This window comes from Micromonospora sp. DT44, from assembly GCF_049841635.1.
Taxonomy (GTDB): domain Bacteria; phylum Actinomycetota; class Actinomycetes; order Mycobacteriales; family Micromonosporaceae; genus Micromonospora.
In genome coordinates, this window is the sequence record NZ_JBNCKS010000004.1 from 114,123 (window position 1) to 170,143 (window position 56,021).

Below are 56,021 nucleotides of genomic sequence, written 5' to 3' on the forward strand. Positions count from 1 at the left end.
CGCCGCTTCGGCGACCGCCCGCAGGGCGACCGGCAGTACAGCGACCGTCCCCAGGGCGAGCGCCGCTACGGTGACCGGCCCACCGGCGAGCGCCGGTACGCCGACCGGGACAGTCGCGGTTACGGCGACCGCCCGCAGACCGACCGGGCTGACCGACCGGCCGGTGAGCGCCGCTACGGCGGCGACCGGCCGCAGGGCGACCGGCAGTACAGCGACCGTCCCCAGGGCGAGCGCCGCTACGGCGACCGCCCGCAGGGCGACCGCCAGTACGGTGACCGGCCCACCGGCGACCGCCAGTACGGCGACCGTCCGCAGGGCGACCGTCAGTACGGTGACCGGCCCACCGGCGAGCGCCGCTACGGCGACCGGCCGCAGGCCGACCGGGGTGAGCGGCGCTTCGCGGACCGCGACAGCCGGGGCGGCTACCGCTCCGAGGGCCGTGGTCGGGACGACCGGCCGCGTGACGATCGGCGGGGTTTCGGCGGGCGGCCGCCGGCGCGTACCCACTGATTTTCTGATTCACGCCGGACGCCGTCGCGGAGCTTGTGCTCCGCGGCGGCGTTCGCGCATGCGCTGCCGACGGCGTTCGGGTCGCGTAACGTCCGGCTCATGGCGACCATGACCAAGTCGATCTTCTGGTCCCGGACGGACACCGCCGGCAGCGAACATGCCCTGCTCGACGACGGCGACGCGTTGTCGGCGCGCGGCACCCTGCTCGCCGTCGATCCGATTCCGTTCACCGCCCGCTACCGGCTGACGACCGCGCCCGACGGGAGCACCGCCCGGGTCGAGGTCGAGGCCGAGGGTTCGGGTTGGCTCCGGCGCGTGACCCTGGAACGGTCCACGTCCCGTTGGCGGGTCACCACCGCCGAGCAGGGCGACCTGGACGCCGCGCTGGTCGGGGCCGGACACCCGCGGGCCGGCCTGCCCGGCACCGACGACCCGGATCGCCTCGCCGACGCGCTCGACGTCGACCTGAGTGGCTCGCCGCTGTTCAACGCCCTGCCGGTACGCCGGCTCGGGTTGACCGGCGGACCGGCCGACATGCCGCGCCGGATCACGGTCGCGTGGGTGCTGCTGCCGGGCCTGGAGGTGGTGGCGGCCGAGCAGATCTACACCGGGCTCGGTCCGGGCCGGGTACGTTTCGCCAGCGGCACCTTCAAGGCCGACATCGACCTGGACGCCGACGGGTACGTGGTGCGCTATCCCGGCCTGGCCGAACGGATCGACCCCCGCTAAGGGCGCACCCCGCTCAGGCGGGCCAGTGCCCGCTGCTCAGGAAGAGCTCGACGGTCGCGGCGTGCGGCGTCAGGTCGAGGCCCTGGGCGGCGACCCAGTCGTCGGAGTAGTACGTGTCGGCGTACCGGTCACCGGCGTCGCAGATCAGGCTGACCACCGAGCCGGTCCGCCCCTCGGCCAGCATGCCGGCGATGAGGCTGAACGCGCCCCACAGGTTGGTGCCGGTGGAGCCGCCCACCCGGCGACCGAGCGCCGTCGAGCCGGCGCGCATGGCGGCCAGCGAGGCCGCGTCCGGGACCTGGACCATCCGGTCCACGACCGAGGGCAGGAAGGACGCCTCGACCGTGGGCCGGCCGATCCCCTCGATGCGGGAGCCCTTGCCGGTGCGTACGGACCAGTCGGCGGCCACCCAGGCGGGGTAGAAGGCGGAGTTCTCCGGGTCCACGACGCAGAGCTTGGTGGCCAGGCGGCGGTAGCGGGCGTACCGGCCGATGGTGGCGCTGGTGCCACCGGTGCCGGCGCCGACGACGATCCAGGCCGGAATGGGGTGTCGTTCCAGTTCCAACTGTGCGTAGATCGACTCGGCGATGTTGTTGTTACCTCGCCAGTCGGTGGCCCGCTCGGCGTACGTGAACTGGTCCATGAAGTGGCCGCCGGAGTCTTCGGCCAGCCAGCGGGCCTCGACCACCACGCCGGCCGGGTCGTCCACCAGGTGACACCGGCCGCCCTGGAACTCGATCTGCGCGATCTTCTCGGGCGAGGTGGAGGCGGGCATCACCGCGATGAACGGCAGGCCGAGCATGCGGGCGAAGTACGCCTCGGAGACCGCCGTGGAGCCCGAGGACGCCTCGACGATCGTGGTCTGCGGCCCGATCCAGCCGTTGCACAAGCCGTAGAGGAACAGCGATCGGGCCAGCCGGTGCTTCAGCGAGCCGGTCGGGTGGGACGACTCGTCCTTGAGGTAGAGGTCGATTCCCCACGCCCGGGGCAGCGGGAAGGGCAGCAGGTGAGTGTCGGCCGAGCGGTTCGCGTCGGCCTCGACGGCGGCGATCGCCTCGGTCACCCAGCTACGGCTGGCCTCGTCGCACCGGTCGAGATGAGTCACGCCCGGAAACCTAGCAACCAGCTCAGGTGGGCTGCGGACCGACCGCCTGGGGGCGGTTCTCCCACTTGGTGGAGAGGGCGATGGCGGTGCGCGTGGAGGCGACCCCAGGGGTCCGGTTGAGCCGCACGATGAGCTGCTCCAGCTCGGCGATCGTGCCGACCCGGGCCTTGAGCAGGAACGACTCGACGCCCGCCATGAAGTAGCAGGACTCGATCTCGGGCAGCACCCGCAGCGACTCCAGCATGTCGTCGGAGTCCGCCCCGGAGTCCTCGACGATGCCGATGAGCGCGGTGACGCCCAGCCCGATCGTCTCGGGTGCCACGTCCGCCCGGTAGCCCAGCACCACGCCACTGCTCTCCAGCTTGCCGACGCGTTCGTGCACGGCCGGGGCGGAGAGGCCCACCTGCCGGGCCAGCTCGGCGTACGACAGGCGGGCGTTGCCGCGCAGCAGGTCGACGAGGCTCAGGTCGATGGCGTCCACGGAGAGTGACCTTAACGCGTTGGGCGTAACGCGAGGCCTTCGGCATCCGTTGGTCAGAACAGTGAGTAACTGTTCATAAACTGACGGTCTAGGTAGGGGTTGCACCAGTACCATTTACTAACTTCCCAGTCAGTGCATTTTTCGCGTTTGGCGGACAGGCCAGGTCCCTGGTGCTGTAATTGCCATACGTCCCTCATGACGGCTCTGGGCTCGCACCAGCCGGGGGCAGTGTGTTCAGCCAGGGGCTTCGTCGACGCGAGGAGGGGGCTGTGGACACTGGAGATCGCCTGCTGACACCGGGTGAGGTCGCCGCGCTGTTTCGGGTAGACCCGAAGACTGTGACGAGATGGGCGGCGGCCGGCCGGATAGGAAGCATCCGGACTCCAGGCGGGCATCGCCGGTTTCGGGAATCCGAGGTGCGAGCCCTGCTTGAGGGGGAGGGCATGCTGGACGAGGTGGACGAGGTCGGAAAGCCACGCAACGTGGGTCCGGCCGCCTCCACCGGGCCGGGTCCGGCCAACGCCGGCATGTACTGAACTGGTGCGGACAATGTCAGGCGGACCGGACACCCGTCCGGTCCGCGCACCACTGGAACCGAGGTGACGGTTCAGCTCCGGGCCGCGCCGAGTTGGCCCGACCACCGGCGGAACAGGGTGTGTGGCACGCCGAGCGCGTCCAGCACCTTGCCGGCCACGAAGTCGACCAGTTGCTGCGCGCTGGCCGCCGCGCCCGCGCCGTAGAAGCCGGGGCTGGCCGGCAGCACGACCGCGCCGGCGTCGTGCAACGCGATCAGGTGCTCCAGGTGGCTACGGGTCACCGGGGTCTCCCGGGGCACCACCACGACCGGTCGGCGCTCCTTCAGGTTCACCTCTGCGGCACGTTGCAGCAGGTCCTTGGAGAGCCCGATCGCGATGCCGGCGCAGGCTGCGGTGCTGGCGGGTACGACGGCCATCCCGCGTACCCGGTAGGAACCGCTGCTGGGCCCGGCGGCCAGGTCGCCGGCCGGCCAGTGGCGTACGTCCGCTCCGGTCAGGTCGCGGCCCAGCCAGGCCGCGAGGTCGTCGGCCCAGTGCGCGTCGCGGAACGAGCGCCCGGTCTCGTCGAGCAGGGTGAGCCGTGCCGCCCGGGACACGACGAGGTCCACCGGCTCGCCCGCGTCGAGCAGCCCGCCGACGACGGCCGCCGCGTACGGCGTACCGGAGGCCCCGGAGACGCCGACCACCCATGGTTCCCGCATGCCCCCAGCCTGCCTGGTCGACGCCGCGCGCCGCTGGGCACCCCACGATCCGTCGCGCCGCAGCCGTCCGACTTGTCCGGCCGGGTCGGTGGTTGTCCCGCCGACCTGCGATGCTGCCGATGGCGATTCGCACCGGGAGCAGTTCGCACGGGAGGCATCGGTGACGACCGGCGAGGTCCTCTGGGCGCTGCGCGCCGAGTGCCCGATCCCACCCCGGCTCTCGCCGCACGCCGACCGGGTCCAGCAGTGGCTCGTCGACGTCCTGCCCGAGCTGGGCATGCCGCTGGACGACGCCGCGCTGCACCGGCTGGCCCGGGGCGGCTTCGCCCGGTACGCGGGGCGGCTCTACCCGGACGCCAGCGAGGCCGACCTGCGGGTGCTGACGGCCCTCTTCACCTGGTTCTTCCTCGTCGACGACGCCTGCGACGGCCCGCACCGGCTCAGCCCGGCGCAGATCCGGTCGCTGCGCGACGGGACGTTGGCACTGCTGCACGACGGTCCCCGCCTCCGGCACGGTGGGTTGACCGGGCCGCTGCGGCGACTGCTGGTGCTGGCCTGGCGGGAACCGCGCAGACGGATGCCGTCCCGGTGGCGGCTGCGCTTCGCCGACGCGGTGGGCCGGCACCTCGACGGCACCTGGCGGGAGGCGGCCAACAAGGAGGCCGCCGTCCGACCCGGTGTGGACGAGTACGTCGAGTTGCGGCGGGCCACCTCGGCGGCGGAGGTGTCGTATCCGCTGGTGGAGTTCATCGGCGGCCGACCGCTGCCCGATCCCGTCTACCACCATCCGCTGCTGCGCCAGATCGCCCGCACCGGCAACGACCTGCTCTCCTGGTACAACGACCTGGCCTCGCTGGAGAAGGACCGGGCCACCTCGGACGGCCACAACCTGGTGCTGGCGACACAGGCCGAGTGGGGCGTGTCGTCGGACGAGGCGGTACGGCGGGTGGCCGAGCGCTGGCGCGAGTCGATGCGACGGTTCGTGGCGCTCCGCGCCGCCGTGCCGTCGTTCGGGCCGGCGTTGGACGAGGCCGTCACCGACCATCTCGACGGGGTCGCGTACGCCGTGCGCGGCACCATCGACTGGACCCTGGAGAGCGGCCGCTACCCGACGGCCGCCAGACCCTAGGGGCGCAGGCCGAGGCGGATCACCAGGTCGAGCAGTGCGAAGACGAACAGCGCGATGCCGACGAAGCCGTTGGCGGTGAAGAACGCCCGGTTGACCTTACTGAGGTCGGTCGGGCTGACCACCAGGTGCTGGTAGGCGAACGCGACGGCGGTCAGCGCCAGGCCGACCCACCACAGCCAGCCGAACCCGATCAGCGCCCCGAACCACACGAACAGTCCGAAGGTCACCACGTGCGCGAGCGTCGAGGCGTGCAGCGCGAAGCGGCGACCGTACCGGGCGGGCACGCTGTGCACGCCGATCTGCTGGTCGATCTCGGAGTCCTGGCAGGCGTAGATCAGGTCGAAGCCGCCGATCCAGAGCCCGACCGCCGCGCCGAGCACCCAGGCCGGCCCGGAGCCGTCCAGGGTGCCGGTGACCGCGAGCCAGGCGCCGACCGGGCCGACCGCCTGGGCGATGGCGAGGATGGCGTGCGGCCAGTTGGTGAACCGCTTGCCGTACGGGTAGACGACCAGCGGCACCACGGCGAGCGGCGCGAGCACCAGGCAGAGCGGGTTGAGCAGCGCGGCGGCGGCGAGGAACACCACGAGCGCGACGGCCGCGCCGGTCCAGGCCGTCCGCACGCTCACCGCCCCGGTGACCAGTTCCCGTCCGGCGGTACGCGGGTTCCGCGCGTCGATCCGCCGGTCGAGGATGCGGTTGGCGGCCATCGCGAACGTCCGCGCCCCGACCATCGCCACGGTGATCAGCAGCAGGTCGAGCCAGCGAACCCCGCCACCGTCGACCTGCATGGCGGTCAGCGCGGACAGGTACGCGAAGGGGAGCGCGAAGACGGAGTGCTCGATGGTGACGAGCTTGAGGAAGGACTTGACCCGGCCCGGCTTCTCCACGGGTGCGTCGAGGACGGCCATCAGATCCCGTACTCCTTCCAGCGCTTGTCGACCAGGGCGGTGACCTCGGGGGCCATGGTCATCTCCTCCGGCCAGCCACGGGTGTAGCCCTCTGCCGGCAGCTTGCGGGTCGCGTCCACGCCCACCTTGCCACCCCAGAACTGCTGGTACGACGAGTGGTCGAGGTGGTCCACCGGGCCCTCGGTGAGCAGCAGGTCCCGCGCGTAGTCGACGTTGCCGAAGGCGCGGAAGGCCACCTCGTTGTAGTCGTGCACGTCGCAGTCCTCGTCGACGATCACGATGAGCTTGGTGAGCGACATGAGGTGCGCGCCCCAGATCGCGTTCATCACCTTCTGCGCGTGCTTCGGGTAGCGCTTGCGGATCGACACGATCGCACAGTTGTGGAACACCCCGGCGGCCGGCAGGTCGTAGTCGACGATGTCCGGGATCAACAGCTTGAGCAGCGGCTGGAAGATCCGCTCGGTGGCCTTGCCGAGGCCGTGGTCCTCCTGCGGCGGCTTCGAGGTGATGATCGAGTGGTAGACCGGGTTCCGCTGCATCGTCATGGCCTCGATGTGCAGCACCGGGAACGGCTCGACCGGCGTGTAGAAGCCGGTGTGGTCGCCGAACGGCCCCTCGGGCAGCCGCTCGCCGGGCTCCAGGTAGCCCTCCAGCACGATCTGGGCGTGCGCCGGCACCTGCAACGGCACGGTGAGGCAGTCGACCATCTCGACCCGCTCACCGCGCAGGAACCCCGCGAACAGGTACTCGTCGATGTCGCTGGGCAGCGGCGCGCTGGCCGCGTACGAGACGACGGGGTCGCAGCCGATCGCGACCGCGACCGGCAGGCGCTGCCCGAGGCGTTCGGCGACCGCGTGGTGGGCGGTGGAGTCCTTGTGGATCTGCCAGTGCATGCCGAGGGTGTTGCGGCCGTGCTGCTGAAGCCGGTAGAGGCCCAGGTTGCGCTTGCCGGTCTCCGGGTGCTTGGTGTGGGTCAGCCCGTAGTTGTGGAAGATCCCGCCGTCGCCGGGCCACACCTGCAAACCGGGCAGCCGACCCAGGTCGACGTCGTCGCCCCGGTAGACGATCTCCTGGCAGGGCGCGGTCTTGACCTTGCGCGGGGGCACCGACTTGAGCTGCATGACCTTGCCCAGGCCCTCGCGGATGCCGGACCAGCCGACCGGCAGCTCCGGCTTGATCAACGCGCCGATCCGCGCGCCGACCTCGTCCAGCGAGTCGACGCCGAGGGCCATCGCCATCCGCTTCTCGGTGCCGAAGAGGTTGATCGCCACCGGCATCTCACCCCGGGTGGGGTACTCGAAGAGCAGTGCCGGCCCACCGGCACGCACCGTGCGGGTGACCACCTCGCTGATCTCCAGGGTCGGGTCGACGGGGACGTCGACCCGACGCAGCTCCCCCGCGCGCTCCAGCGCCGCGAGGAAGTCCTTGAGATCGGTGTACGGGAAGCCACGAGCCATGTCGCCCAGTCTCCCGCACCGGGTCCGGCGCGGCCCACGCCGGGTGCTGTGACACCCGCGACGGCGCATCCGAGCCCGGCGAGCCCGGCGAGCCCGCCTTGATCCACTCGGGTTGCCGGAAGTCGGGGTGTCCGGCGGCCTGGAATGGCCCGACTTCCTGAAGACCGAGTCGATCAACGTTCGAGCGCCACGTCCGCAGGCATGCGCAGCGCGCGTAGGCATGGCCGTCGTTCGAGCGGGTAGCCGGGCAGGCGGCAGCGGGCGGGGCGGCAGGCGGAGGCGGCGAATGGGCGGGGACCGAGTTCCGGCGGGGTTCACCGAGCAAGGGGCACGGGTCGGTCGGATGACCATGAACTACGTCCGTGGTGGCAGCGGCCCACCGCTGGTGCTGCTGCACGGGTATCCGCAGTGCGCGCACATGTGGCGGCACCTGCTGCCCGAACTGGGGCGTCACTTCGACGTGGTCGCGCCCGACCTACGCGGCTTCGGCGACAGCGACGCCCCGGTCAACGGCTACGACAAGAAGACGGTCGCCGCCGACCTGCACGGGCTCCTCGACCAGCTCGGCATGACGAGTGATATCCGCCTGGTGGGGCACGACCTGGGGACGATGGTGGCGTACGCGTACGCCGCCGCCCATCCTGAGCGGGTGAGCCGGCTGGCGCTCACCGAGGCGCCGATCCCCGACGAGAGCATCTACACGTTCCCCGCGCTCACCGCGGCCGGGCCGGCGGTGTGGAACTTCGGCTTCTTCACGCTCGACAACGGGCTGCCGGAGGAACTGGTCCATGGGCGGGAGTCGCTCTGGGTGGACCGGTTCACCGACGCCCTGATGGTGCACAAGGGCAGCATCGCCGCGGGGGACATCGAGGAGTTCGCCAGCCACCTGCGCGACCCGGCGCACCTGCGGGCGAGCTTCGCCCACTTCCGGGCGTTCGACCGGGACATCGCCGACAACGCGACGTACCGGACCACGAAGCTCACCATGCCGGTGCTGGCCGTCGGCGCGTCGGCCAGCCTCGGCGGCCAGGTCGCCGAGCAGGTGCGCCGGTACGCCGACACTGTTCGCGGCGAGGTGATCGACGACTGCGGGCACTGGCTGTACGAGGAGCGCCCGGACGTGATGCTCGCCCTGCTGCGCGACTTTCTCGGGGCGGCCTGAGCAGGCGCCCCCTGGGGAGTCAGGGGGTGCGGGCCAGCTCGACGAAGGAGCGCCATGCGGCCGGGCTGAAGGTCAGCACGCCGCCGTCGCGGTCCTTCGAATCGCGGACGTGCACCCGGCCGGGCAGGTTGTCGGCGACCTCGACGCAGGCACCAGCGTCGTTGCCGCTGCGGGTGGACTTGCGCCACTGAGCTCCGGTCAGATCCATGGCTTCACGATCTCCTCGAGCAGGTCGATGGACTGCTGCCGGGGCAGCGCGTCGCTGCGCAGACTCTCCCACCTTCCGAGCAGGGTCGCCACCTCGTTGTTCTCGTCGACGGCGGTGCCGCCGGTCTGGTTGTCGAGGAAGCCGAGCCAACTGCCGTCGGCGGTGCGGCCGAGGATGAACGGCCCGAACAGGCCGGCGTGCAGCCCGACCGCCTGCGGCAGCACGTGCACGCGGATGTGGGGGCGGCGGGCGCACGCCACCAGGTGCCGGAGCTGGCCGGCCAGCACCCCGGCGCAGCTCTCGGCGAAGCGTTGCAGGGCGGCCTCGTCGATCACGGCGGTGAGCTGCGGCGGGTGCTCCCGGTCGAGGATCGCCTGTCGCTCCAGCCGGGCCGCCACCAACGCCTCCACCCGCTCGGCGGTGAGCCCCAGGTCGAGCCGGAACACCGCGCGGGCATAGTCGGCGGTCTGCAACAGCCCGGGAACCATCGTCGCCCCGAAGCAGCGCAACTGAGTGGCCACCCGCTCGACCTCCAACCAGGGGCGGAACCACACCGGCTCGCCGTCGCGGCGGCCCAGCTCGCGTAGCGAGACCAGCAGGCCGCCGGTGTCGAGCACCTCGTCGGCCCGGGTCAGGTAGGTCAGGTTGGGCACCGTCGAGCCCAGCTCGACCGCGGACACCATGGACGGTGAGTAGTGCGCCCGTTTGCCGTACTCCTCCTGGCTGAGCCCGGCCGCCAGCCGTGACCGCCGGAGCTGGTCTCTGATCATTTCCGCTGTGGACAGTGTCGCGGTCACCACGCCTCGCCTTCCGCCGTTGAGAAGGGCCACGTCGGCCCGTCTGGCGCAAGGTAGCGAAACCACGACCCTGAGTCAGCCCTCTACCGGCATGTCGCGGTAACGCGGTGTCGTCAGGCGGCGGGTGTCCACGCGTGAGCCGCCAGCGGTGGATCGAGCGGCGCGCGGGTGAGCCGGTTGGCGAAGGTCGAGATCGTGTACGCCCCGACCCCGAACACCACGTCCAGCGCGTGCCGTGGCTCGTGACCGGCGGCCAGGAAGGCGTCGAGATCGTCGTCGGACACCGCGCCCCGGTGGTCGAGGACGGCCAGCGTGAACCGGCGCAGCGCCTCCAACCCCGGCTCGGACAGCGGCGTGCCGGCGCGCAGCGCGGTGATCAGCTCGGCGGTCGCTCCGAGTTGGGTGAGCTTTCCGGTGTGCAGGGCGACGCAGACGTGGCACTCGTAACTGGTGGCGACGGTCAGGACGACCACCTCCTGCTGCAATGGCGTGAGAGCGGTCTGTTCGAAGCCGGCGCTGGCGGCGAGGAAGCCGTTGAGGAGCTGCGGCGAATCGGCCATGAGCGCCACCGGGGCGGGCAGCCAGCCGAAGCGGCCGCGTACTCCCTCGATGGCCCGTCGGGCGGCGGCGGGCGCGGTCTCGGCGGTGTGGGCGGTGAAGACGGACATGGGTGCCTGCCTTAGGATAGTCAACGTGGTTGACGAAATAGTAAACGTGGTTGTCGAACGTGACAACCCCTGAGCCCGCCCGGCCCGGCTTCCAGCTCCCGCTGCTGCTGCTGGCCGGCTTCCGCACGCTAATCGACGACCTGCACGCCGAGTTGGCCCGCGAGGGGCATCCCGACCTGCGCCCGCTGCACGGGTTCGTGCTCCAGGCCGTGGGAATCGACGGCACCACCGCCAGCGAGCTGGGGCAGCGACTGGGCATCTCCAAGCAGGCCGCCGGCAAGACCGTCGACCGGCTGGTCGCCGTCGGCTACCTGGAACGGGTCGACGACCCCGCCGATGCCCGCCGACGGCTGGTCCGGATGACACCGCGCGGCGTCCACGGGCTCCGTCGCTCGGCCGAGATCTTCGATCGGCTACGGGAACGCTGGGCCTCGACCCTGGGCGAGGAGCGCGTGGCCGCCATCGAGGACGACCTGCGCACGATGGCCGCCACCAACTGGTTCCGCCTCGACATGCCGGGCTGGTTCGGCGGCTGACCGTGATCGACAACCGGTGATCACGCCAGAGCCGATCGACGGATCGAAAACTGTCACAGGTGATCTCTAGGATCAGGGTGCCGGTCGGGCTGGAGCGACGCCGATCGGTCCCCCTCACCAAGGAGATCGATGAGATCTGTGCACGTTTCACCGGGCAGGTTCCTGCGCATTCTCACCGCGCTGGTCGTCGGCGGCGCGACGGTCGGTGTGGCCGCCACGCCGGCCCTGGCGCAGGACGATCCCGGCTGGGTCGAGGCCCTGCTCTACGACGCCACCGTCGGCGGCCCGGGCGCTCCCGCTCGGACGTTTCCGCTGACCCTGACCAGCACCGGTGCCACCCAACCCCGGGTGACCCTCGACCTGACCGACCTGGCCGGCATCGCCACCGCGACCTTCCCCACCTCCTGTGTCACCGATGGCACCTCGGTCACCTGCCCGATGCCGGCCGACGCCACCGAGGAGTTCGGCACCGTCACCGGCACCGTGCCAGTCGTGTTCCGGGCCGCGCCCGGGGTGGCCGACGGGGCGACCGGCACCCTCGCCTACACGGCGCTCGGCGAGCAGACCGAGCCGTCCACCCAGCAGGCGACGCTCACCGTGCGGTCCGGGCCCGACCTGCTCGACACGGTCGACGAGTACGTCGACGGCGTCGACGTGGGTGACACGCGCGCCGCCCCGGTGGCCGTGGTCAATGCCGGCGACCAACCGGCCGTCGACCTGCGGCTCACCATGCGCTTCCCGGTCGGCCTCGTCCCGGCCAGCTACCGCAACTGCCGCTACGGCACCGACCAGGTGCTCGCCACCGTGGTCGTCTGCACCGTGCGGGGCACGTTCGCGCCCGGTCAGCGGCACGAGCTGCGCGGCGGGCTCGCCACCACGGTCGGCCCGGCCACCCTCGGCGACAAGCGGATCACCCAGATCGTGGAGCCGCTGGCGACCGCGGGCCCTCTCCCGAGCGGTGTGCGGCTCACGCACCGCGAGAGCGACCAGGCACTGCGGCTCCGGCCGGTCGGAAAGCCGCTCGGCGTGATCGGAGTCGAGGTGGACGGCGTCGGCGGGCAGACCTACCTGCGTGCGGTGCACGGCGCCTTCGACATCGTCGCCCAGGGCGCCGCCGTCACCGGTGCGGTCGGCGACACCGTCCAGGTCACCGTGGGCATCCGGAACGAAGGGCCGGGCGTGCCGGACGGCACGATCTCCGGCGACACGGTCGGCGCGTTCTACTTCACCCCGCCCGCCGGCGTCACCGTGGTGGGCAGCCCGCGCTGCTCGCAGACCGGCAGTGAAGAGGAGGAGAACGGCAACGACGCCCCCAAGACCTGGTACTGCGACGGAGGGAGGGCCGTGTTCACCGCCGGGACCAGCAACACGGTCACCTTCGACCTGCGGATCGACAGCCTCTCCGGGACGCCCGGCGAGGTCCAGCCGTACGGCCGCTACCCGCGGGTGGACGACAACCCGGGCAACGACGTCGCCCCGGTGACCGTGGGCTGACCACACGCGCCCTGACGACGCGGGCCGGTCACGGACGATTCCGTGGCCGGCCCGCGCTGTGTAGTCAGGTCAGTTCAGCCCGCCGTACGAGTGCAGGCCGGTGAAGAAGATGTTCACGCCGAACAGGTTCATCAGCATGGTGAGGAAGCCGAGCACGGCGATCCAGGTGGCCACGTTGCGCTTCACGCTGGGCGTGGCCCGCGCGTGCAGGTAGCCGGCGTAGACCACCCAGGAGATGAAGGCCCAGGTCTCCTTCGGGTCCCAGCCCCACGGCCGACCCCAGGCCGCCTCGGCCCAGATCGCGCCCGCGATCACCGCGAACGTGAAGATCGGGAAGGCGAACGCGTGCAGCGCGAACGTCAGCCGCTCCAGGCTGGCCGCGGCGGGCAGCCGCTTGGCGAGGGTGTACGGGAAGCTCCGCTTGCCCTGCTCGAACCCGTTGCGCATGAGGAAGCCGACGGCCGGCACCGCGCCGAGCAGGAAGATGCCGGACGCGAACACGATGGTCGAGACGTGGATGACGAACCAGTACGAGTTCAGCGCCGGCACCAGCGGCACGATCGGCACGTACAGGACCAGCTCGGCGGTGGCCACCAGCAGCACCATGACGAGGGTGAGGAACAGCCCGAGCTTGCGCAGCGACGGCCGCTTCCAGAGCACCACCAGCCAGGCCGCGACACCGATGAACGTCACCGTGAGCACGAACTCGTACATGTTGCCCCACGGCATGCGGTCTGCCGCGAGACCGCGGGTGACCAGCGCCGCGAGATGCAGTACGGCGGCGAACGCGGTGGCCGCCACCGCGACCAGCCCGGCGATCCGCGCCCGGTTGGCCGAGCCGTCGACGGACGGCGGCACCGGCCCGGGCGGCTCGGCGGTCACGCCGCTGGCACCGCCGACCCCCGCGCCCACCAGCTCACGGGCGGGCGACGCCACAGCGGCCCGGGTACGCGGGTTGCCCAACGCGTACTCGACGGCGTGACTGATCATCGCGATCAGATACGTCAGGATCGCGAAGGTCACCAGATTGTCGGAGAGCGCGGACATCACTCGGTCCCTTCTCGCACACCGGCCGGGCCACCGGATTCGGTGTCGGCACCGGCCCGCTCAGCCGCCCGTTCGTCACCGTTCACGGCGGCGACCAACTGGGCGAACTCGTCGGCGAACCCTGGATAGTCGGTGCGCGGCAACCCACCGGCCTCCATCAAGCTACTACCGCCTGTCGGAGATCCATTAGCGGGGTCAGCCGGCAGCGCCCGGAACCACACCCGGCGACGCCGCCCGAACAGCGAGCCCATCAGCCCGACCAGCAGCACACCGCAGCTCACCAGCAGCGGCGTCGAGCCAGGGTCGTGCCGGACGGAGAGCGTCACGTACCGCTCGGTGCCCAGGAACTCGACGGTGGTGCCGTCGTCAAGCGTCCACTTCTCGCCCTTGCGGAGCAGCTTGCTGCCGACTTCCTTGACCTTGCCGTTGCGCACCTGCCGCTGGTCGAGCTGGTAGACCGAGCCGGGGATGCCGGCGTCCATGCCGAGGTTGCCCCGGTAGGCGACCAGGTTCAGCGCCGGGTTGCGCTCGGTGGGGTATTCGGAGCGGACGAACGGCGGCTGCTGCGGCGCGGTGGGCAGGTAGATGCCGGTGAACGCCATCTGCTCACCCGGCACCCGCTTGCCGGTCGCCGGGTCGACGTTCGCGTCCGGGAAGGCGGCCAGCCCTTCGCTGGTCAGGCCCATGTCGCCGGTCGTCAGGAACGGCTCGTCACTGACCTGGCTGTTGCCGTAGCGGTCGGTGTAGCGGATCACCGGGGCGTACCCGTGGCCGAGCAGGTAGACGCTCGCGTCGGCGAGGCGCAGCGGCGAGTTGACCGAGAAGTCCGCGCCGCGGGTCGGCTCGTCGGGGCCGTCGACGGTCACCCGGGCGTTGAAGAACTCCGGCTGGCCGGACGGCAGGAACCGGGCCTGGAAGTCGTCCAGCCGCAGGCAGAAGCGGGGCAGGTCGGCGCTGTCCACGCGGGGGCCGAGCTTGGCCTCGGCGTACTGCTGGCGGGTGTTGCAGAACGCGTTGTCCGCGCCCGCCACCAGCAGGCGGTTGCCGCTCCACCCGTACCAGGAGCCGAGCGCGACGCCGATCAGCACCGCGATGAGCGAGGTGTGGAACAGCAGGTTGCCGGTCTCCTTGAGGTAGCCCTTCTCGGCGGAGACCTCGTTCCCGCGTACCTCGACCCGCCAACGGCGCTTGCGCAGCACCTCGGCGACGGCGTCCACGCCGCCGGCCGGGGCGGGCAGCGTGGTGTGCTGCGGCAGCCGGGCCATCCGCTTGGGCGCGACCGGTGGCCGGGACCGCAGCGCCCGGAAGTGGTCGCGCAGCCGGGGCGTGATGCAGCCGATCAGCGACGTGAACAGCAGCAGGTAGATGGCGGAGAACCAGACCGAGCCGAAGACCGCGAACGCGCCGATCCGGTCCAGCCGGGGCGCCCAGTCGGGGTGGTCGACGAAGTACTGGTTGACCTTCTCCGGGCTGATCCCGCGCTGCGGCAGCACCGATCCGGGGATCGCGGCGATCGCCAGCAGGAAGAGCAGGATCAGGGCCGTACGCATGCTGGTGAGCTGCCGCCACGAGTTGCGCAGCAGGGCCAGCAGCCGGCTGGGCCGGCGGCCCGGCGCCGGGGCCTCGGCCTCCGGGCGCTCGTCGACGACCGTCATATGCTCACCTCGCCCACCCCGACGGTGGTCTGCAACCAGATCACGAAGCTCTGCCATCCGCCGGTGACCAGCGCCAGGCCGATCAGGATGAGCAGGGCGCCGCCGACCCGGGTGACCCAGCGGCTGTTGCGCCGGATGGCGCGGAAGACCCCGAGCAGGCGCTGGAAGCCCAGCCCGAAGACGACGAACGGTAGCCCCAACCCGAGGCAGTACGCCACGGCGAGCACCACGGCCCGGTCGCTCTGGCCGCTGGTGGCCGCCATGCCCATCACCGCGCCGAGGGTCGGCCCGGTGCACGGCACCCAACTCAGCGCGAAGACCGCGCCGAAGACCGGTGCGCCGAGCAGGCCGGCCGACGGCAGCCGGGAGATCCGGAACTCGCGTTGCAGCGCCGGGATCATCCCCAGGTAGCCCAGGCCGAGCACGATGATCAACACGCCGACGACGATCTCCAACTGCCGCTCGTAGTCGAAGAAGACCCGACCGATGCCGGCGAACAGGATCGCGGTGGCCACGAAGACCACGGTGAAGCCGGCGATGAAGAGCAGCGTCCCGGCGAGCACCCGGCCCTTGACCGCCGCCGCCGGTGCCGTCCGCTCCCGGACCGCGACCCCGCCGCCCGCCTCAGCGCCGTCGGGCGTCGGGGCCGTCGCCGGCCGCCGGCCTTCGAGGTCCGCGCCGGCCAGCCCGGTGACGTACGACAGGTAGCCCGGCACCAGCGGCAGCACGCACGGAGACAGGAAGCTCACCAGGCCGGCGAGCGCCGCCGCGCCGATGGCGAGCACCAGCGGCCCGCTCTGGGCCAGTTCCTTGAACGTCTCGCCCATCAGTTCGACGCCGGCTTCTCGGCCGCTATCTCGTCCACGATCGGCCGCAGCTCGTCCTGGGTCACCGCACGGCGGATCACCGAGGCGACCCGTCCCTCCCGGTCGAGCACCACCGTCGCGGGGACGGTGTTCGGCGGGATGTCGAGGTCGAGCGCCAGTCGGCTGGCCGGGTCGAAGAGGCTCGGATAGGTGACCCGCCCCTGCTCGAACGCCTTGGCCTTGTCCCGCGAATCCTGCACGTTGATGCCGAGGAAGGTCACCCCGGAGCCCTTGGTGGCCTGGTAGACGGCTTCCAGGTCGTCTGCCTCGGCCCGGCAGGGCGCACACCAGGAGCCCCAGAAGTTGACCACCACGACCTGACCCCGGGCCTGGGTGACGTCATAGTTGCCGCCGAGGAGCAGTTCCCCGGCGAGCTTCGGAGGAGCCGAGCGCTGGTCCGGCGCGCACTCGATGATGCCGTCGGAGGTGGTCGAGCAGGCGTTCTCCTGCCCCTTCGCCGACGTACAGCCGGCCAGCGCCAACGTGGCGACGGCGGCGAGCAGACCGGCGGTCCACCTCCGGGTGGTCATCAGGCCCCCTTGGCCGTCCGGGCTGTCGCGGAGAGAGCGACGAGGTGCGCGGCCGGCTCGCTGTAGCCGATGCCCTCCACCTTCGCGCCGTCGAAGTGGAACGAGGTCAGGCTCGCCAGCCCGCACTGCCGCTTACGCGGGTCGTGCCAGAGCCGCTTGCGCTCGACGTGGCGGCGCAGCGTCCAGATCGGGAGCTGGTGCGACACCAGCACCGCCTCGCGTCCCTCGGCGGCCACCCGGGCGGCGTGCACAGCCGCGAACATCCGCTCGGCGATCGCCCGGTACGCCTCACCCCAGGACGGCGTCACCGGGTCGCGCAGCACCCACCAGTTGCGCGGGTCGCGGAACGACCCGTCGCCCGGGGAGACCTTCTTGCCCTCGAACCAGTTGGCGCTCTCGATCAGCCGCTCGTCCACCCCGACCGGCAGCCCGAACTGGGCGGCGATCGGCTCGGCGGTCTGCTGGGCGCGCTCCAACGGGCTGGCCACCACGTGCACGATCTCCCGCTCGGCCAGGCCCTGCGCGGCGGCCTTGGCCATCTGCACGCCCAGCTCGGAGAGGCGGAAACCGGGCAGCCGCCCGTACAGGATCTGGTCGGGGTTGTGCACCTCGCCGTGCCGGAGCACGTGGACCACCGTTTTCGCCACTGTTTGTTACCCCCCGTGACCGGCCGCTGCGGCCGCGTTCGCCGCCGTCGGCAGCGCGGCGGCGATGTGCTCCAGAGCGGCGTCGTCGATCGCCGCCGACACGAACCACGACTCGAACGCGCTCGGCGGCAGGTAGACGCCGGAGGCGAGCATCGAGTGGAAGAACGCCTTGAACGCCGGCACCTGCTGGGTGCGCGCGCTGTCGTAGTCGACCACGTCGGCGTCCGTGAAGAAGATCGAGAACATGCTGCCCGCGTACGACAGGAAGTGCGGGACCCCGGCGGCGGCCAGCGCGTCGGACGCGAGCTTGCCCACGACGGCGGCCGTGTCGTCGAGCTTGCGGTAGAGCGCGTCGTCGGCGAGCCGCAGGGTCGCCAGACCGGCGGCGCAGGCCAGCGGGTTACCGGAGAGCGTCCCGGCCTGGTAGACCGGGCCGGCCGGCGCGAGACGCGCCATGATGTCCGCGCGCCCGCCGAACGCCGCGGCGGGCAGGCCACCACCCATGACCTTGCCGTACGTCCACAGGTCCGCGTCGGAGGCGTCGAGGCCGTGCCACCCGGCGCGGGAGACCCGGAACCCGGTCATCACCTCGTCCACGACGAACAGGGCGCCGTGCGCGTGGGCGATCCGGGCGAGCTGCTGGTTGAAGCCGTCGCGGGGCGCCACCACGCCCATGTTGCCGGCGGCGGCCTCGGTGATCACGGCGGCGATGTGCGGGCCCTCGGCGGCGAACGCCTCCTCGACGGCCCGGATGTCGTTGTACGGCAGCACGATCGTCTCGCTGGCCGCCGCGCCGGTCACGCCGGGCGAGTCGGGCAGGCCGAGGGTCGCCACACCGGAACCGGCGGACGCGAGCAGCGCGTCGACGTGACCGTGGTAGCAACCCGCGAACTTGACGATCTTGGAGCGGCCGGTGAAGCCGCGCGCCAGCCGGATCGCCGACATCGTCGCCTCGGTGCCGGAGTTGACCAGGCGGACCTGCTCCATCGGGGTCCGGTCGACCAGCTCGGCGGCCAGCTCAACCTCGCCCGGCGTGGGCGTGCCGAAACTGGTGCCCCGGGCGGCGGCCGTCTGCACGGCGTCCACCACCTCCGGGTGGGCGTGCCCGAGGATCAGCGGACCCCACGAGCACACCAGGTCGACGTAGCGGCGACCGTCGGCGTCGTACAGCCACGGGCCCTCACCACGGACCATGAAGCGCGGGGTGCCGCCAACGGCCTGGAAGGCGCGCACAGGTGAATTGACCCCGCCGGGCACGATGGCGCGGGCGCGGTCGAACAGGGCCTCGGAGGCCGGCGCGTCGGCCGGGTAGCGGCCAGATCCGGCGGAAACGATGTCGGTCACGATGCCGCCATTGTGTCAGCGCCGGACGGTCTACCAGCAGCCACCCCGGGCGAGGGTTACCGGGCTCACCCAGCTCCGGTACCCGATGGGCCGGCTCGTCGCCTCGACAGGCCGGGTCGGCTGGATCGCGCTAGGCTGACCGAGTGGATCGTGCCGAACTGTCCATCACGCTGCACCGGACGGGCGACGAAGCAGTGCTTCGCCTGGCCGGTGAGATCGACATGCTCACGGCCGCCCAGCTCAGCACCGTGGTCAACGAAGTGCTGGCCGATCCGCCCCCGCGGATCGTGCTCGACCTCGGCGGCGTCACCTTCTGCGACTCGCAGGGCCTGGGCACGCTCGTGGTGCTCAGCCGCAAGGCCAGCCACGCGCAGAGCCTGCTGATGCTCACCCACGTCGGTGACTTCCTGATCCGCGTCCTGGACATCACCGGCCTGCGCAGCGCCCTGATGATCCGCAACGACCAACCCACGGGCTGACCCCGGCCCTACCGGCCCCCACGCCCGCCCGGACCGATCGCCTCGTTGATCAAGAGGTTTGCGTCAAGAATCGCGCTCAAGCTGACGCAAACCTCCTGATCAACGCGTCCGGCTAGCGGGGTCGCCGCCGGTCAGGGGGTGGGGATGTCTCGGGAGTGGAAGGCGCGCAGGGCCAGGGTTAGGAGGGTGGCTGCTGCCGCGCTCAGGGCCGCCAGGGGTAGCGCTGTCCAATTGTTGGTCAGGACCTGGGGGGTGTGGGTGAACGGGGAGATGTCCAGGACCCACTGGCTCAGCTCCAGGACCGCGCCGATCTGACCCAGCAGCAGACAGCCGGCGAGCACCGCCCAGGCCGCCCACGAGAACCGGGGCAACCACCCCACCAGCAGCGCCGCCAGCCCCGCAAGGACCCACGCCGCCGGAACCTGGGCCAGCCCCACGCCGAGCAGCCGTGGCACCTCGCCGCCGACGTCACCAACGCTGAGGCCGTACGACAGTCCCGTCGCCGCCCCCGTCACGGCCAGCACCACCACCGGGCCGAGCAACGCGAAGACCAGGTGCGCCGCCAGCCAGCGGACCCTGCTCACCGCCGTGGCGAGCAGCGGTTCGGCCCGCCCGGCCGTCTCCTCCGCCCGCGCCCGCAGCGCGGCCTGGATGCCGTACCCGGCGGCGGCCAGCGCGGTCAGGCTCAACGTGCTGCCGAGGTACGCCTCGGCCAACGTCGACGACCCACCCAGCCGGGCCAGTAGCTCGGCGACCTGCTCGTTGCCCTGCACCGCGTTGCCGGCCGCGTCGGCCGCGCCGCCCAGCACCAGACCGAGCAGCCCGAAGCCGACCGCCCACCCGAGCAACTGGCCCCGGTGCAGCCGCCAGGCCAGGCCGAACGGTCCGGCCAGCGCGCCGCCCGCGGTGGCCGGACCGAGCCGGGGCGGCAGCACGCCGGCACCCACGTCCCGGCGTACCGAGACGGGGTACGCGACGAGCGCCACCGCGACACTGAACAGCACCGGCAGCAGCAGCACCCACCAACGCTCACCGGCGAAGGCCCGCCCCCGGGCCGCCCAGCCGAGCGGGGAGATCCAGCTCAACCATTCGGCACGTCCGCCGCTGCCACCGGAACCTCCGGCGTCGCCGCCGAGGCGCAGCGCGAACGCCAACCCGAGCACGCCCAGCCCGATGCCGCGCGCCCCTCCGGCGCTCTGGGTGAGCTGCGCGGCAAGGCCGCCGACCGTGGCGAAGGCGATGCCGGTCAGGGCCACGCCGGCGCCGAAGAGCAGCGATCCGGCACCGGGCAGGCCCGCCGCGACCAGGCCGCCGGCGACGAGCAGGCCGAGCAGCAGATTCGCGGTGTACGTGACCAACAGCGCCGCGGTCAGCCCGGCGTACCGGCCGAGGACCGATGCGCCCAGCAACTCCCGCCGGCCGGCCTCCTCCTCGGTGCGGGTGTGCCGTACCACCGTCAGCACGCTCGCCAGGGCGGCGACCAGGGCGAACAGCCCGGCCCGCTGGACGGTGAGCGCGCCGGTGCTGTCGCCGTACACCGGACCGAGCAGCGCGACGACCGACGGGTTGCTCGCCGTGCCGGCCAGGTAGGCGGCCCGTTCGGCGGCGGTCGGATAGAGGCCGGCGTACGCGCCGGCGTAGCTGGCCGGCAGCACGGCCAGCGGAAGTATCCAGATGGGCAGCACGATCCGGTCCCGCCGCAGGATCAGGCGCACCAGGTGCCGGGTGCCGGTGAACGCGGTCATGAGCGCACCTGCTCGCCCTGGTAGTGCCGCAGGAACAGCTCCTCCAGAGTCGGCGGTTGGCTGACCAGGCTGCGTACGCCGATCTCGGTGAGTCGACGGAGCGCGCTGTCCAGCGCGGCGTCCTCCACGTCGAAGCGCACCCGCTGCCCGTCCACCCGCAGGTCGTGCACGCCGGTGAGCTGACCCAGCCCGTCCACCGCACCGGTCAGCTCGGCCTCGATCGAGGTGCGCCGCAGGTGCCGCAGCTCGCTCAGGGTGCCGGTCTCCACGTCCCGCCCGTTGCGGATGATCGTCACCCGGTCGCAGAGCGCCTCCACCTCGGCCAGGATGTGGCTGGAGAGCAGCACGGTACGACCGTCGGCCTTTGCCCGGCGTACCCAGTGCTGGAAGACCTCCTCCATGAGGGGGTCCAGGCCGGACGTCGGCTCGTCCAGGATGAGGAGTTCGGCGTCCGACGCGAGGGCGGCCACCAGCCCGACCTTCTGCCGGTTGCCCTTGGAGTACGTCCTGCCCTTCTTGCGGGGATCCAGCTCGAAGGAGTCGAGCAGTTCGGCTCGGCGGGCCGGGTCGAGCCCGCCGCGCATCCGGCCGAGCAGGTCGATGACCTCGCCGCCGGAGAGGTTGGGCCAGAGCGTCACGTCGCCCGGCACGTACGCCAGCCGGCGGTGCAGGGCCACCGCGTCGCGCCATGGATCGCCCCCGAGCAGGCGGACGACCCCCGCGTCCGTCCGCAGCAGACCGAGGAGCGCCCGAATGGCCGTCGACTTGCCGGCGCCGTTCGGCCCGAGGAAGCCGTGCACCTCGCCGGCGCGGACGCTCAGGTCCAGGCCGTCGAGCGCCCGGACGCGGCCGAAGGCCTTGACCAGGCCGGACACTTCAATCGGATTTTCCATGTATCGGAAGCTACACTCGTTTCACAAAGTTGTGAAGACAGTGTGAGCGGGGCACCATCGGTGCCCACAAACGATGCGGGAGGGGCAGAGATGGCAGCGGCCGACGGCCACGACCCGGTGCACCTCTTCGTCGAACGGATGGCCCTCACGTTCGCCGAGGTCGGGTTTCCGCGGATGGCCGCGCGGGTGCTGTTCACCGTGATGAGCGCGGACGATCCGCTGACGGCTGCCGAGATCGGCGAACGGCTCGGAGTCAGCGCGGCGGCGGTCAGCGGCGCGGTCCGGTACCTCACCCAGTTCGGCATGCTGATCCGCGAGCCAGTCCCCCGCTCCCGCCGGGATCGCTACCGGATGCCGGACGACCCCTGGTACGAGGCGACCATCACCAAGACCGCGATCTACAAGACGTTCATCGACGTGGCCGAGGGCGGCGTCGGGGCCCTCGGCGCGGAGACGCCGGCCGGTGAACGGGTGGCCGAGATGCGCGACTTCTTCATCTTCGTGCAGGAGGAGATCGACTCGCTGGGCGAGCGGTGGCGGGCCCGCCGGGCCGCCACCGGCCACCTTCGACCCGGCGAGGCCTGACCCTCAGGCCAGCGCCGCGAGCGCTGAGCCAGCCCGGCCACAGCCATGAGCTGCCGAACGCCGCCGGTCAGGCCGTGTTGCCCCAGCGGGCCTGTTCGAGGAGCCCGACCGCACGGTCCCGCGCCTCCCGGTCGTCCGAGCGGAGCAGGGTGGTGGCCTCGTCCACCGCGTCGGTGAGCCGCCGCCACTGCGCGTCGCGATCCCGCACCAGGTCCGACTGGGCGGCCAACTGCCGGGTCTTCACCCACAGCTCGACGAAGACCGACACCTTGGCCCGCAGCACCCACGGATCGAACGGCTTGGTCAGGTAGTCCACGGCACCCACCTGGTAGCCCCGCAGAGCGAGCTGGGCGTCCCGGTCGGCGGCGGTGAGGAAGATGATCGGCACGTGCCGGGTGCGCTCCCGGCGCTTGATGTGACTGGCCGTCTCGAAGCCGTCCATGTCCGGCATCTGCGCGTCCAACAGGATCACCGCGAAGTCGTCCACCAGCAACTGCTTGAGTGCCGCCTCGCCGCTCTCCACGGCCACCGACTGGACCGGCAGGCCCTGGAGGATCGCCTCCAGGGCCATCAGGTTCTCCCGGCGGTCGTCCACGAGCAGCGCCTTGGCCATCTGGGTCACGAAGTCTCCTCGGTGCGGCTGCCGCTGATCCAGGACGACATCAGCTCGATCAGGTCGTCGAGGTCGACCGGCTTGGTGATGTAATCGCTTCCCCCGGCCGCGAGCGCCGACTCGCGGTCGCCCGGCATCGCCTTCGCGGTCAGGAAGACGACGGGGAGGTCGGCGAACCGGTGGTTACGCCGGATCTGACGGGTCGTCTCGTACCCGTCCTGGTCGGGCATCATGGCGTCCATCAGCACGATGTCCACCTCCGGATGCTCGGCCAGCAGGCGGACGCCGTCCGCCCCGTTGTCCGAGTACAGCACGGTCATGCCGTGCAGCTCCAACGCGCTGGTCAGAGCGAAGACGTTACGCACGTCGTCGTCCACGATCAGCACCGTTGCCCCGTCCAGCTGCCGGGTGGCCGGCGCCTCCGGCCGCTCCGGCAACAGCTCCAGCGGCGGCATGAGCAGCGACGACGGCAGCCCGGCACGCTGTGGCGACGGCGACTGCGGCGCGACGACCGCGTCCGGGGCGAGGACCTGGGGTACGAACAACGTGAACGTCGAGCCCTGGCCGGGCGCCGACGAGACGGTGATCGTGCCACCGATCAGTCGCGCCAGGTCCCGGCTGATCGACAAACCGAGACCGGTGCCGCCGTAGCGGCGGCTGGTCGTGCCGTCCGCCTGCTGGAACGCCTCGAAGATGATCGACAGTTTGTCGTCGGAGATCCCGATCCCGGTGTCGATCACCGTGAAGGCGATCACCTGCTGGGCGTTCGTCAGCGCCGGCACGTCGAACACCGCGTTCGGCGCGGCCGGGGCGATCCGCAACGTCACCGCACCGTTGTCGGTGAACTTCACCGCGTTGGAAAGCAGGTTGCGCAGGATCTGCTGCAACCGCTGCGCGTCGGTCACCAGTGCCGGCGGCAGATCCTTGCTGACGCGTACCTGGAAGTCGAGATTCTTCTCCTCGGCCTGCGGCGCGAACGCCTGCTCGACGAAGCCGCGCAGCTCGGTGAAGCGGATCTCGGTGGGCTCGACGTCCATCCGGCCCGCCTCGATCTTGGACAGGTCGAGGATGTCGTCGATCAGCCGCAGGAGGTCGGAGCCGGAGCCGTGGATCGTCCGGGCGAACTCGATCTGCTTCGGGCTGAGGTTCTGCTCCGAGTTCTCCGCGAGCAGGCGGGCCAGCAGCAGCAACGAGTTCAGCGGCGTACGCAGCTCGTGGCTCATGTTGGCCAGGAACTCCGACTTGTACGCCGACGCCCGGGTGAGCTGCTGCGCCTTCTCCTCTAGGCCGAGGCGGGCCAGCTCGATCTCCCGGTTCTTGGTCTCGATGTTGCCCTTCTGCTCGGAGAGGAGGGTGGCCTTCTCCTCCAGCTCGGCGTTGGTGCGCTGCAACTCCGCCGACTGCTCCTGCATCTCGTGCGCCAGCCGCTGCGACTGGGCCAGCAGTTCCTCCGTACGCCGGTTGGCCTGGATGGTGTTGACCGCGATGCCGATGGTGAGCACCAGCCGCTCCAGGAACGACAGGTGCAGCTCGGAGAAGGCGGACACGCTGGCGAACTCGATCACCCCGAGGAGTTCCCCCTCGAACAGCACGGGGAGCACCACCAGGTCGGTCGGAGGTGTCTCGGCCAGACCGGAGCGCAGCGTGAGGCGGCTGTTCGGTGGGGCGCTGACCCGGATCGTCCGGCGCGAGAGGGCGGTCTGCCCGACCAGCCCCTCACCCGGCCCGAAGGTCACGTCGTGCCCCCGCGCCACATAGCCGTACGACGAGGTCAACCGCAGCCGCATGCTGCCGTCGGTGTCGTCGGCCAGGAAGAACGCGCCGAGTTGCGCGTCGACCAGCGGCGTCACCTCGGTCATGATCATGCGGCAGACCTCGCCGAGGTCGCGCTGGCCCTGCAACAGGCCGCCGATGCGGGCCAGGTTGGAGTCCAGCCAGCCCTGCTCGGCGTTCTTCTTGGTCGTCTCCCGGAGGGTGACGATCATCTGGTTGATGTTGTCCTTCAGCTCGGCGACCTCGCCCTGCGCCTTGACGGCGATCCGCTGGGTCAGGTCGCCCCGGGTCACCGACGTGGACACCTGGGCGATGGCCCGTAGCTGGGTGGTCAACGTGGAGGCGAGCTGGTTGACGTTCTCGGTGAGGTCGCGCCAGGTGCCGGAGACGCCCTTGACCTGTGCCTGACCACCCAACTTGCCCTCGATGCCGACCTCGCGGGCCACCCGCGTGACCTCGTCGGCGAACGACGAGAGCTGGTCGACCATCGTGTTGACGGTGGACTTCAGCTCCAGGATCTCGCCCTGGGCGTCCACGGTGATCTTCTGCGACAGGTCGCCCTTCGCCACCGCCGTGGTCACCGAGGCGATGTTGCGGACCTGGCTGGTCAGGTTCGACGCCATCGAGTTCACGTTGTCCGTCAGGTCACGCCAGGTGCCGGAGACGCCCTTGACCTGCGCCTGACCGCCCAACTTGCCCTCGGTGCCCACCTCACGGGCCACCCGGGTCACCTCGTCCGCGAACGACGAGAGCTGGTCGACCATCGTGTTGACCGTCGACTTCAGCTCCAGGATCTCGCCCCGCGCGTCCACCGTGATCTTCTGCGACAGGTCACCCTTCGCCACCGCCGTCGAGACCTGGGCGATGTTGCGGACCTGGGCCGTCAGGTTCGACGCCATCGAGTTCACGTTGTCGGTCAGGTCGCGCCAGGTGCCGGCGACCCCACGCACCTGGGCCTGACCGCCGAGCTTGCCCTCGGTACCCACCTCGCGGGCCACCCGGGTCACCTCGTCGGCGAACGACGACAACTGGTCCACCATCGTGTTGACGGTCGACTTCAGCTCCAGGATCTCGCCCCGCGCGTCCACCGTGATCTTCTGGCTCAGGTCACCCTTCGCCACCGCCGTGGTCACCGAGGCGATGTTGCGGACCTGGCTGGTCAGGTTCGACGCCATCGAGTTCACGTTGTCCGTCAGGTCCCGCCACGTACCGCTGACGCCCTTGACCTGCGCCTGACCGCCCAGGTTGCCCTCGGTGCCCACCTCGCGGGCCACCCGGGTCACCTCGTCCGCGAACGACGAGAGCTGGTCGACCATCGTGTTGACGGTGTTCTTCAGCTCCAGGATCTCGCCCTGCGCGTCGACGGTGATCTTCTGCGACAGGTCGCCCTTCGCCACGGCCGTGGAGACCTGGGAGATGTTGCGGACCTGGCTGGTCAGGTTGCCGGCCAACTGGTTGACGTTCTCGGTGAGGTCACGCCAGGTGCCCGAGACGCCGCGCACCTGCGCCTGACCACCCAACTTGCCCTCGATGCCCACCTCGCGGGCCACCCGCGTGACCTCGTCGGCGAACGACGACAACTGGTCCACCATCGTGTTGACGGTGTCCTTCAGCTCCAGGATCTCGCCCTGCGCCGCCACGGTGATCTTCTGCGACAGGTCACCCCGCGCCACCGCCGTGGAGACCTGCGCGATGTTGCGGACCTGGGCGGTCAGGTTCGACGCCATCGAGTTGACGCTGTCGGTCAGGTCCTTCCAGGTGCCCGCCACGTTCGGCACCTCGGCCTGCCCGCCCAACTTGCCCTCGGTGCCCACCTCGCGGGCCACCCGGGTCACCTGCTCGGCGAAGAGCCGCAGCGTGTCCGTCAGGTAGTTCATCGTGGCGGCCAGCTCGGCCACCTCACCGCGCGCGCTGACCGTGATCTTCTGCGACAGGTCGCCCTTGGCCACCGCCGTCGCCACCTGCGAGATCGACCGCACCTGGCCCGTCAGGTTCGACGCCATGGTGTTCACCGAGTCGGTGAGGTCCTTCCACGTGCCGGCGACACCCCGCACGTCGGCCTGGCCGCCCAGCTTGCCCTCGGTGCCCACCTCACGGGCCACCCGGGTCACCTCGTTGGAGAACGACGACAACTGGTCGACCATCGTGTTGACCGTGCGCCCGATCCGCAGGTACTCACCGCGCAGCGGCCGACCGTCGATCTCCAACGCCATGTGCTGGGACAGGTCGCCGTCGGCGACCGCCACGATGACCCGGGCGATCTCGGTCGTCGGCCGGCCCAGGTCGTCGATCAGCGAGTTGATCGCCCGCTGCCCCTCCGCCCACGAGCCGTCCAGCCCCTCGTCATCGAGCCGCTCGGTGAGCCGACCGTCCCGGCCGACGATCCGGCTGATCCGCCGCAGGTCCAGGTACTGACGCTCCTGGACCGAGACCACCTCGTTGAAGGCGTCTGCCACCTCACCCGCCTTGCCGGCGCGACGGGGCAACCGGACCTTCAGATCACCGCGACGAACCCGTCGCAGCGCCTCGGTCAGCTCATCGAGAAGCGCATCCTGGTCGGGCGCGGACGGATCCGCGTACGACTGCTTCGCCGTGGTCATGATGCCTCGCTCACCTGGGGGGGTCCGTGCCCGTACAGACACACCGGCACCCCATATTGTGCCCGCGTCGGCCGTAGTGCCAGGGTGCGCGACCCGCCGATCGAACCCGGCGGCCCCCGGGATCCTCGCGGCGGTACCCAACCCGACACAGAAGTCGCCGAGTGGCGCTCGTCACGTCGGAGACACCGCGCTGCCCCCACCGATCACGGATCGGCTTGGCACCTGGCCGGGGAACGGTAGAGGATACGAGGGTGTCAGCCGAGGCGGGGCCCGCAACGGCCGGGGCCCGGAACGGGGCCGTCCGGCGTGTCCGTCTGCCCGCCGACCGCCGTACGCCCGCCGCCGCCCGCGCGGTCGTCCGCTCCGTCCTCACCGAGGCGCACCTCGACGACCTGGTCAACGAGGCGCTGCTGCTCACCACCGAGCTGACCACCAACGCCGTCGAGCACGCCGGCACCGAACTGGACATCGAGGTCGTGGCGGACGGTGTCGGGCTCTCCGTGACCGTCTCCGACTTCGCGCCCAGCTCGGGCAACGACGAGCTGACCGTCGGCGTCCGCAACGACACGGCCGAGATCGACGAGGTCTCCGAGCGAGGTCGCGGACTGCTGCTCGTCGACCACTTCGCCAGCCGCTGGGGCACTACGTACCTGCCGACCGGCAAGGGCGTCTGGTTCCGCCTGGACCGGCCCGGCGCCGAGCCGGGTGCCGGCGCCAGCGCCGGTGGCACGTCGGTGGCCGCCGGCACCGGGGCCGGCGACGGCTCGGCGCCGAGCGCGGGCGCGATGAGCGAACTCATGCAGACCGCCCCCGACATGTACGCGGACGACCCGCTGCCCGACTTCGCCGCCAGCCTGCTCAGCCGGGTCGCCGAGATGGTCGGCGCGGCCGGTGGGGCCGTCCGCCTCGACCGGGGCGACGGGCAGGGCCGCCAGTTGTTGGCACGCTTCGGCCGGCAGCCCCGCCCCGACAGCGAACTGCTCCGGGTGCCGCTGACCGTGCACCGCCCGTACGCCGGGGAGTTGGAGCTGGACGCCGCACCATCGGCGTACGCCCGCCCGTTGGCGGTGCTCACCGCGGAGCGGCTGTCGCTGCACCTGGAGAACGACCGGCTGCGCCGGGCGGACGTCCGTCGGCAGGCGTGGCTGACGTTCCTCGCCGAGGCGAGCGAGCTGCTGGCCCAGTCGCTGGACGTCGAGCTGACCATGGCGTTGATTCCCCAGTTGGTGGTGCCCCGCCTCGGCCAGTGGTGCGCCGTGCACACGACCGACGAGTGGGGCCGGCTGCGGCTGGCCGCGACCAGCCACGCCGACGAGTCGGTGCTGCCACAACTGCACCGGGTGCTGGCGGAGACCGGCCCGGATTCCATCCAGGCCCGGCTGCGGGAGGCGTCCCGGAGTGCGGCGCAGATCCCGCTCGGCGGCCCGATGGAGGGCTTCGCGGTTCCGCTGATCGCCCGCGGGCAGCGACTCGGCACTCTCGCGGTGGGCCGGCACCAACGGCACCGGCACGACCCGGACGAGGTGGCCGTCCTGGAGGACGTGGCCCGGCGGGCCGCGCTGGCGATCGAGAACGCCCGGATCCACGCCGAGCGCCGACGGGTGGCGCAGACGCTCCAGAAGTCCCTGCTGCCGCCCGTGCTGCCGGTGGTGGAGGGCATCGGCTTCGCCGCCGAGTACGTGCCCACCGGCGACGACGCCGAGGTGGGTGGCGACTTCTACGACGTGGTGCCGCTGCCGGACGGGCGCTGGCTCGTGGTGATCGGCGACGTGTCGGGCAAGGGCGTCCAGGCGGCGGCGGTCACCGGGCTCGTCCGGGACGTGATCCGGGTGCTGGTCGGCGACGGCAAGCCGCTGCCGGAGGCGCTGGCCCGGCTCAACGAGACGCTCGTCGAGCGGGGCGGCGGCCGGTACTGCACGTTGGCCCTGGCCGCGGTCGGGCCGGGCGACGGCGACCACCTCGACGTGTCGCTGCACCTGGCCGGGCACGACCGGCCGGTGCTGCTGGCCGGCGCGGGTGGCGCCCGGTTCGTCGGTGTCGGGGGCACGGCGCTGGGTCTGCTCGACACCATCACCTCACCGACGACGGAGATCACGCTCACCCCCGGCGACTCGCTGATCTTCTATACCGACGGGGTCACCGAGCGGCGGCACGGTCGGGAGCTGTTCGGCACCGACCGGCTGCGCGACGCGGCCGCGCCGCTGGCCGGCTACTCCGCCGACGTGGTCGCCGCGCGCCTGCGCGCCGCCGCCATCAACTTCTCGGTCGAGCCACCCCGGGACGACATCGCCGTCCTGGTGCTCCGCAACGACGCGGTCTGACCGGCGGCTCACCGGGCCGGCGTAGCGCCCGCGTGGGCTCGAAGGCCGTACCGGCCGGCCTCAGAGGCCGCCGGGGAGGCGGCCGGGGGCCAGGCGGCGATCCGGATCGAGGTGTTCCTTGGCCGCCTCCAACCGGGCCAGGCCGGCCAGCTCGCCCCACAGGTCGACGGCCTGTCGGACGGCGGCCGGGGCGGAGACGACCACGCAGCGGCCCTGCCGGGCCAGCAGCACCCCGCGGACGGCGGCCAGGATGGACGCCACCCGGTCGGGTGGCACCGCGCCGGGCAGGGCCGCGTGCACCACGCCCAGACCGGCCGAGCCCCGCACCGGCACGGGAGCGCCGGCCGCGTCGCGCAGCGCGTACACGGCGGCGTGCAGATCGCTGATCGGCACCTCAAGCCGTAGTGCCGTGTCGCCGGGCGCGAAGGGGTAACGACGCCACCACGGCGGTGCCGAGTGGGTCACGGTCGCCTCGCCGTGCAGCAGGCCGACCAGGCGTTCGGCGCGTTCGTTCACCTCGGCCGGGCCGCCTTCGAGCAGCACGACGAGGCTGCCCGCCCGGGAGGGGGCTCCGGACCGGCCGGACATCGACGGGTGGCGCTCGCGGGCGGTGGCGGACGGATGGCCCGGCGGGTACACGCTGCGTGGCCGGGGCAGGCCGCCGGGCAGGTCCAGCTCGATGGCCGCCGGGTCGAGGCGGGCGGCGAGGATCGACCGGATCAGCTCGTGGACCTCCAGCGGGGTCCACACCGGCCGGGACACCCAGAGCCGGCTGGCGGGCACCGGCTGCACCCGCAGGCTCGCCGAGACCAGCACGCCCAGCGCGCCCTGCGAACCACACAGCAGCCGGGCCAGGTCGAGCCCGGGCGCGCCGCCGCCGGCGCTGACCAGCTCACCGTCGGCGGCCAGATAGCGGACGCCGACGAGCTGGTCGCACGGGCTGCCGTGGCGGTGCCGCAGTGGACCGGTCTCCCCGGCGGCGAGCACCCCGCCAAGGGTCGCGCCGGGCGAGGGGGTGTCCATCGCGAGCCGCTGCCCGGTGCGTTCCAAAGTGGCCTGTACCGCCCGCAGTGGAGTGCCCGCGCCCACCTCGACCACCGGGGCGCCCACCGGCTCGTGGCCGATGCCGGCCAGCCGACCCGTGTCGAGCAGGATGTCGACCTGCGTCGGGGTGGCACCCCAGTCGATCTTCGTGCCGGCGCCCCGGGGAACCACCGTCAGATCGTGGACGGCGGCCAGTCGCAGCACCTCGGCCGCGGCGTGCGGCCCGCCGGGCACCGCTACCCAGCGGGCGGGCCGCCCGGCCACCTCGTCGGCCGAGCCGGCGAGTCGGGCGAACGGTGGACCGCAGATCGCGGTCAATCGCCGGGTGATCTCAAGGGCTCCGGACCGGCCGAGGGAACTCGCTGCTGCCGCCATGCCGGCTATCGTACATGTGTTCTAAAGACGGGGTAGGGATGTTCGGGATGCCGCTGGTCCGGCACGGAGGGTGAGTCGGCCGGTAACGTGGCCGCCGTGACCACCGAGACTGCCCCGCCCGCGGCGAAGCGGGTGCCCACCGAGCGCACCCACCATGGCGACACCGTCGTCGACGAGTACGCCTGGCTCGCCGCCAAGGACGACCCGGAGACGATCGCCTACCTGACCGCCGAGAACGCGTACACCGAGGAGCGCACCGCGCACCTGGCCGCCCTGCGCGCGGAGCTGTTCGAGGAGACCCGCCAGCGCACCCGCGAGACGGACCTGTCGGTACCCACCCGCAAGGGCGGGTACTGGTACTACACCCGCACGATCGAGGGCCAGCAGTACGGGGTGCACTGCCGGCGCGCGGTCCGCGACGGCGAGTCCGAGCCGCCGGTCAGCGCGGACGGCGCCCCGCTCGACGGCGAGGAGGTGCTGCTCGACGGCAACCTACTGGCCGAGGGGCACGACTTCTTCTCGCTGGGCGCGTTCGACGTCAGCCCGGACGGGCGTTGGCTGGCGTACTCGACGGACTTCTCCGGCGACGAGCGCTTCACCCTGCGCGTGAAGGACCTGAACACCGGCGAGCTGCTGCCCGACGAGGTGCCCGACACGTTCTACGGCACCGCCTGGTCGGCCGACGCGTCGGCGCTGTTCTACGTGACGGTCGACGACGCCTGGCGGCCGAACCGGGTCTGGCGGCACACCATCGGCTCCGCCGCGTCCGACGACGTGGTGGTGCACCAGGAGGACGACGAGCGGTTCTGGGTGGGCGTCGAGCTGACGCGGTCGGAGAAGTTCATCCTCATCGACATCCACAGCAAGATCACCAGCGAGGTGTTGGTGATCCCGGCCGGCAACCCCACCGGCGCTCCGGCCGTGATCGCGCCACGCCGGCAGGGCGTCGAGTACGCGGTGGAGCACCACGGCCACCGTTTCCTGATCCTGCACAACGATGGCGCGGAGGACTTCGCGCTGGCGTTCACCTCGGCGGACACGCCGGGCGACTGGGTGCCGCTGATCGAGCACACCCCGGGCACCCGCCTGGAGGCGGTGGACGCGTTCGCGAACCACCTGGTGGTGTCGCTGCGCACCGACGGGCTCACCGGCCTGCGGGTGCTGTCGGTCGGCAGCGACGACGCGTACGACATCGACTTCCCCGAGCCGCTCTACAGCGTGGGCCTGGACGCCAACCCGGAGTACCGCACCGGGCAGGTCCGCCTGCGCTACTCCTCGCTCGTCACGCCCGACTCGGTGTACGACTACGACCTGGTCACCCGGCAGATGGTGCTGCGCAAGCAGAAGCCGGTGCTGCCCGGGCCGGACGGCCGACCGTACGACCCGGCCGAATACGAGCAGCACCGCGACTGGGCGCTCGCCGACGACGGCACCCGGGTACCGATCTCGCTGGTCTGCCGGGTCGGCACGCCCCGGGACGGCTCGGCGCCCTGCGAGCTGTACGGCTACGGCTCGTACGAGGCCAGCATGGACCCGTGGTTCTCGGTGGCCCGACTGTCCCTGCTGGACCGGGGCGTGGTCTTCGCCGTGGCGCACACCCGGGGCGGCGGCGAGCTGGGCCGGCGCTGGTACGACCAGGGCAAGATGCTGGCCAAGAAGAACACCTTCACCGACTTCGTGGCCTGCGCCCGGCACCTGGTCAAGGCCGGTTGGACGGCCAGCGACCGGCTGGTGGCCCGGGGCGCCTCGGCCGGCGGCCTGCTGATGGGCGCGGTCGCCAACCTCGCCCCGGACGCCTTCACGGGGATCGTGGCGCAGGTGCCGTTCGTGGACGCGCTCACCTCGATCCTCGACCCGTCGCTGCCGCTGACGGTCACGGAGTGGGAGGAGTGGGGCAACCCCCTCGAGGACCCCGAGGTGTACGCGTACATGAAGTCATACACGCCGTACGAGAACGTCACGGCGGTGGACTACCCGGCGATCCTCGCGGTGACCAGCCTCAACGACACGCGGGTGCTCTACTCCGAGCCGGCGAAGTGGATCGCGCGGCTGCGGGCGACCGCACCGCAGGGCGACTACCTGCTCAAGACCGAGATGGGCGCCGGGCACGGCGGCCCGAGCGGTCGTTACGACGCCTGGCGCGAGGAGGCGTTCATCAACGCCTGGATCCTGGACCGCCTGGGCCGCGCCTGACGCTCGATCCCGGATGTGGTGGCCCAACGTGCCACCGCATCCGGGAAACAGCGGCTCACCGCTGGCCGGCGCCGACCAGCGCGGCGACCTCACCGGTACGCACCATGCGCTGCCAGCGCAGCCGGTTGCCGATCAGCGCCGTCACCACCGACTGCACCACCACCAGATACATCAGCTGTCGATAGATCACCTGCTGGAACGGCAGCGCCCACAGCGGTCCGTACCGCTCCCGGTCCAGGCGCAGCGCGTACCCGGCGGTGGCCGCCTGGAGCACGAGCAGACCGGCCCAGGCCAGAGCCAGGGTCGACCACGGCAGGAAGAACAGGCCGTACACGGCGAACACGTCGACGGCCGGCGCGGTCAGCGGCAACACGACCTGGAAGACCGTGAGGTACGGCAACCCGCGTCGGCCGAGCTTGCCGCCGCCGCCCGACTCGCGCAGCGCATGCCGGTGCTTCCACATCGCCTGCATCGTGCCGTAGCACCAGCGGTAGCGCTGCCGCCAGAGCTGGCGTAGCGACGAGGGCGCCTCGGTCCAGGCGATCGCGGACTCCTCGTACACCACCCGCCAGCCGGCCCGGAGGACCTTCATGGTCAGGTCGGTGTCCTCGGCCAGGGTGTCCGACGGCACGCCGCCCACCCGCAGCAGCACCTCACGCCGGAAGGCGCCGATCGCGCCGGGGATGGTCGGCATGCACTCCAGGACGTCGTACATCCGCCGGTCGAGGTTGAAGCCGATGACGTACTCCAGGTGCTGCCAGCGGCCGAGCAGGCGGCGACGGTTGGCGACCTTCGTGTTGCCGCTGATCGCGCCGACCGACGGATCGGCGAACCCCTGCACCAGCCGATACACGGTGTCCGGCTGGAAGACGGTATCCCCGTCCACCAGCACCAGCAGGTTCGCCCGGGCGGCCCGGATGCCGGTGTTCAGGGCCGCCGGCTTGCCGGCGTTGGCCTGCCGGATCACACGTACCCCGCGTAGCCGCATCCGCTCGACGATGCCGGCGGTGCCGTCGTCCGACCCGTCGTCGACCACGATCACCTCCAGTGCCGGGTACGCGCTGGCCATCAGCGAGCGGACCGTGGCGGCGATGTTCGCGGCCTCGTTGAACGCCGGCACGATCACCGACACCGGGGCGCGCACCTCCGGGCGGGTGTGCCGCTGGCGGCGTACCCGGCGCACGTGCCGCTGCGCGCAGACCACCTGCACCATCAGGCGAGCCACGCCGAGCACCAGGGCGACTGCCAGCAGCAGGTTCATCACCTGCGCCGACCAGTGTGCGGCGCGCTGGGTCCACCGCAGCGCCGTACCGCTGACGCGGCTACCGGCGCGGGCCGCGACCATCGACGGCGCGGCGTCGATGCCGGCGGAGACGGTGGTGAACCGGTAGCCCTGATCGGTCAGCGCCGGCAGCAGTCGGTCCAGCGCGGCCACCGTCTGCGCCCGGTCCCCACCGCCGTCGTGCATCAGCACCACCGCGCCGCGCCCCCGTTTCGGGGTGGCGGCCCGCGCGATCTGGTCGACGCCGGGGCGCTGCCAGTCCTTGGTGTCCTGATCGGCGAGGACCGCGACGTGCCCGACACCGGCTGCGGCGCGCAACGCGTCGTACTCCGGCCCGGTCAGCGCCGTCGGCACCGACGAGAACGGCGGCCTCAGGAGGGTTACCTCCCGACCGGTGGCTCCGGCGATCGCCTTGCGGGTCAGCGAGAGTTCGAGGTCACGACGCCACGGCGGTACCGCGGCAAGGTCCGCGTGGGTGAAGGTGTGCGACCCGATCTCGTGGCCCTCGGCGAGTATCCGTCGGACCAACTCCGGATGTTCGTTGACCCGGGCCCCGACCACGAAGAACGTGGCGTGCGCGCCGTGGCGGCGCAGCACGTCGAGCACCTGGGGAGTCCAGCGCGGGTCCGGCCCGTCGTCGAACGTCAGCGCGATGGTCCGAGCCGGCAGGGCCCGACTGACCGGCGCGTCCCCATCCAGCCGCAGCACCGGCCCACCCGTGCCGACGCCGGGAGGCACGCCCGCGCCGGAACCCTCGGCGGACGCCACCCCGGATCCACCGGCGATTCCGGTCACCAGGCCGTTCACGGTGAGCGCCGCGAGCAGCAGGAGCAGCCCGAGCAGGAGCAGAAGCCAGTGGGCCCGAGGGTCGCGCCGGGCCACATGTCGCGCCCTCGTCACTGTGGCTTACCCGGTGGCCGGCTCGGCTTCGCGGTGTTGCGGTGCTCGTCGCCTCGGCCCGGCTGGGCGCTGGCGGACGGTGCCACGGTGGCGGCGGGGGGCGGCGAGGATCGTCGCGCGCCGACGGTCGCCGTGGGGCCGGGGACCGGCGGCGACGTACGGGTCACCGGAGAGGGCCCGGTCGGACCGGTGGACGCCCGCGGCTGGTCGGCCCCGTCCACGCCGGCCTCCACCGGCCGGGGCGCCCGGCTGTCGTCGGACCAACCCGGCAGCGGCACGGAGGTGTCCATGAAGAGGCCTGCCGCGATCAGCCCAAGGCTCGTGAGCAGGCCGAGACCCATCGCGGTACCGGCGACGACGGTCAGCCGACGGCGGCGGCCGGTCCCGTCGACGAACACCGGCGGGGCAGCCCCGGGTTGGTCGTGCATCTGGCGTAACTCCCACCGTCGCCCGCGTCACGGACCGTCCGGCCCGTGACCGGGAACCCGATGGCCGGGCTCCCGATGCGGACAGCGGCACCGCCGGCGACGGTGTTACATCGCTCAGGCCGTCCGCAGCTCGTCCACCGCCGTGCTCACCCGCAGGAAGAGCAGGCCGACACCGACCGTCACCAGCACCGCCGCCAGGGCGCCGGCACCGAGCCAGGCCAGGTGCTCCAGAGGTACGGCGACAGTCCGCTCCTGCGCAGCGGTCTGCACGAGGCGGGTGTACTGGTCGCGGGTGGCCGGGTCGTCGCAGAGCGCCGCCGTGGCGTCGCACACCGTCGTCGACGATGCGCTCGTGGTGATGCTGGGGAAGAGTCCCCTACCGAGCAGCTCTCCGACGGTGAGCGCCAGCAGGATCGCCGGCACCGCGGGGGTGAGCGCCTGCCAGGCCACCGATCCGCTGAGCGTCGCGCGGGGCACGCCGGTGGCGACCAGCGCCGCGTACGCGCGTCGACGGGCCACGATTCCCTCGACCAGCGCGACGATCAGACCGCCCGCCGCGATCAGCACCGCGACGGCCACCGCGGCGTCGACCAGGTCCATGGTGGACAGGTAGAACGGGTTGGCGCCGCCGTCGTCCACCCCGGCGAGGCGGTTCTGCTCCCGTTCCAGCGCGTCCTGGGCGACGAAGTAGGCGCGCTGGGCCGCCGCCCCGGCACCGAAGATCATGGCGGCCAGCAAGGCGGCGAACGTCCGGCTGCCCGCCCACGGGTCGGCCATCAGCCGGCCCGCCGCGAGCAACGCCGACGGCCCGCGGGCATGTCGGCGCAGCAGACGCCCGCAGGTGTACGAGATCCAGCCGACGCCGAGGACCACCCCGATCATCGCGGCGAGCCCGCCCAGCAGGAAGAGCAGAGGCACCAGCCAGCCCCGCACCACCTCGTTCCCGTCGACCCACCGGAGCATCGGGCGCGTGGCCGCGAAGCAGGCCAGACCGAGGCCGATCAGCACCCCGGCCCACGGGCGTGGACCCCGCTCGCGGGCGGCCTTGCGACTGACCCCGAGCGGACTTGTCGTGACGGTACGCAGCATGAGGGCGGTGGCCAGCGCCGCGACCACCGGCAGGCCCAGCACCACGGCGACCAGCGCGCCGGTCGACGGCAGCACGTCGGTGGGCAGCGCCAGCCGGCCCTGGTCGTCGGGCCGGTGCAGCAGCTCGCGGCCGAGCAGGTAGACGCCCAGCCCGGCGAGGGTGCCGAGCAGGCTGGCCAGGCCGGTCTCCAGCACCGCCAGTCGGGTGACCTGACCGGGGGTCGCGCCGGCCAACCGGAGCGCGGCGAGTCGCCGATCTCGGGCGGGAGCGCCGAGCCGGGCGCACTGGCCGGCGAGTGCCAGCACCGGCACGGTCAGCATCAGCAGCGCGAACGCGGTCCCGCCGCGCAGTCCCGGTTCACGCAGCAGCGCGTTGCGGTACTGCTCGGACTCCGCCCAGACGTCGCCGGCCGGCTTCTGGATCGCGAGCACGGTGAGCGCCGCCAGCCCGGCCAGCGTCGCCAACAGGGCGCTGAGCGCGGTCAGCACGACGCGCGCCGTGTCGGTCCGGTTGCCGGCCAGCGCGAGCCGCACCAGCGTCGCCGGCCTCACCGTGCGCCGCCCGCCAACGGCACGTCCAGCCCCAGGCCGGTGTGGTCGATCAGGCCGTCGCGCAGCACGATCTCCCGATCGGCGTACGCGGCGATCCGCGGCTCGTGGGTGACCAGCACGACGGAGGTGCGCTGCTCACGTGCGAGCCGGACCAGTTGGGTGAGCACCTGCTCGCCGGTGAGCGTGTCGAGCGCGCCGGTCGGCTCGTCGGCGAAGAGCACCCGCGGCTCGGTGACCAGAGCCCGCGCCGTCGCGCACCGCTGCTGCTGACCGCCGGACATCTCGCCGGGTCGCAGGTCGGCCAGATCGGCCACCCCGAACCGCTCCAGCCAGGTGAGGGCGGCCGTCCGCGCTTCTCGCCGCCCCGTGCCGGCGAGGAGCAGGGGCAGCGCCACGTTCTCGGCCGCCGTCAGCTCGGCCACCAACTGCCCGAACTGGAACAGCACCCCGAACTCGGTACGCCGTAGCCGGGACCGGGCCGCCTCCGACCAGGTGTCGATCCGGTGGCCGCGCCAGGTGACCTCCCCCGCGTCGGGCCGGAGGATCCCGGCCAGGCAGTGCAGCAGGGTCGACTTGCCGCAGCCACTCGGCCCGGTGACGGCGACGATCTCGCCCTCGGCCACGTCGAGCGTCACACCGCGCAGGGCGGGCGTCGGGCCGTACGCCCGAACCACGCCGCGAGCCTGGAGTTGCGTCACGCGTGCACCTCCCGGTGCCAGTCGGCGACCCGGCCCAGCGTGGTGTGCAGCCACCGCAGGTCGGCGTCGAGATGGGCGATCGCGAAGTCGGCCGCGACCACGTCGTTGAGGGTGGCGGCCGGGTCGGTCTTGACCGCCGTCAGCTCCCGCAGCCGCGCGGTGTGCGCGGCGCGCTGGGCGACCAGGTACGACCGTGCCCGGTCGACGTCGGCGACCAGCAGCGCCACGACGACCTTGGCGAAGAGCGTGCTGGCCACGTACGGCATCGGCGACTCCACCGTGGACAGCCAGCGATCCAGGGCGGAGCGACCCTCGTCGGTCAGCGCGTACGCCGTGCGGTCCGGCCCGGAGGCGCGGTCCTGACCGGCGGTGGCCACCAGACCGTCCCGTTCGAGTCGACCGAGGGTCGCGTAGACCTGCCCGAAGGCCAATGGTCGAGCCCGGGGCAGCCGCTGGTCATGCGCACGCTTGAGCTCGTACCCGTGCCGACTCCCCCCAGCCAGCAACCCAAGCAGAACATGCGGCGTAGACACCGCCCCACTATTCACCCAGCGAATACCCCAGTCAACACCCGCCCCGCCCCCTCACCCCGCCCCTCCCCACACCCCCTCACCCCCACCCCCTTCACCCGCGTGATCAAGAGGTTTGCGTCATTGACAGGGCGAAATTTGACGCAAACCTCTTGATCACCGGAGCAGAGAGGGGGCCGGAGGGCCGGAGGGGCCGGGGTGTGGGGGGTTTTAGTGGCGGCGGAGGACTACTACGGCTACGTCGTCCTGGATCTTTTCGGGGGCCAGTTCGACCAGGAGGCGGGCGCAGAAGTCGTCCAGGTTCTCGTCCACTGTGGCCGACACCGCGGCCAGCGCGGCCAGCCCCTCATCGATGGTGGCGTCCCGGCGCTCAATCAGCCCGTCGGTGTAGAACACCAGCGTGGCACCGGTCGGCAGGACGAACTCCAGGTCGGCCGGTCGGGGCGCACGGACGCCGAGCAGGGGTGCCGAGTGCTGCACGAACTCGACCTTGCCGTCGCGGTGCAGCAGCGGCGGCAGGTGGCCGGCGCTGGCCAGCCGGACCCGGCCGCTCGGCGGGTGCAGCAGCAGGACGCAGAGTGTGGCCAGCTCGTCCGGCAGCAGGGTACGCATCAGCTCGTTGACCCGGTGCAGGATCTCACCGGGCTGGTGCCCCTCGACGGCGTACGCCCGTACCGCGTGCCGCAGCTCGGCCATCACGGTGGCCGCGTGCAGCGAGTGGCCGGCCACGTCCCCGATCGCGAGCAGGAGGTGCCCGTCGAGCATCACCAGCTCGTAGAAGTCGCCGCCCACCTCCGTCTGTGCGCTCGCGGGCTCGTAGCGCACCGCGAGGTCCAGTCCGACGACCGTGGGCAGGCTGCGCGGGAGCAGGCTGCGTTGGAGTGTGACGGCGATCCGGTGCTCCTCGTCGAAGGAGCGCTGGGCCTCGACGGCCGCCGCCACGGCCTGGGCGAGCTGCACGAGCACCGGCGTCCGGGCGGTCTGGGTGGCGGTGGGTACGACCACGTAGAGCGGCGCGCGGTCCTCCCGCAGCCGGGCCGCGGCCACGGTCACCGTGTCGTCCGGGGGCCAGGTGAGCAGGCCCCAGTTCTCCGGAGGCTCCACCCGCACGGTGGCGCCGGTGGGCACTCCGGTGTCGTCGACGATCCACGGCACGATGGCGGCGTCCGCGCCAGGGCCGGCGCAGACGCCGGCGATGCAATCACCGTCGAACGTCTCGGCGATCACGGCGGCTGGGCTCTTGAAGATCTGTGCGGCCCCCGCCGCGGCGACCTCGAGCAGCCGCGCGAAGGTCGACGCGGCGTGGACCGCGACGGTGGTGTCGGCGAGGCCGAGCAGCCGCTCGGCGAGCAGTTCGGCACGCTGCCGGGCCTGGTAGTAGCGCAGCACCGCCCGGGTGGTGGCGATCAGCTCCTCCGGCTCGATCGGCTCGGCCACGTACGCGTCCGCCCCTCGGGTCAGGCCCTGGGCGCGGTCGGCGACGTCCACGGCGTGCGCGGAGACGTGGATCACCGGCATCGCCGGATGCGCCGCCTTGATCCGCTCGCACACCTCGTAGCCGCTCAGGTCGGGCAGCCGGACGTCCAGCACCACCAGATCGATCCGCTCCGTGTCGACCCGGGCCAGCGCCTCGGTGCCGTTCTCCGACTCGAACACGGTGTACCCGGCCCGGCTGAGCCAACTGACCAGCAGGTAACGCTTGGTACGGCTGTCATCGACCACCAGGACGGTCGTCGGCCCGGCGTCCACCGTCACGCTCCGCCGGTGGGCAGTGAGACGGTGAAGGTGCTGCCCCGGCCGGTCTCGCTGACCAGCTCCAATGTGCCGCCGAGCAGCGTCACCAGCCGCCGGGCGTACGGCAGGCCGAGGCCGGTGCCGCCGACCCGGGTCGCGCCGGGCACCTGGTAGAACTCCTCGAAGATCCGATCGTGCAGCTCGGGGGGAATGCCCGGGCCGGTGTCAGTGACCTCGAAGCGCCACCGGTCGTCGCTGCGTCGGGCGCGCAGCCGCACCTCGCCGCGCTCGGTGAACTTCAGCGCGTTGTGCAGCAGGTTGCGCAGCACCTGGCCGAGCAGCACCTCGTCGGTGCGCAGCACGGCCGGCGCGGTCGGCTCCTCCACCGTCAGCTCCACCCCGGGCCGGGTGGCCAGTGCCCGCATGGTGCCGCGCAGTTGACCGAAGACCGGCCGCAGGTCCACGTCCGCCCAGTCCGGCTCGATCCGGCCCGATTCGGCCTTGGCGAGGTCCAGCAGTTCGTTGACCAGACCGAGCAGATCCTCCGCCGAGGAGCGGATGAGGCCGACCTGACGGACCTGTTCGGTGGTGAGGGGGTCGGACGAGGAGTCCGCGAGCAGGCGTCCCAGCCCGATGATCGCGGTCACCGGGGCGCGCAGCTCGTGGCTCACGTTCGCCAGGAACCGGCTCTTCGATTCACTCGCGGCACGCAGTTGGGCCGATTTCTCGTCCAGCTCGGCGTAGAGGGCGACGACTCCCCGGTTGGTCTCCTCCAGCTCCTCGGTGAGCTGGTTGTAGAGCGCCAGCACGCCACGGTTGGTCTCGGCCAGTTCCTCGTTCAGTACGGCCAGCTCGTCGCGCTGGCTGCGCACCTCGTCGAGGGCCGCGATGAGCTGGCCGTTCTGCACGGTCAGTTCGTCCAGCGCGCTGCCCGGCGCGATGCGACCGAGTTCGGCACGGAACTCGGTCAGCCGCTCCGGGGTCGGGATCGGCGCGCTCGCCGGGACTCTGCGGGACATCCTTACGACCGTAACCCCCTCGGCGGTCGTGACGCTCAAGGTGTCGACCAGGCGGGACACCGCACCGGACTGCGGCTCGTACCGGCCGTCGGGCAGCGGCCCCACCGGCGCCAGGTCGGCGCGCAGGTGGAAGCGACCGTCGGGCCCTGCGTCGATGTGGAAGGTGACGTCCGCGCCGCCGGTCAGCCGCAGCAGGTCCCGGGCGACCTCACTGAGAGCCGTGGCGATCCGCACCTGGTCCTGGTGTTCGAGGCCGACCACGCCGGCCACCTCGCGGCCACGCTGGCGGATGACGAAGATGTCCTGTTCGACGCGGAGCGCCATCTGTAGCAGCGGCGCCGAGGCCGGATCAACGCTCATGCCCGGACCTCGCCACCAGGACGCAGGCGTCGTCGCGCCGCGTTCCGGCGTCGCGCAGCAGGGTTGCCGCCAGCACCAGCGGGGACCGTTCGACGAGGCCCGGATAGTCGGCCAACCGCCAGCGGTCGACGACGCCGTCGCTGTGCATGACGAGCAGGGAGCCGGGCCCGAACGGGTAGTCGTAGCCGCGTACCGTCGGGCGCTGGTGGCCGGCGATGCCGGGCAGCGACACGAGCCCGCGGCGTTGGCCGTCACCATCGACGATCATGCCGGAGATGTTGCCCAGGCCGGCGTAGTGCAGCACGCCATCCGCCAGTTCGGCGACCGCGAGCGCGGCGCCACGGGTGTGCGACATGCCGCGGTGCAGGTGGCTCACCACCGTCGCGGGCGGGCCGGCCGGAGCGTTACGGAAGGCGGCGAGCGCGGCCTCGGTGGCGGCGGCGGCCAGCGGGCCGTGCCCGAGACCGTCGCTGACGAGCACCTGGTGCCGGCCGTCGGCGAGCCGGACGGCGTACCCGTCACCGCTGACCGTCTCGCCGGTGATGGGACGGGTAAGGGCACCGGCCCAGGACGGTTTCGCGGGTTCGGCCGGCCAGACCTGGACGGCGAAGACGGTCCCCTTGCCGGGCAGGGAGTAGCCGTCGAACCAGCTCGCCTGCCGGACGATGGCGCCGAGGCCGATGCCGAGCGTGCCCGTGGTGGAGTGCCCGTCCCGGGAGGAGACGGTGAGGTCGGCCATGCCGGGCCCGGAGTCGATGGCGACCATCTCCACGCCGGCCTGCCCGGCGCGGCGGACCGGCCGTAGCAGCAGGACGCCGTCGTCGGCATGCTTGACGAGGTTGCTGGTCAGTTCGGCGGCCACGATGGCCAGGTCCGCGATGCGGGCCGCACCCATCCCGATCTGCTCGCCGAGGCGTTCGGCGGCGCGTCGTACGGCGCTGGCGGTACTGCCCGCCTCCACCCGGAACCAGATGCCGCTGTCGGTGACCAGGTCCCCGTTCACCGGGCCCACTTGGTGACCGTGATCCGGGTGCCGGTCTCGGCCGATGTCTCGATCTCGAACTCGTCGACCAGACGGCGGGACCCGCTGAGGCCGAGGCCGAGGCCGCCGCCGGTGGTGTACCCGTCGGTCAGGGCCAGGTCGAGGTCGGCGATGCCGGGGCCGGAGTCGGCGAAGACGATCCGGAGGCCCTTGCGTCGGCCGTTGTCCACGGTCGCCACCTCGACGGTGCCGCCGCCGCCGTACACCAGGGTGTTGCGGGCCAGCTCGCTCGCGGCCGTGACCACCTTCGTCTGGTCGACCAGCGACAGCTTCACGGCGACCGCCACCGACCGGACCAGTTGCCGGACGCGTACCACGTCCTCGTCGCTGCGGACCGACTGCGCCTGCGGGTGGCCCAGGTCGATGCCCGTGGTCACGGCGTGGCCGTCTCGGCGTCCGGATCGTCGTCGAGCTGGTAGTCGAGCTCGTCGGCGTTGGCCGCCGCGATCAGCTCCATGCCGCGCTCGACGTTCAGCGCGGTACGGATGCCGTTCAGCGACAGCCCCAGTTCGACAAGTGTGATGGCGACGGCGGGGCGCATGCCGACCACCACCGTCTCGGCGTCGAGGACCTTCGAGATCGACGCGATGGCGGAGAGCATCCGGCCGACGAACGAGTCGACGATGTCCAGCGCGGTGATGTCGATGATGACGCCGTGGCAGCCGGTGGCCACGATCCGCTCGGCGAGATCGTCCTGGAGCTGGAGTGCCGTCTGGTCGGACATGTCGAGCTGGATGGAGACGAGCAGGATGTCACCGATCTTGAGGATCGGTACGCGTTCCATCAGGCGTCCCTGCGGGACTGGCGACGGGCGGCCTCGAGCCCGGTGAGCCGCAGCACGTGGCGCAGCGCGTCGGCGAGGCTGGCCTTGGTGGCGATGTCGCCGAACTCGATGCCGAGCGCCACGATGGTCTGCGCGATCTGCGGCCGGATGCCGGAGATGATGCAGTCGGCACCCATCAGCCGGGCGGCCACGACGGTCTTCAGGATGTGCTGGGCGACCTGGGTGTCCACGGCGGGAACACCGGTGATGTCGATGATCGCGTACGGGGAGCCGGTGTCGACCAGGGTCTGCAGCAGCCGCTCCATGACCACCTGGGCCCGGGCGGAGTCCAGGGTGCCGACCAGCGGGACGGCGACGACGCCCTCCCACAGCTTCACCACCGGGGTGGAGAGTTCGAGCAACTGCTCGGCCTGGTCGGCGATGAGGCTCTCGCGGGTGCGCACGAAGCTCTCGAAGGTGAACAGGCCCAACTCGTCGACCAGCTTGGAGTAGGCGACGAAGTCGTGCAGCGCGTTGGCGGCCGCGGACTCCTGGAGCAGTTCGGCCAGCACGGCCTTGAGCGCGAAGACGCTGATCGTCGTCTCGGTGGCGGAGAAGCCCTGCCGGGCCCTGCCCCGGGACAGCTCGGAGAGCGTGGCGCGCAGTTCGCCCGCGCTCTCGGCGGACAGGTCGAAGCTGCCCTGCTTGGCGACGCCGATGATGGCCTGGTACAGGTCCTCGACCTGCCGGCGCAGCTCGGCGTGGCTCAGCCGGCCCCGCAGTGAGCCGGCGACGATATCGGTCCACCGCTGCGTAATCTGCTCGGCGTGGCTGCCCAACAGCGCGGCGAGCCGACCACTTTCCTCGGCGTTCAACGCCATCGTGAAAACCCCCCTCGACCTGGACCGGCCGGACTCTATCACCGGGGCCTGCACAACTACTTGCTCCGTAGCAATGGAATGACGATGGCCACCGGATGACGGCTCCCGTTCAGCGTGCGACCCCGGTCGTGGGATACCGTTCCCCCGATAACAGGAGGTCTGGCGAATGTCCCTGACGGTGCACACGGAACAACGCGGCGACGTGGTCGTCGTGTCGGTCGCGGGCGAGCTGGACATGGCAACCGCACCGCAGTTGCAGGACCAGATCACCGACCTGCTCGACAAGGGCCGCAACCGGCTGGTGTTCGACCTGGCGGACGTCTCGTTCTGCGACTCGACCGGTCTGTCGGTGTTCGTTCGCGCCAAGAACAGCTGTGACGAGGCCGGCGGTGTGGTGCGGCTGGCCGCTCCGCAGCGTGGCGTGCTGCGCATCCTCGAGGTGAGCGGGCTCGTCGAGGTGCTGCACACCTATCCGACGGTGGACGAGGCCGTCGCCGGCGAACCGACACCGGCGTCCTCCTGACCGCTGTTTCGACCTACTCGTCCTCGACGTAGCGGGGACGGGCGATTGCCATGCCCGCCGCCGTCTGCACGGCGAGCGCGGCCAGCAGGAATCCGATCGGCGCCGTCCAGCCGCCGGTGATCTCGTAGAGGATGCCGACCGACAGCGGGCCGAGGGCGGCGATCACGTACCCGGTGCTCTGGGCGAAGGCCGAGAGCGCGACGGTCCCGTCGGCGGTACGCGCGCGCAGACCGATCGTCGTGAGGATCAGCGGGAACGCGCCCTGGCCGAGCGCCAGCAGGGTCACCCAGAGCAGCGCGGCGCCGTGCGGTGCCAGCGCCAGCCCCAGGTAGGCCAGCGCCGACGCGCCGGTCAGGCCGAACACCAGCGGGCGCAGGGTGGCGAGCCGGCCGGCGAGGGTGGGCATCAGCAGCGCGATCGGCACGCCGAGCGCGGTCACCCCGGCGAGCAGCAGCCCGGCCGCCTCGGGCCGGTAGCCGGCGTCGCGGAACAGTTGCGCCAGCCAACCCATGATCGCGTACCCGCTGAGCGACTGCGCCCCGAAGTAGATCGCCATGGCCCAACCCAGCCGGGTCCGCGCCGGCCGGACCCGCGCGGCGACGGCCGCCGTCGAGGTCGCGCGCCGCGCGCCCCTGCGGGTCCGCAGCGCCAGCGGCACCCACGGGAGTACGGCCACCGCGGCCAGCCCGGCCCAGACGCCCAGCCCGGCCCGCCAGGACCCGAAGGCGTGCGCGATCGGCACGGCGCTGGCCGCGGCCACCGTCGTGCCGAGGGTCAACGCCATGGTGTACGCCCCGGTGACGAGGCCGGTCCGGTGGCCGAAGTGCTGCTTGACGAGCATGGGCAGCAGGATGTTGGCGACGGCGATGCCGGCCAGTGCCAACGCGCTGGTGAGCACGAAGATCCAGGCCGAGTCGGTGGCGGCCCGGAGCACCTGGCCGACGGCCAGGACGATCATGGCGACCACCAGTACCCGCGCCGGGGCGACCCGGCGGACCAGCCACGGAGTGAGCGCGCCGAGGCCGGCGAACGCGATGGTCGGCAGGGTGGTGACCAGCCCGGCCATGACGCCGGAGAGCCCCAACCCGGCGCGGATCTCGTCGAGCAGGGCGCCGAGGCTGGTGACCGCCATGCGCAGGTTCAGCGCGACCAGCAGCATCCCGACCAGCACCAGCGCGCCACCGGTCACCGGGTGCGTCCGCCGGGTCGCGGGTTCGCGCGTCGGGTGGGTGTCGACGACGGGTGTGGGCAGGGCCGGAGCGGCGGCGGCTGGCGGGGTCATGACCTCTAACCTACAATCATGGGATGAATTTGGGCCCGGTGATGTAACCAGTGCCACCGTCGGTCGATTCCCCCGCCGCGCAGCGAGCCGTGCCTCCCCGGGGGCACCGCGTCCGCCAGACCATCGAGCAGCTCCGGGCCCGGATCCTCGGCGGTGAGTGGCCGGTGGGCGGCCGCATCCCCACCGAGCCACAGTTGGTCGCCGCGCTGGGCGTCGGGCGCAACACGGTCCGCGAGGCCGTCCGCGCCCTCGTGCACGCCGGGGTGCTGGAGTGCCGGCAGGGCTCCGGCACCTACGTGGTGTCCACCGACGAACTGGCCCCGGTGGTGGCCCGTCGACTGGGCGACGACCGGATGACCGAGGTCATCGAGGTGCGCCGCGCCTTCGAGGTGGAGGCGGCCCGACTCGCCGCGCTGAGGCGTACACCGCAGGACCTGGCGGCGCTCGACGGCGCGCTCGCCGACCGCGAGGCGGCCTGGCGCGGCGGCCGGGTCGACGCGTTCGTGGAGGCCGACGCGGCGCTGCACGTCGCGGTGGTCGCCGCCGCGCACAACGCGATGCTCGCCGAGCTGTACGCCTCCTTCGGCGCCGCCCTGCGCAGCACCGTCGCCCAGGCGATGGGGGGCGCGCTCACGCCCGAGCGCTACGTCGACCACACCCGGCTGGTCGAGGCGATCCGGGCGGGCGACGCGGGCCGGGCGGCGATCGAGGCCGGCGCTTTTCTGGAGTCCGCCGACGGGGCATAGGTTGTCCGCGACGGAAAACCGGACACCTCGGGAGTACGGATGCTCAAGGGCTTCAAAGATTTCATCATGCGCGGCAACGTCGTCGACCTGGCGGTCGGTGTCGTCATCGGCGCCGCGTTCACGGGCGTGGTCACCCAGCTCACCAAGTCGTTCCTCGACCCGCTGATCCGGGTCTTCGTGCTGCTCATCACCGGCAGCGACAAGGGCCTGGCCGGCACCGCGCCGACGTTCCGTGGCATCCCGTTCGACTGGATCGCCTTCCTCAACGCGGTGATCACGTTCCTGCTCACCGCTGCGGCGCTCTACTTCCTGGTCGTCTACCCGATGAACCGGCTGGCCGAGCGGCGCAAGCGGGGCGAGGAGCCGCCGCCCTCGGCCCCGAGCGAGGAGGTCAAGCTGCTCACGGAGATCCGGGACGCCCTGGTCTCCGCCGGTCACACGACCCCGGGCCAGCAGCGCGGGGCGCTGGACGACGTGCTGGGCCGCCGGACGGAACCGCCGACGCAGCGCTGACCCACACGGATGCACATCGGCCCCTGCGGGATTCCCGCAGGGGCCGCATCTTCTCGTACGTGTGTTCGATAGAGTCCGGCCATGGAGCAGCGGAAGCACTGGTGGAACGGGAAGTGGGGGCGGCTGGCCCGGCGGGACGTCTTCCTCCGGGTGGACGCCGATCGGTGGCACGTCGAGCAGCGGGCCGGCGGCGCCGAGGGCATTTCCCGGTTCTACGAGTACGGCAGCGCGGACGAGGCCGAGGAGACCGTCCGGGCGCTGCTCGACGGCACGGACACCTGGCGGGAGCTGTCCCCGCGCCCACCGGGCGGCTGGACCCTCCCGAACGGCTGAGCGCGCGCCTTACGAGGCGGCGTTTAGTGGCGTGCCGCCTCGGGAACCGCTGAGAGATGGACCAGCAGGACGAGCAGCAGGCGACCATCTCGCGAATCACCACCGGGATGCCGGTGGTCGACGTCGCCGGCACCGAGATCGGCACCGTGGACCTCGTCCAGCGGGGCGATCCGAACGCGGTGACCGTGCAGACACCGACCGCCGACCCGGGCAGCAGCCTGGACGAGCTGATCGAGGCGACGGCGGTCGAGGAGCCGGACGTGCCGGCCGACCTGGCGGCACGTCTGCTGCACACCGGCTACCTGAAGGTTTCCACCGAGTCGGCCGACGGGGCCGTGTACGTCCCGGCCGACCGGATCGGCTCGGTGGCCGACGGCCGGGTCCTCCTCGCCGTGGGCATGGCCGACCTCCCCCGCGAGGAGTAACGGCCTGATCGACTCGACTTCACGCAAACAGCGGCATCACCGCACCCCGGACACCCCGCCTTTCAAGAACCCGAGTGGATCAAGCCGGGAGTGCGCTGTGCCTCTGGCGCGGGCGGGACGGGCGCGGGCGGGCGGCGACGAAAGAGCAGCAGCATCAGACAGCCGGCGACCAGCCCCCAGAACGCGCCTCCCACACCGACCAGCGTCACGCCCGAGGCGGTCACCACGAAGGTGACCACGGCCGCCTCCCGGCCCTCGGGGTCGGTCACCGCCGCCGCGAGCGCGGTGGCGAGCGCGCCCAGCAGGGCCAACCCCGCGACGGCCTCGATGAGGATCGGCGGCGCGACCGCGACCAGGGCCGTGGCGACGCCCGCGCCCAGCCCGAGCAGGGCGAGCCCGACGCCGGCGGTGACCGAGGCGACCCACCTACGCTCCGGGTCCGGATGCGCGTCGGGGCCGGCGGCCAGCGCCGCGGTGATCGCCGCGAGGTTCACGGCGTGTCCGCCGGCGGGGGCGGCCAGCAGGCTGGCGAGCCCGGTGGCGCGTAGGGCGGCGCCGAACGGCGGACGGTAGCCGTAGCCGACCAGCACCGCCATGCCCGGTACGTTCTGCGCCGCCATCGTGACCAGGAACAGCGGAAGGGCCAACCCGATCAGCCCGGACACGTTCCAGGCCGGCACGGTCAGGGTGACCGACGGGATCAGCGCGGTGCCGCTGAGCCCGGCCGGGGGCGCGGTCAGCGCGAGCGCCACCACCGCCACCAGCAGCGCCCCGGGCACCGCCCAGCGGCGGGCGAACCGGTGCAGCAGCAGCCAGCCGGCCACCACCGGACCGGCCACCAGGGGCAGCTCGACGAGCGCCCGGACCGGTGCGGTGCACAGGGGCAGCAGCACTCCGGCGAGCATCGCGCCGGCCACCGGCTTGGGGATGGCGGCCACCGCCCGGCTCAGCGGCGGGAAGAGACCGGCCGCGACGATCAGCAGCCCGGAGACGAGGAACGCGCCCACCGCGACCGGCCAGCCTCCGGGCGGCGGCCCGGTCGCCACCAGCAACGCCGCGCCCGGCGTCGACCAGGCCACGCTCATCGGGATGCGGTGCCGCCAACCCAGCCAGGCGGCGGCGAGCCCGCACGCCACGCAGAGGGCGAGCAGGCCGGAGGCGGCTTGCGCGTCCGACGCGCCGACGGCCCGGAGCCCGGCCAGGACGACGGTGAACGAGCTGGCGAAGCCGACCAGCGCGGTCACCACGCCGGCCAGCACCGGTTGCGCGCGTCCACCCATGTCACCACCCCCGGAGCGTTCCGTTTACGGAACGACAGTGTGTAGCACCATAGTCGGATGCCGCAGCCACCACCAGCGGGCCGTCCCGGCCTCGACGTGGACCCCGCCGTCGTCGGTCAGCGCGTACGCGCCCTGCGCGAGGAGCGCGGGATCTCGCTGTCCACACTGGCCCGGCTCGCCGGCATCGGGAAGGCGACCCTCTCCGGCCTGGAACACGGCACCCGCAACCCGACCCTGGAGACGCTCTGGGCGGTCACGGCGCAGCTCGGCGTACCGTTCACCGCCCTGCTGGCCGACCCGACCCCCGGGCCCGTCGTGCACGGCGCCGCCGTCACCGCCACCCTGCTGGAGGTGTTCACCGACACCGACGCGACCTACGAGCTGTACCGGATGCGCGTCACACCGGGCGTCGTGCAGACGTCCCCCGCCCACCAGCCGGGCGTCACCGAACACATCACCGTCTTCGGCGGAGTGCTGCGGGCCGGCCCGGCCGACGCGCCACTGACCGCCCCGGCCGGCGGTCACCTCCGCTGGGTCTCGGACGTGCCGCACACGTACGCGGCCGTGGGCGACGAGGAGGTCGCCGCGAGCCTGCTGCTCCGCTACCCCCGTCGCTGAACCCGGCTCAGTCCACCGGCGCGGGGACCGGCAGACGCCGGCGTACCGCCCAGAGCGCCACCTCGGTCCGCGACGCCGAGCCGGTCTTGCGCAGCAGGTTCGACACGTGCACGGTGACCGTCCGCACCGAGATGCCGAGCGCCTTCGCGACCTGCTTGTTCGACATACCGCTGACCAGGCAGCCCAGCACCTCGACCTCCCGGGCGGTCAACTCCACGTCGACCGCCTCGACCGGGCCGAGGGGCGTACGCGGCCCGGGCAACCGTCGCAGCAACGCGTCCGGCCCCTCCCCGGCGTACGCGGCCAGCAGTTCGGTCAACGCGTACGGATTGCCGCCGGTGTGTCGCCAGACCGAGGTGACCAGCCGGTCGGACGGCGGCGAACCCTCGTACACCTGGGTCAGCACCTCGGCGACCTCGGCCGGGCGCAGCGGACCCAGATGCTGGCGGACGACGCCGCGTACCCCGCAGAGGCGGGCCAACGCGCGGCGGGTGAGGTCCGGGGCCACCGCGTCGGCGGCCAGCCGGCTGGCGACGATCAGCAGCGCCGGCAGCTCGGCCACGGTGGCCAGCTCACCGACCAGGTTGACGCTGGCCGGGTCGAGCGCGTGCAGGTCGTCCACGACCAGCACCGCCGGGCCGGCGCCGACCAGCAACTGGACGGTACGGACGGCGAGGCGCAGCAGGGTGCCCGGCGCGTACCGCTCGCGCGGCGCGGTGGGCTGCTGGGCGAGCCACGCCAGCGCGTCCGGCGGCAGGGCGAGCGAGCCGGTGTCGCGGCCGGTGAGCACCGCCGCCAACCAGTCGTACGGGGCCGGACCGTACACCCGGGCGGCCCCCGAGAGCACCACGGACGGACGCGGCGTGAGGGCGTCCACCGCGGCGGCGACCAGCAGACTCTTGCCCACGCCGGCCGCGCCGGTGAGCACCGCGACGGTCGGCGCGCGACGGTCGGCGGCTGCCACGGACGACCACGCCCGGTCGAGCTCGGCGAGCTCGCCGGCGCGTCCGACCATGGACACCGGCATCATTTCTCAACCCTACGCAGTAGTGCGTAGAGACGAAGGCGGGGTGTTCTTGGCAAGCTGACACCATGACGCTGATCCTCCGCTCGGCCATCCTCAACGACATCGGCCTGGTCCGCACCAACAACGAGGACTCCGCCCTCGCCGGTGACCGCCTGATCGCCGTCGCCGACGGCATGGGTGGCCTGCCCGCGGGCGAGGTGGCGAGCGAGATCGTGATCCGGATCCTGGACGAGCTGACGCCACCCACCGAACCGGACGCGGCCGCTGACGCCCTGCGTGCCGTGGTCAGCACCGCCAACCAGCGCATCCACGCCGCGATCACCGTGGACCCGGCGCGGGAGGGGATGGGCACCACGCTCACCGCCGCGCTGTTGGCCGGCGAGACGCTGGTGCTGGCCCAGGTGGGTGACTCCCGCTGCTATCTGCTGCGCGACGGGGAGCTGACCCAGCTCACCCGGGACGACACGTTCGTGCAGGCGCTCGTCGACCAGGGCACCCTCTCCCCCGACCAGGCCCGGCACCACCCGCAGCGCTCCCTGGTGACCCGGGCCGTGCAGGGCGCGGACACCCCGCCGGCGGTCGGCGTGCTCACCGTGGTCCCCGGCGACCGGCTGCTGCTGTGCAGCGACGGGCTCTCCGACTACGTCGAGGAGAACGACATCGCGGCGGCGCTGGGCATGTACTCCGACCGCCAGCAGTGCGGCGAGCAGTTGGTGAAGCTGGCCCACCATGCCGGCGCTCCGGACAATGTGACGGTCGTCGTCTCGGACGTCACCACCCGCTGATCGATTCGGCCCGCTCGACGGTCCCACGACGGGCCGCCCGACCGGGTCCGGTCGCCTCAACTAGGTGGTTGTGCCATCTAGGTTGCGGCGCTAGTGTCCCGGCTGTGGATTCGGACCGGCGCGGGCAGTGGCTACGGGGGGTGCTCGACATCTGCGTCCTGGCCCTGTTGGCCGAACGCGAGTCCTACGGCTACCAACTCGCCCAGGCGCTCGACGCGGCGGGCGTCGGGCCGATCCAGGGCGGCACGCTCTACCCCGTCCTGCTGCGCCTGCAGAAGACCGGTCTGGTGACCGCCCAGTGGCGGGAGGGCACCGCCGGCCCGGCCCGCAAGTACTACCGGCTCACCGACGACGGGCAGGCGGCGCTGCGCGAAGGCGGCAGCGCCTGGCTCACCTTCGTGCGGCCGGTGAACGACATCGTCACGAAGGGGGTTGCCGGGTGAACGCCAACGACTGGCTCCGGACATTCGCCGCCGAGCTGCACCAGCGCCGGGTCGCGGCGGACGCCGCCCGGCACGTGGTCGCCGAGGCCGCCACACACCTGCGCGACTCCGGCGGTGATCCCTGGGTCGTCTTCGGTCCATCCCAGCAGTACGCGGGCGCGATCGTGGAGAGCATCGGCACCGCACCCGGGCCACGCCCCGGAGCGGTCCGGCTGCACGCGGCGGGCATCACCAAACGGTACGGCCGGCAGACGGTGCTGCGGGACGTCTCGCTGACCGTCCGGGCCGGACAGATCGCGGCGGTGGTCGGCGCGAACGGTTGCGGCAAGAGCACCTTCCTCCGGATCTGCGCCGGGCTGATGTCGCCCGACGCCGGCGAGGTGACCGTCAGCGGTCGGCTCGGTTTCTGCCCGCAGTCCGGCGGCACCTCCGACTTCCTGCTCGCCGACGAGCACTTCGTGCTGGTCGGCGCCGGCCAGGGCATCGCCCGTGGACCGGCCCGCCGCGCCGGCCGTGCGGCGGCCCGACAGCTCGGCTGGGAGGCGGGCGGCACCGTGCCGGCCCGGCACCTCTCCGGCGGCACGCGGCAGAAGCTCAACCTGACCATCTCCACCCTCAGCGAGCCGGACGTCCTGTTGCTCGACGAGCCGTACCAGGGCTTCGACCAGGGCACCTACGTCAACCTGGGATCAGCTCAGCCGGTTGCGGGACGGGGGCGCGGCGATCGTCGTGGTGACCCACCTGCTCAACCAACTCGACCGGGTGGACACCGTGCTCGACCTGACCCCGGCACACCAGTCCGGGCGGGTCGCGCCCGGTGTTCGAGGAGGCCGCCTGTGAACAGGCTCGTCACCGTCGCCGAGATGATGCTACGGGAGCTGCTGCGGCGTCGGGGCGTACTCCTGCTGCTGTTGTTGATGCCGTTGACCTTCTACCTGATCCGGCGGGACGCGTACCTCGGTCAGTCGGTCCGGTCGCTGCTGCTCGGCGTCTGCTGGGCGGTGAGCACCGCGGCGCTCTTCGCGACCACCGCGGCGCGGGAGTTGGAGCCAAGGCTCCGGCTGGCCGGCTATCGTCCGCACCACCTCTACCTGGGCCGGATGCTCGGCCTGTGGGCGGTGGGGCTCGTCATCTCCGTACCCTTCTTCCTCCTGCCGATGCTCGACGGCGCGGACCTTCGCCACGGCGGCCTGGTCGCGGCGCTGCTGTGCTGCGTCGCGGTGGCCGCGCCGTTCGGGGTGCTGATCGGCACGCTGCTGCCCCGCGAGATGGAGGGCACGCTGCTGCTGCTCACGGTGGTGACCGTGCAGATGCTCATCGACCCGGCCGAGTCGGGGGCGAGGTTGACGCCGTTCTGGTCGAGCCGAGAGATCGCGACCTGGGCGGTGGACCGCACCGACGACGGTTACCTGACCCGGGGTGTGCTGCACGGCCTCATCGTCACCGCCCTGCTGGTCGTGGGCGTAGCCACCGTGGCGAGTGTGCGACTGCGCCGCCGCCGGCACCTGCGCCACCTGCCCGTCGGCTGAGCGAATCTGGTCAATCCGGTTGCTGTCGCAAGCCGTGCGGGTTGAGATGAGCGGATGACCATCCGCCGGGTGACCGCCGACGACCGTCTCACCACCAGCTTCCCGCTGGCCGCGTACGCGTTCGAGTCGTCACCGCTGAGCGCCACGCGGGTCGAGCAGTTCCGTGACTACCTGCCGTACAACGAGGGCAACACGACGCTCACCGTCGAGGAGGACGGCGTCACGCTGGCCGCCACCTCGGCCATCCCGATGCGGCAGAACCTGCGCGGGGTGGTGCTGCCGATGGCCGGCGTCGCCAGTGTGGCCACCCATCCGCTGGCCCGTCGGCAGGGGCACGTACGGACGTTGCTGCACCAACTGCTCGACGAGATGCGCGACGAGGGAAGCCCGCTCAGCGCGCTCTACCCGTTCCGGCCCAGCTTCTACGCCCGGTTCGGTTTTGTGGGTCTGCCCAAGCCGCGCACGGTCACCTTCAGCCCGGCCGACCTCGGGCCGCTGCTGCGCGCCGAACTCCCCGGCGAGGTGGGCTGGGAGCGGATCGGGGCGGGCTACCCGGCGTGGCGCGCGTTCACCGAGCGCTGTCTGCGGGACCGGCACGGCTTCTCGCTCTTCCCGGACTACCGGGCGGTCGGGCTGCGGGACCGCGACGAGCACTGGCTGCTCACCGCCCGGGTGGACGGCGAGATCACCGGTGCGGTCACCTACCGGATCGACGAGTACGGCGGCACGCTGCACGGCAACGAACTGCTCGCCACCGACCCGCTCGCCCGGATGCTGCTGTTGCAGTTCCTCGCCCGGCACGTCGACCAGGTCGGACGGGTCAGCGTCCAGGTGCCGCCGGACGAGCTGCCCGAACTGTGGCTCACCGACCTGGACGTGCACGTCGAGGTGCGGGCGGGCCGCCCGGGGGCGTCCGCGCCGATGGCCCGGCTCCTGTCGCTGGACGCGCTGCGCGGGCTGCCCGCCGGGCCGGGTCGGGTCCGCGTCGAGCTGACCGGCGACCGGTGGCTGGCCGGCACCCACCTGCTGGACGGCACGACCGGCATCCTGGAGATCGTTACCGGCGACAGCGGCCCGGCGCCGACCGCGACGCTCACCGCGGCCGGGCTCTCCGCCCTGGCGTACGGGGTGCTGGACCCGTCCGAGCTGCCGTTGCGAGGGCTGGGCGAGGTGCCGGTCGACGCCGCCGCCGAGCTGCTTGCCATCTTCCCGCGCGCGGTGCCGTACGTCTTCGCCGACTTCTGAGCACGGTTTGCCGCCCCCACCACCCGGGGTACGGTCCCGGGAATGCCGGAGTGGTTGCAGGCGGGCGGATGGGGACTGCTGGCCGGGTCGGCGCTGCTGATCGGGGCGGCGGTCGGCTGGTTCGCGCGGGTGCCCCAGCGGCTCATCGCGTCGGTCATGGCGTTCGGCGCGGGCGTGCTGATCTCGGCCGTCTCGTACGAGCTGATCGAGGTCGCACACGACCAGGGCGGGATGCTGCCCACCGTGATCGGCGCGGCCGGCGGCGCGTGCGCGTACACCCTCGCCAACGTGGGCCTCGCGCGGCACGGCGCGCGGAACCGCAAGCGCTCGGGCGGTCAGCAGCCCTCCGAGGGCGAGCAACCCGGCTCCGGGTCGGCCATCGCCGTGGGGGCGCTGCTGGACGGCGTACCCGAATCGGTCGTGATCGGCGCGAGCCTGCTGGCCGGCGGCGCGGTCAGCCTGGTCACGGTCGCGGCGGTGTTCCTCAGCAACATCCCGGAAGGGTTGTCCAGCGCGGCAGGCATGCGCCAGGCCGGCCGGACCCGCCGGTACGTGTTCCGGCTGTGGACCGGGATCGCGCTGATCAGCGGGCTCGCCGCGCTGGTCGGCAACACGCTGCTGGGTGGCGCGCCACCGGAGGTGCTGGCCGCCATCACCGCGTTGGCCGCCGGGGCGATCCTCGCCATGATCACCGACACGATGGTCCCGGAGGCGTTCGAGGACGCCCATCTGCTGGTCGGTCTCATCACGGTCGCCGGCTTCCTGACCGCGTTCGCCCTCTCGCACGCCTGACCGCGGGTCGAGCCTTAGCCGGGGGTTAAACCTGGCACGGCGGATTCGCCGCGACACCGTCGGGGCTCCTA

The 56,021-nt window shown here is 72.2% G+C and carries 55 protein-coding genes (1 of these 55 only partly in view); 22 read left to right on the forward strand and 33 right to left on the reverse strand.

All coding sequences use genetic code 11. The annotated features are described in order from the left end of the window. Together ACLQ25_RS03945 and ACLQ25_RS03950 are read left to right on the forward strand one after the other, a co-directional pair. Positions 1-510, forward strand: partial view of a DEAD/DEAH box helicase gene (locus ACLQ25_RS03945; protein WP_425729123.1) — the end only. Its footprint begins 1,383 nt before the window's first position; only the last 510 of its 1,893 coding nucleotides appear in the window; its start codon lies off the left edge, out of view; it ends in the stop codon at positions 508-510. 108 nt (positions 511-618) lie between these two features. After that, complete coding sequence (locus ACLQ25_RS03950) at positions 619-1,239, forward strand: putative glycolipid-binding domain-containing protein (protein ID WP_425729221.1); 621 nt, start codon at positions 619-621, stop codon at positions 1,237-1,239. A gap of 13 nt (positions 1,240-1,252) precedes the next feature. Here ACLQ25_RS03950 and ACLQ25_RS03955 read toward each other — a convergent pair whose 3' ends face one another. Both ACLQ25_RS03955 and ACLQ25_RS03960 read right to left on the reverse strand, forming a co-directional pair. Further along, positions 1,253-2,344 carry a PLP-dependent cysteine synthase family protein gene (locus ACLQ25_RS03955; RefSeq protein WP_425729125.1) on the reverse strand — a complete coding sequence of 364 codons (1,092 nt, stop codon included), beginning with the start codon at positions 2,342-2,344 and terminating at the stop codon, positions 1,253-1,255. A gap of 22 nt (positions 2,345-2,366) precedes the next feature. Next, a complete protein-coding gene (locus tag ACLQ25_RS03960; RefSeq protein ID WP_425729127.1) occupies positions 2,367-2,825 on the reverse strand; it encodes an Lrp/AsnC family transcriptional regulator in 459 nt (152 codons plus the stop codon). Positions 2,826-3,094: 269 nt separating this feature from the next. Between ACLQ25_RS03960 and ACLQ25_RS03965 the strand changes: the two genes are divergently transcribed. Then, complete coding sequence (locus ACLQ25_RS03965) at positions 3,095-3,361, forward strand: BldC family transcriptional regulator (RefSeq protein WP_007454516.1); 267 nt, start codon at positions 3,095-3,097, stop codon at positions 3,359-3,361. A gap of 71 nt (positions 3,362-3,432) precedes the next feature. On the opposite strand, the gene ACLQ25_RS03970 is transcribed toward ACLQ25_RS03965, so the two are convergent. After that, positions 3,433-4,062 (reverse strand): UbiX family flavin prenyltransferase, encoded by a 630-nt coding sequence (locus ACLQ25_RS03970; protein WP_425729129.1) that lies wholly within the window; start codon positions 4,060-4,062, stop codon positions 3,433-3,435. Positions 4,063-4,222: 160 nt separating this feature from the next. Here ACLQ25_RS03970 and ACLQ25_RS03975 point away from each other — a divergent pair, with 160 nt between their 5' ends. Then, the gene (locus ACLQ25_RS03975; protein WP_425729131.1) at positions 4,223-5,191 is read left to right on the forward strand and encodes a terpene synthase family protein; all 969 of its coding nucleotides are present in this window, start codon (positions 4,223-4,225) and stop codon (positions 5,189-5,191) included. On the opposite strand, the gene mqnP is transcribed toward ACLQ25_RS03975, so the two are convergent. Both mqnP and ACLQ25_RS03985 read right to left on the reverse strand, forming a co-directional pair. After that, complete coding sequence (gene mqnP, locus ACLQ25_RS03980; protein WP_425729133.1) at positions 5,188-6,099, reverse strand: menaquinone biosynthesis prenyltransferase MqnP; 912 nt, start codon at positions 6,097-6,099, stop codon at positions 5,188-5,190. The genes ACLQ25_RS03975 and mqnP overlap by 4 nt on opposite strands. Beyond that, positions 6,099-7,556, reverse strand: coding sequence for a menaquinone biosynthesis decarboxylase (locus ACLQ25_RS03985; protein ID WP_425729135.1), 1,458 nt, complete (start codon positions 7,554-7,556; stop codon positions 6,099-6,101). Before ACLQ25_RS03985 ends, mqnP begins: the two co-directional genes overlap by 1 nt. A 343-nt stretch (positions 7,557-7,899) precedes the next feature. On the opposite strand from ACLQ25_RS03985, the gene ACLQ25_RS03990 reads away from it, so the two are divergent. After that, complete coding sequence (locus tag ACLQ25_RS03990) at positions 7,900-8,718, forward strand: alpha/beta fold hydrolase (protein ID WP_425729137.1); 819 nt, start codon at positions 7,900-7,902, stop codon at positions 8,716-8,718. A 19-nt stretch (positions 8,719-8,737) separates the two neighbouring features. Here the strand turns inward: ACLQ25_RS03990 and ACLQ25_RS03995 are convergent, their stop codons facing one another. From ACLQ25_RS03995 to ACLQ25_RS04005, 3 genes are all read right to left on the reverse strand, one after another. Then, positions 8,738-8,926, reverse strand: a complete 189-nt coding sequence (locus tag ACLQ25_RS03995; RefSeq protein ID WP_425729139.1) for a DUF397 domain-containing protein — start codon at positions 8,924-8,926, stop codon at positions 8,738-8,740. Continuing rightward, the gene (locus tag ACLQ25_RS04000; RefSeq protein WP_425729222.1) at positions 8,917-9,696 is read right to left on the reverse strand and encodes a helix-turn-helix domain-containing protein; all 780 of its coding nucleotides are present in this window, start codon (positions 9,694-9,696) and stop codon (positions 8,917-8,919) included. The genes ACLQ25_RS03995 and ACLQ25_RS04000 overlap by 10 nt, the downstream gene beginning before the upstream one ends. A gap of 140 nt (positions 9,697-9,836) precedes the next feature. Continuing rightward, positions 9,837-10,391, reverse strand: a complete 555-nt coding sequence (locus tag ACLQ25_RS04005) for a carboxymuconolactone decarboxylase family protein (RefSeq protein ID WP_425729141.1) — start codon at positions 10,389-10,391, stop codon at positions 9,837-9,839. Positions 10,392-10,450: 59 nt separating this feature from the next. Here ACLQ25_RS04005 and ACLQ25_RS04010 point away from each other — a divergent pair, with 59 nt between their 5' ends. Both ACLQ25_RS04010 and ACLQ25_RS04015 read left to right on the forward strand, forming a co-directional pair. Next, positions 10,451-10,927 (forward strand): MarR family winged helix-turn-helix transcriptional regulator, encoded by a 477-nt coding sequence (locus tag ACLQ25_RS04010; protein ID WP_425729143.1) that lies wholly within the window; start codon positions 10,451-10,453, stop codon positions 10,925-10,927. A 129-nt stretch (positions 10,928-11,056) separates the two neighbouring features. After that, entirely contained in the window at positions 11,057-12,421 is a 1,365-nt protein-coding gene (locus ACLQ25_RS04015) for a hypothetical protein (RefSeq protein ID WP_425729145.1), read from the forward strand. A gap of 69 nt (positions 12,422-12,490) precedes the next feature. On the opposite strand, the gene ccsB is transcribed toward ACLQ25_RS04015, so the two are convergent. Genes ccsB through hemL form a run of 6 tightly spaced genes read right to left on the reverse strand, consistent with a single transcriptional unit; the run spans position 12,491 to position 18,510 of the window. Continuing rightward, entirely contained in the window at positions 12,491-13,468 is a 978-nt protein-coding gene (ccsB, locus tag ACLQ25_RS04020) for a c-type cytochrome biogenesis protein CcsB (RefSeq protein WP_425729147.1), read from the reverse strand. Further along, positions 13,468-15,123 (reverse strand): cytochrome c biogenesis protein ResB, encoded by a 1,656-nt coding sequence (resB, locus tag ACLQ25_RS04025; RefSeq protein ID WP_425729149.1) that lies wholly within the window; start codon positions 15,121-15,123, stop codon positions 13,468-13,470. The genes ccsB and resB overlap by 1 nt, the downstream gene beginning before the upstream one ends. Further along, positions 15,120-15,950 carry a cytochrome c biogenesis CcdA family protein gene (locus ACLQ25_RS04030; RefSeq protein ID WP_425729151.1) on the reverse strand — a complete coding sequence of 277 codons (831 nt, stop codon included), beginning with the start codon at positions 15,948-15,950 and terminating at the stop codon, positions 15,120-15,122. The genes resB and ACLQ25_RS04030 overlap by 4 nt, the downstream gene beginning before the upstream one ends. After that, the gene (locus ACLQ25_RS04035) at positions 15,950-16,519 is read right to left on the reverse strand and encodes a TlpA family protein disulfide reductase (protein WP_425729153.1); all 570 of its coding nucleotides are present in this window, start codon (positions 16,517-16,519) and stop codon (positions 15,950-15,952) included. Before ACLQ25_RS04035 ends, ACLQ25_RS04030 begins: the two co-directional genes overlap by 1 nt. Then, positions 16,519-17,166, reverse strand: a complete 648-nt coding sequence (locus tag ACLQ25_RS04040; protein ID WP_425729155.1) for a histidine phosphatase family protein — start codon at positions 17,164-17,166, stop codon at positions 16,519-16,521. The genes ACLQ25_RS04035 and ACLQ25_RS04040 overlap by 1 nt, the downstream gene beginning before the upstream one ends. 6 nt (positions 17,167-17,172) lie before the next feature. Next, positions 17,173-18,510, reverse strand: coding sequence for a glutamate-1-semialdehyde 2,1-aminomutase (hemL, locus tag ACLQ25_RS04045; protein WP_425729157.1), 1,338 nt, complete (start codon positions 18,508-18,510; stop codon positions 17,173-17,175). A 143-nt stretch (positions 18,511-18,653) separates the two neighbouring features. On the opposite strand from hemL, the gene ACLQ25_RS04050 reads away from it, so the two are divergent. Beyond that, positions 18,654-18,989, forward strand: coding sequence for an STAS domain-containing protein (locus ACLQ25_RS04050; RefSeq protein WP_007454492.1), 336 nt, complete (start codon positions 18,654-18,656; stop codon positions 18,987-18,989). Positions 18,990-19,120: 131 nt separating this feature from the next. Here the strand turns inward: ACLQ25_RS04050 and ACLQ25_RS04055 are convergent, their stop codons facing one another. Both ACLQ25_RS04055 and ACLQ25_RS04060 read right to left on the reverse strand, forming a co-directional pair. Continuing rightward, on the reverse strand, positions 19,121-20,734 hold the full coding sequence (locus ACLQ25_RS04055; RefSeq protein ID WP_425729160.1) for an ABC transporter permease: 1,614 nt from the start codon (positions 20,732-20,734) through the stop codon (positions 19,121-19,123). Continuing rightward, positions 20,731-21,627 (reverse strand): ATP-binding cassette domain-containing protein, encoded by an 897-nt coding sequence (locus ACLQ25_RS04060; RefSeq protein ID WP_425729162.1) that lies wholly within the window; start codon positions 21,625-21,627, stop codon positions 20,731-20,733. The genes ACLQ25_RS04055 and ACLQ25_RS04060 overlap by 4 nt, the downstream gene beginning before the upstream one ends. A 90-nt stretch (positions 21,628-21,717) precedes the next feature. Between ACLQ25_RS04060 and ACLQ25_RS04065 the strand changes: the two genes are divergently transcribed. Then, the gene (locus tag ACLQ25_RS04065; protein ID WP_425729164.1) at positions 21,718-22,212 is read left to right on the forward strand and encodes a GbsR/MarR family transcriptional regulator; all 495 of its coding nucleotides are present in this window, start codon (positions 21,718-21,720) and stop codon (positions 22,210-22,212) included. 67 nt (positions 22,213-22,279) lie between these two features. Here ACLQ25_RS04065 and ACLQ25_RS04070 read toward each other — a convergent pair whose 3' ends face one another. Together ACLQ25_RS04070 and ACLQ25_RS04075 are read right to left on the reverse strand one after the other, a co-directional pair. Next, a complete protein-coding gene (locus ACLQ25_RS04070) occupies positions 22,280-22,834 on the reverse strand; it encodes a response regulator (RefSeq protein WP_357133755.1) in 555 nt (184 codons plus the stop codon). Next, entirely contained in the window at positions 22,831-27,198 is a 4,368-nt protein-coding gene (locus ACLQ25_RS04075) for a HAMP domain-containing protein (protein ID WP_357171609.1), read from the reverse strand. The genes ACLQ25_RS04070 and ACLQ25_RS04075 overlap by 4 nt, the downstream gene beginning before the upstream one ends. A 251-nt stretch (positions 27,199-27,449) precedes the next feature. On the opposite strand from ACLQ25_RS04075, the gene ACLQ25_RS04080 reads away from it, so the two are divergent. Continuing rightward, positions 27,450-29,519, forward strand: a complete 2,070-nt coding sequence (locus ACLQ25_RS04080) for a SpoIIE family protein phosphatase (RefSeq protein WP_425729167.1) — start codon at positions 27,450-27,452, stop codon at positions 29,517-29,519. 60 nt (positions 29,520-29,579) lie between these two features. Here the strand turns inward: ACLQ25_RS04080 and ACLQ25_RS04085 are convergent, their stop codons facing one another. Then, on the reverse strand, positions 29,580-30,938 hold the full coding sequence (locus ACLQ25_RS04085) for an FAD-binding oxidoreductase (RefSeq protein WP_425729169.1): 1,359 nt from the start codon (positions 30,936-30,938) through the stop codon (positions 29,580-29,582). Between the two features lie 96 nt (positions 30,939-31,034). Between ACLQ25_RS04085 and ACLQ25_RS04090 the strand changes: the two genes are divergently transcribed. Continuing rightward, positions 31,035-33,131 (forward strand): S9 family peptidase, encoded by a 2,097-nt coding sequence (locus ACLQ25_RS04090; RefSeq protein ID WP_425729171.1) that lies wholly within the window; start codon positions 31,035-31,037, stop codon positions 33,129-33,131. Between the two features lie 55 nt (positions 33,132-33,186). On the opposite strand, the gene ACLQ25_RS04095 is transcribed toward ACLQ25_RS04090, so the two are convergent. The 11 genes from ACLQ25_RS04095 to ACLQ25_RS04145 all read right to left on the reverse strand — a co-directional run bounded on the left by ACLQ25_RS04095 (position 33,187) and on the right by ACLQ25_RS04145 (position 44,409). After that, on the reverse strand, positions 33,187-35,313 hold the full coding sequence (locus ACLQ25_RS04095; RefSeq protein ID WP_425729173.1) for a bifunctional polysaccharide deacetylase/glycosyltransferase family 2 protein: 2,127 nt from the start codon (positions 35,311-35,313) through the stop codon (positions 33,187-33,189). Next, positions 35,310-35,741: a hypothetical protein gene (locus ACLQ25_RS04100; protein ID WP_425729175.1), complete on the reverse strand. Its 432-nt coding sequence runs from the start codon at positions 35,739-35,741 to the stop codon at positions 35,310-35,312. Before ACLQ25_RS04100 ends, ACLQ25_RS04095 begins: the two co-directional genes overlap by 4 nt. Before the next feature lie 114 nt (positions 35,742-35,855). Then, a complete protein-coding gene (locus ACLQ25_RS04105) occupies positions 35,856-37,382 on the reverse strand; it encodes an FtsX-like permease family protein (protein WP_425729177.1) in 1,527 nt (508 codons plus the stop codon). Continuing rightward, a complete protein-coding gene (locus tag ACLQ25_RS04110; RefSeq protein WP_425729179.1) occupies positions 37,379-38,080 on the reverse strand; it encodes an ABC transporter ATP-binding protein in 702 nt (233 codons plus the stop codon). Before ACLQ25_RS04110 ends, ACLQ25_RS04105 begins: the two co-directional genes overlap by 4 nt. Next, positions 38,077-38,613 (reverse strand): PadR family transcriptional regulator, encoded by a 537-nt coding sequence (locus ACLQ25_RS04115; RefSeq protein ID WP_425729181.1) that lies wholly within the window; start codon positions 38,611-38,613, stop codon positions 38,077-38,079. The genes ACLQ25_RS04110 and ACLQ25_RS04115 overlap by 4 nt, the downstream gene beginning before the upstream one ends. 207 nt (positions 38,614-38,820) lie before the next feature. After that, positions 38,821-40,359, reverse strand: a complete 1,539-nt coding sequence (locus tag ACLQ25_RS04120; RefSeq protein WP_425729183.1) for a SpoIIE family protein phosphatase — start codon at positions 40,357-40,359, stop codon at positions 38,821-38,823. Between the two features lie 2 nt (positions 40,360-40,361). Continuing rightward, a complete protein-coding gene (locus ACLQ25_RS04125) occupies positions 40,362-41,723 on the reverse strand; it encodes a sensor histidine kinase (RefSeq protein WP_425729185.1) in 1,362 nt (453 codons plus the stop codon). Beyond that, positions 41,713-42,726, reverse strand: a complete 1,014-nt coding sequence (locus ACLQ25_RS04130) for a SpoIIE family protein phosphatase (RefSeq protein WP_425729223.1) — start codon at positions 42,724-42,726, stop codon at positions 41,713-41,715. The genes ACLQ25_RS04125 and ACLQ25_RS04130 overlap by 11 nt, the downstream gene beginning before the upstream one ends. Continuing rightward, positions 42,723-43,142 carry an anti-sigma regulatory factor gene (locus tag ACLQ25_RS04135; protein ID WP_425729187.1) on the reverse strand — a complete coding sequence of 140 codons (420 nt, stop codon included), beginning with the start codon at positions 43,140-43,142 and terminating at the stop codon, positions 42,723-42,725. The genes ACLQ25_RS04130 and ACLQ25_RS04135 overlap by 4 nt, the downstream gene beginning before the upstream one ends. Further along, positions 43,139-43,549 carry an STAS domain-containing protein gene (locus tag ACLQ25_RS04140; protein ID WP_425729189.1) on the reverse strand — a complete coding sequence of 137 codons (411 nt, stop codon included), beginning with the start codon at positions 43,547-43,549 and terminating at the stop codon, positions 43,139-43,141. Before ACLQ25_RS04140 ends, ACLQ25_RS04135 begins: the two co-directional genes overlap by 4 nt. Further along, positions 43,549-44,409, reverse strand: coding sequence for an STAS domain-containing protein (locus tag ACLQ25_RS04145; RefSeq protein WP_425729191.1), 861 nt, complete (start codon positions 44,407-44,409; stop codon positions 43,549-43,551). The genes ACLQ25_RS04140 and ACLQ25_RS04145 overlap by 1 nt, the downstream gene beginning before the upstream one ends. Positions 44,410-44,575: 166 nt before the next feature. On the opposite strand from ACLQ25_RS04145, the gene ACLQ25_RS04150 reads away from it, so the two are divergent. Further along, positions 44,576-44,932: an STAS domain-containing protein gene (locus ACLQ25_RS04150; protein WP_007454464.1), complete on the forward strand. Its 357-nt coding sequence runs from the start codon at positions 44,576-44,578 to the stop codon at positions 44,930-44,932. A 13-nt stretch (positions 44,933-44,945) separates the two neighbouring features. Here the strand turns inward: ACLQ25_RS04150 and ACLQ25_RS04155 are convergent, their stop codons facing one another. Further along, the gene (locus ACLQ25_RS04155) at positions 44,946-46,214 is read right to left on the reverse strand and encodes an MFS transporter (RefSeq protein ID WP_425729193.1); all 1,269 of its coding nucleotides are present in this window, start codon (positions 46,212-46,214) and stop codon (positions 44,946-44,948) included. Between the two features lie 50 nt (positions 46,215-46,264). Here ACLQ25_RS04155 and ACLQ25_RS04160 point away from each other — a divergent pair, with 50 nt between their 5' ends. The 4 genes from ACLQ25_RS04160 (at position 46,265) to ACLQ25_RS04175 (ending at position 48,231) form a co-directional block, all read left to right on the forward strand. After that, complete coding sequence (locus tag ACLQ25_RS04160) at positions 46,265-46,960, forward strand: FadR/GntR family transcriptional regulator (RefSeq protein ID WP_425729195.1); 696 nt, start codon at positions 46,265-46,267, stop codon at positions 46,958-46,960. A 39-nt stretch (positions 46,961-46,999) separates the two neighbouring features. After that, positions 47,000-47,473, forward strand: coding sequence for a large conductance mechanosensitive channel protein MscL (gene mscL / locus ACLQ25_RS04165; RefSeq protein ID WP_425729197.1), 474 nt, complete (start codon positions 47,000-47,002; stop codon positions 47,471-47,473). Between the two features lie 81 nt (positions 47,474-47,554). Further along, a complete protein-coding gene (locus ACLQ25_RS04170; RefSeq protein WP_355048337.1) occupies positions 47,555-47,806 on the forward strand; it encodes a hypothetical protein in 252 nt (83 codons plus the stop codon). Between the two features lie 56 nt (positions 47,807-47,862). Next, positions 47,863-48,231, forward strand: coding sequence for a hypothetical protein (locus ACLQ25_RS04175; RefSeq protein ID WP_425729199.1), 369 nt, complete (start codon positions 47,863-47,865; stop codon positions 48,229-48,231). 62 nt (positions 48,232-48,293) lie between these two features. On the opposite strand, the gene ACLQ25_RS04180 is transcribed toward ACLQ25_RS04175, so the two are convergent. Further along, positions 48,294-49,511: a benzoate/H(+) symporter BenE family transporter gene (locus ACLQ25_RS04180; RefSeq protein WP_425729201.1), complete on the reverse strand. Its 1,218-nt coding sequence runs from the start codon at positions 49,509-49,511 to the stop codon at positions 48,294-48,296. A gap of 57 nt (positions 49,512-49,568) precedes the next feature. Between ACLQ25_RS04180 and ACLQ25_RS04185 the strand changes: the two genes are divergently transcribed. Beyond that, positions 49,569-50,129 (forward strand): helix-turn-helix domain-containing protein, encoded by a 561-nt coding sequence (locus ACLQ25_RS04185; RefSeq protein ID WP_425729203.1) that lies wholly within the window; start codon positions 49,569-49,571, stop codon positions 50,127-50,129. 7 nt (positions 50,130-50,136) lie between these two features. On the opposite strand, the gene ACLQ25_RS04190 is transcribed toward ACLQ25_RS04185, so the two are convergent. Continuing rightward, positions 50,137-51,159 carry a LuxR C-terminal-related transcriptional regulator gene (locus ACLQ25_RS04190; RefSeq protein ID WP_425729205.1) on the reverse strand — a complete coding sequence of 341 codons (1,023 nt, stop codon included), beginning with the start codon at positions 51,157-51,159 and terminating at the stop codon, positions 50,137-50,139. A gap of 62 nt (positions 51,160-51,221) precedes the next feature. Between ACLQ25_RS04190 and ACLQ25_RS04195 the strand changes: the two genes are divergently transcribed. The 5 genes from ACLQ25_RS04195 to ACLQ25_RS04215 all read left to right on the forward strand — a co-directional run bounded on the left by ACLQ25_RS04195 (position 51,222) and on the right by ACLQ25_RS04215 (position 55,950). Beyond that, positions 51,222-51,941, forward strand: a complete 720-nt coding sequence (locus ACLQ25_RS04195; RefSeq protein ID WP_355048343.1) for a PP2C family protein-serine/threonine phosphatase — start codon at positions 51,222-51,224, stop codon at positions 51,939-51,941. A gap of 104 nt (positions 51,942-52,045) precedes the next feature. Beyond that, a complete protein-coding gene (locus tag ACLQ25_RS04200; protein WP_357133795.1) occupies positions 52,046-52,384 on the forward strand; it encodes a PadR family transcriptional regulator in 339 nt (112 codons plus the stop codon). Next, complete coding sequence (locus ACLQ25_RS04205) at positions 52,381-53,913, forward strand: ATP-binding cassette domain-containing protein (RefSeq protein WP_425729208.1); 1,533 nt, start codon at positions 52,381-52,383, stop codon at positions 53,911-53,913. Before ACLQ25_RS04200 ends, ACLQ25_RS04205 begins: the two co-directional genes overlap by 4 nt. 54 nt (positions 53,914-53,967) lie before the next feature. After that, positions 53,968-55,158 (forward strand): GNAT family N-acetyltransferase, encoded by a 1,191-nt coding sequence (locus ACLQ25_RS04210; RefSeq protein WP_425729210.1) that lies wholly within the window; start codon positions 53,968-53,970, stop codon positions 55,156-55,158. A 42-nt stretch (positions 55,159-55,200) separates the two neighbouring features. Then, positions 55,201-55,950: a ZIP family metal transporter gene (locus ACLQ25_RS04215; protein ID WP_425729212.1), complete on the forward strand. Its 750-nt coding sequence runs from the start codon at positions 55,201-55,203 to the stop codon at positions 55,948-55,950. The last annotated feature ends 71 nt before the right edge of the window (positions 55,951-56,021 follow it).

Coding starts and splice junctions, on each gene's coding strand:
- ACLQ25_RS04075 (WP_357171609.1), bottom strand. CDS start 27,198: ATGACCACGGCGAAGCAGTCGTACGCGGATCCGTCCGCGCCCGACCAG.
- mqnP (WP_425729133.1), bottom strand. CDS start 6,099: ATGGCCGTCCTCGACGCACCCGTGGAGAAGCCGGGCCGGGTCAAGTCC.
- ACLQ25_RS04015 (WP_425729145.1), top strand. CDS start 11,057: ATGAGATCTGTGCACGTTTCACCGGGCAGGTTCCTGCGCATTCTCACC.
- ACLQ25_RS04035 (WP_425729153.1), bottom strand. CDS start 16,519: ATGACCACCCGGAGGTGGACCGCCGGTCTGCTCGCCGCCGTCGCCACG.
- ACLQ25_RS04065 (WP_425729164.1), top strand. CDS start 21,718: ATGGCAGCGGCCGACGGCCACGACCCGGTGCACCTCTTCGTCGAACGG.
- ACLQ25_RS04215 (WP_425729212.1), top strand. CDS start 55,201: ATGCCGGAGTGGTTGCAGGCGGGCGGATGGGGACTGCTGGCCGGGTCG.
- ACLQ25_RS04060 (WP_425729162.1), bottom strand. CDS start 21,627: ATGGAAAATCCGATTGAAGTGTCCGGCCTGGTCAAGGCCTTCGGCCGC.
- ACLQ25_RS04000 (WP_425729222.1), bottom strand. CDS start 9,696: ATGATCAGAGACCAGCTCCGGCGGTCACGGCTGGCGGCCGGGCTCAGC.
- ACLQ25_RS03985 (WP_425729135.1), bottom strand. CDS start 7,556: ATGGCTCGTGGCTTCCCGTACACCGATCTCAAGGACTTCCTCGCGGCG.
- mscL (WP_425729197.1), top strand. CDS start 47,000: ATGCTCAAGGGCTTCAAAGATTTCATCATGCGCGGCAACGTCGTCGAC.
- ACLQ25_RS04055 (WP_425729160.1), bottom strand. CDS start 20,734: ATGACCGCGTTCACCGGCACCCGGCACCTGGTGCGCCTGATCCTGCGG.
- ACLQ25_RS04140 (WP_425729189.1), bottom strand. CDS start 43,549: ATGGAACGCGTACCGATCCTCAAGATCGGTGACATCCTGCTCGTCTCC.
- ACLQ25_RS04100 (WP_425729175.1), bottom strand. CDS start 35,741: ATGCACGACCAACCCGGGGCTGCCCCGCCGGTGTTCGTCGACGGGACC.
- ACLQ25_RS04195 (WP_355048343.1), top strand. CDS start 51,222: ATGACGCTGATCCTCCGCTCGGCCATCCTCAACGACATCGGCCTGGTC.
- ACLQ25_RS04180 (WP_425729201.1), bottom strand. CDS start 49,511: ATGGGTGGACGCGCGCAACCGGTGCTGGCCGGCGTGGTGACCGCGCTG.
- ACLQ25_RS04190 (WP_425729205.1), bottom strand. CDS start 51,159: ATGATGCCGGTGTCCATGGTCGGACGCGCCGGCGAGCTCGCCGAGCTC.
- ccsB (WP_425729147.1), bottom strand. CDS start 13,468: ATGTCCGCGCTCTCCGACAATCTGGTGACCTTCGCGATCCTGACGTAT.
- ACLQ25_RS04175 (WP_425729199.1), top strand. CDS start 47,863: ATGGACCAGCAGGACGAGCAGCAGGCGACCATCTCGCGAATCACCACC.
- ACLQ25_RS03950 (WP_425729221.1), top strand. CDS start 619: ATGACCAAGTCGATCTTCTGGTCCCGGACGGACACCGCCGGCAGCGAA.
- ACLQ25_RS04030 (WP_425729151.1), bottom strand. CDS start 15,950: ATGGGCGAGACGTTCAAGGAACTGGCCCAGAGCGGGCCGCTGGTGCTC.
- ACLQ25_RS04210 (WP_425729210.1), top strand. CDS start 53,968: ATGACCATCCGCCGGGTGACCGCCGACGACCGTCTCACCACCAGCTTC.
- ACLQ25_RS04145 (WP_425729191.1), bottom strand. CDS start 44,409: ATGGCGTTGAACGCCGAGGAAAGTGGTCGGCTCGCCGCGCTGTTGGGC.
- ACLQ25_RS03970 (WP_425729129.1), bottom strand. CDS start 4,062: ATGCGGGAACCATGGGTGGTCGGCGTCTCCGGGGCCTCCGGTACGCCG.
- ACLQ25_RS03995 (WP_425729139.1), bottom strand. CDS start 8,926: ATGGATCTGACCGGAGCTCAGTGGCGCAAGTCCACCCGCAGCGGCAAC.
- ACLQ25_RS04005 (WP_425729141.1), bottom strand. CDS start 10,391: ATGTCCGTCTTCACCGCCCACACCGCCGAGACCGCGCCCGCCGCCGCC.
- ACLQ25_RS03990 (WP_425729137.1), top strand. CDS start 7,900: ATGACCATGAACTACGTCCGTGGTGGCAGCGGCCCACCGCTGGTGCTG.
- ACLQ25_RS04085 (WP_425729169.1), bottom strand. CDS start 30,938: ATGGCGGCAGCAGCGAGTTCCCTCGGCCGGTCCGGAGCCCTTGAGATC.
- ACLQ25_RS04125 (WP_425729185.1), bottom strand. CDS start 41,723: ATGAGCGTTGATCCGGCCTCGGCGCCGCTGCTACAGATGGCGCTCCGC.
- ACLQ25_RS04185 (WP_425729203.1), top strand. CDS start 49,569: ATGCCGCAGCCACCACCAGCGGGCCGTCCCGGCCTCGACGTGGACCCC.
- ACLQ25_RS04150 (WP_007454464.1), top strand. CDS start 44,576: ATGTCCCTGACGGTGCACACGGAACAACGCGGCGACGTGGTCGTCGTG.
- resB (WP_425729149.1), bottom strand. CDS start 15,123: ATGACGGTCGTCGACGAGCGCCCGGAGGCCGAGGCCCCGGCGCCGGGC.
- ACLQ25_RS04170 (WP_355048337.1), top strand. CDS start 47,555: ATGGAGCAGCGGAAGCACTGGTGGAACGGGAAGTGGGGGCGGCTGGCC.
- ACLQ25_RS04155 (WP_425729193.1), bottom strand. CDS start 46,214: ATGACCCCGCCAGCCGCCGCCGCTCCGGCCCTGCCCACACCCGTCGTC.